Source organism: Neoasaia chiangmaiensis (assembly GCF_002005465.1).
Taxonomy (GTDB): domain Bacteria; phylum Pseudomonadota; class Alphaproteobacteria; order Acetobacterales; family Acetobacteraceae; genus Neoasaia; species Neoasaia chiangmaiensis.
Genome location: NZ_CP014691.1, coordinates 2326406 through 2377500 on the forward strand (window position 1 = coordinate 2326406; position 51095 = coordinate 2377500).

At 62.3% G+C, this 51095-nt stretch carries 44 protein-coding genes and 3 tRNA genes (2 of these 47 running past the window's edge); 18 read left to right on the forward strand and 29 right to left on the reverse strand.

Annotated features, from left to right (window positions below; translation table 11 throughout):
• The 6 genes from A0U93_RS11275 to sdhC all read right to left on the reverse strand — a co-directional run.
• On the reverse strand, positions 1-1243 hold the 5' portion of the coding sequence (locus A0U93_RS11275) for a class II fumarate hydratase (RefSeq protein WP_077807431.1). Its footprint begins 161 nt before the window's first position; only the first 1243 of its 1404 coding nucleotides appear in the window; it begins with the start codon at positions 1241-1243; the stop codon falls past the left edge of the window.
• 4 nt (positions 1244-1247) lie between these two features.
• On the reverse strand, positions 1248-2897 hold the full coding sequence (locus A0U93_RS11280) for an NAD-dependent malic enzyme (RefSeq protein ID WP_077807433.1): 1650 nt from the start codon (positions 2895-2897) through the stop codon (positions 1248-1250).
• A 67-nt stretch (positions 2898-2964) separates the two neighbouring features.
• Positions 2965-3744, reverse strand: coding sequence for a succinate dehydrogenase iron-sulfur subunit (locus A0U93_RS11285; protein WP_077807434.1), 780 nt, complete (start codon positions 3742-3744; stop codon positions 2965-2967).
• A gap of 12 nt (positions 3745-3756) precedes the next feature.
• Positions 3757-5559 (reverse strand): succinate dehydrogenase flavoprotein subunit, encoded by a 1803-nt coding sequence (gene sdhA, locus A0U93_RS11290; RefSeq protein ID WP_077807435.1) that lies wholly within the window; start codon positions 5557-5559, stop codon positions 3757-3759.
• A complete protein-coding gene (sdhD, locus tag A0U93_RS11295; protein WP_077807436.1) occupies positions 5556-5963 on the reverse strand; it encodes a succinate dehydrogenase, hydrophobic membrane anchor protein in 408 nt (135 codons plus the stop codon). Before sdhD ends, sdhA begins: the two co-directional genes overlap by 4 nt.
• The gene (gene sdhC, locus A0U93_RS11300; protein ID WP_245824844.1) at positions 5960-6421 is read right to left on the reverse strand and encodes a succinate dehydrogenase, cytochrome b556 subunit; all 462 of its coding nucleotides are present in this window, start codon (positions 6419-6421) and stop codon (positions 5960-5962) included. The genes sdhD and sdhC overlap by 4 nt, the downstream gene beginning before the upstream one ends.
• 219 nt (positions 6422-6640) lie before the next feature.
• On the opposite strand from sdhC, the gene A0U93_RS11305 reads away from it, so the two are divergent.
• Positions 6641-7711 carry a glycosyltransferase family 4 protein gene (locus A0U93_RS11305; protein WP_077808484.1) on the forward strand — a complete coding sequence of 357 codons (1071 nt, stop codon included), beginning with the start codon at positions 6641-6643 and terminating at the stop codon, positions 7709-7711.
• 12 nt (positions 7712-7723) lie between these two features.
• On the opposite strand, the gene A0U93_RS11310 is transcribed toward A0U93_RS11305, so the two are convergent.
• From A0U93_RS11310 to A0U93_RS11330, 5 genes are all read right to left on the reverse strand, one after another.
• Positions 7724-8593, reverse strand: a complete 870-nt coding sequence (locus A0U93_RS11310; protein ID WP_077807437.1) for a LysR family transcriptional regulator — start codon at positions 8591-8593, stop codon at positions 7724-7726.
• Between the two features lie 9 nt (positions 8594-8602).
• The gene (locus A0U93_RS11315) at positions 8603-9919 is read right to left on the reverse strand and encodes an FAD/NAD(P)-binding protein (RefSeq protein WP_245824846.1); all 1317 of its coding nucleotides are present in this window, start codon (positions 9917-9919) and stop codon (positions 8603-8605) included.
• A 136-nt stretch (positions 9920-10055) separates the two neighbouring features.
• Positions 10056-10598, reverse strand: coding sequence for a nicotinamide riboside transporter PnuC (gene pnuC / locus A0U93_RS11320; protein WP_077807439.1), 543 nt, complete (start codon positions 10596-10598; stop codon positions 10056-10058).
• Between the two features lie 18 nt (positions 10599-10616).
• Positions 10617-11765 carry a phosphotransferase enzyme family protein gene (locus A0U93_RS11325; RefSeq protein WP_077807440.1) on the reverse strand — a complete coding sequence of 383 codons (1149 nt, stop codon included), beginning with the start codon at positions 11763-11765 and terminating at the stop codon, positions 10617-10619.
• A gap of 1 nt (position 11766) precedes the next feature.
• The gene (locus tag A0U93_RS11330) at positions 11767-14115 is read right to left on the reverse strand and encodes a TonB-dependent receptor (RefSeq protein ID WP_077807441.1); all 2349 of its coding nucleotides are present in this window, start codon (positions 14113-14115) and stop codon (positions 11767-11769) included.
• 245 nt (positions 14116-14360) lie between these two features.
• On the opposite strand from A0U93_RS11330, the gene A0U93_RS16480 reads away from it, so the two are divergent.
• Positions 14361-14516 (forward strand): hypothetical protein, encoded by a 156-nt coding sequence (locus tag A0U93_RS16480; protein WP_169852751.1) that lies wholly within the window; start codon positions 14361-14363, stop codon positions 14514-14516.
• 221 nt (positions 14517-14737) lie between these two features.
• Here the strand turns inward: A0U93_RS16480 and A0U93_RS11335 are convergent, their stop codons facing one another.
• From A0U93_RS11335 to A0U93_RS11350, 4 genes are all read right to left on the reverse strand, one after another.
• On the reverse strand, positions 14738-17176 hold the full coding sequence (locus tag A0U93_RS11335; protein ID WP_264960603.1) for a TonB-dependent receptor plug domain-containing protein: 2439 nt from the start codon (positions 17174-17176) through the stop codon (positions 14738-14740).
• Between the two features lie 153 nt (positions 17177-17329).
• A complete protein-coding gene (locus A0U93_RS11340; RefSeq protein ID WP_245824848.1) occupies positions 17330-18133 on the reverse strand; it encodes an ABC transporter permease in 804 nt (267 codons plus the stop codon).
• Positions 18126-18950: an ABC transporter permease gene (locus tag A0U93_RS11345; protein WP_077807442.1), complete on the reverse strand. Its 825-nt coding sequence runs from the start codon at positions 18948-18950 to the stop codon at positions 18126-18128. Before A0U93_RS11345 ends, A0U93_RS11340 begins: the two co-directional genes overlap by 8 nt.
• Positions 18947-19918, reverse strand: a complete 972-nt coding sequence (locus tag A0U93_RS11350; RefSeq protein ID WP_147150815.1) for an ABC transporter ATP-binding protein — start codon at positions 19916-19918, stop codon at positions 18947-18949. Before A0U93_RS11350 ends, A0U93_RS11345 begins: the two co-directional genes overlap by 4 nt.
• Before the next feature lie 175 nt (positions 19919-20093).
• On the opposite strand from A0U93_RS11350, the gene A0U93_RS11355 reads away from it, so the two are divergent.
• Complete coding sequence (locus A0U93_RS11355; RefSeq protein ID WP_077807443.1) at positions 20094-20888, forward strand: alpha/beta fold hydrolase; 795 nt, start codon at positions 20094-20096, stop codon at positions 20886-20888.
• Positions 20889-20919: 31 nt separating this feature from the next.
• Here A0U93_RS11355 and A0U93_RS11360 read toward each other — a convergent pair.
• A tRNA-Thr gene (locus A0U93_RS11360) sits at positions 20920-20994 on the reverse strand.
• 91 nt (positions 20995-21085) lie between these two features.
• Between A0U93_RS11360 and A0U93_RS11365 the strand changes: the two genes are divergently transcribed.
• Genes A0U93_RS11365 through A0U93_RS11375 form a run of 3 tightly spaced genes read left to right on the forward strand, consistent with a single transcriptional unit; the run spans position 21086 to position 24869 of the window.
• Positions 21086-22558 carry a paraquat-inducible protein A gene (locus A0U93_RS11365; RefSeq protein WP_077807444.1) on the forward strand — a complete coding sequence of 491 codons (1473 nt, stop codon included), beginning with the start codon at positions 21086-21088 and terminating at the stop codon, positions 22556-22558.
• Positions 22555-24249 carry a PqiB family protein gene (locus A0U93_RS11370; RefSeq protein ID WP_077807445.1) on the forward strand — a complete coding sequence of 565 codons (1695 nt, stop codon included), beginning with the start codon at positions 22555-22557 and terminating at the stop codon, positions 24247-24249. The genes A0U93_RS11365 and A0U93_RS11370 overlap by 4 nt, the downstream gene beginning before the upstream one ends.
• Positions 24249-24869, forward strand: coding sequence for a PqiC family protein (locus tag A0U93_RS11375; protein ID WP_077807446.1), 621 nt, complete (start codon positions 24249-24251; stop codon positions 24867-24869). The genes A0U93_RS11370 and A0U93_RS11375 overlap by 1 nt, the downstream gene beginning before the upstream one ends.
• A gap of 91 nt (positions 24870-24960) precedes the next feature.
• Here A0U93_RS11375 and nusG read toward each other — a convergent pair whose 3' ends face one another.
• The 3 genes from nusG to A0U93_RS11390 all read right to left on the reverse strand — a co-directional run bounded on the left by nusG (position 24961) and on the right by A0U93_RS11390 (position 25951).
• A complete protein-coding gene (gene nusG / locus A0U93_RS11380; RefSeq protein WP_077807447.1) occupies positions 24961-25491 on the reverse strand; it encodes a transcription termination/antitermination protein NusG in 531 nt (176 codons plus the stop codon).
• Positions 25492-25498: 7 nt separating this feature from the next.
• Entirely contained in the window at positions 25499-25789 is a 291-nt protein-coding gene (gene secE, locus A0U93_RS11385) for a preprotein translocase subunit SecE (RefSeq protein WP_077807448.1), read from the reverse strand.
• Positions 25790-25874: 85 nt separating this feature from the next.
• Positions 25875-25951, reverse strand: a tRNA-Trp gene (locus A0U93_RS11390).
• Positions 25952-26166: 215 nt separating this feature from the next.
• On the opposite strand from A0U93_RS11390, the gene A0U93_RS11395 reads away from it, so the two are divergent.
• Positions 26167-26240 (forward strand) — tRNA-Gly (locus A0U93_RS11395).
• Between the two features lie 29 nt (positions 26241-26269).
• On the opposite strand, the gene A0U93_RS11400 is transcribed toward A0U93_RS11395, so the two are convergent.
• Positions 26270-26800 (reverse strand): cupin domain-containing protein, encoded by a 531-nt coding sequence (locus tag A0U93_RS11400; protein ID WP_077807449.1) that lies wholly within the window; start codon positions 26798-26800, stop codon positions 26270-26272.
• A 293-nt stretch (positions 26801-27093) separates the two neighbouring features.
• Between A0U93_RS11400 and atpH the strand changes: the two genes are divergently transcribed.
• Genes atpH through atpC form a run of 5 tightly spaced genes read left to right on the forward strand, consistent with a single transcriptional unit; the run spans position 27094 to position 32038 of the window.
• Complete coding sequence (gene atpH / locus A0U93_RS11405; protein WP_077808488.1) at positions 27094-27693, forward strand: ATP synthase F1 subunit delta; 600 nt, start codon at positions 27094-27096, stop codon at positions 27691-27693.
• Positions 27693-29228, forward strand: coding sequence for a F0F1 ATP synthase subunit alpha (atpA, locus tag A0U93_RS11410; protein ID WP_077807450.1), 1536 nt, complete (start codon positions 27693-27695; stop codon positions 29226-29228). Before atpH ends, atpA begins: the two co-directional genes overlap by 1 nt.
• A 9-nt stretch (positions 29229-29237) precedes the next feature.
• A complete protein-coding gene (locus tag A0U93_RS11415) occupies positions 29238-30113 on the forward strand; it encodes a F0F1 ATP synthase subunit gamma (protein WP_077807451.1) in 876 nt (291 codons plus the stop codon).
• A 25-nt stretch (positions 30114-30138) separates the two neighbouring features.
• A complete protein-coding gene (atpD, locus tag A0U93_RS11420; protein WP_077807452.1) occupies positions 30139-31614 on the forward strand; it encodes a F0F1 ATP synthase subunit beta in 1476 nt (491 codons plus the stop codon).
• A gap of 4 nt (positions 31615-31618) precedes the next feature.
• Complete coding sequence (atpC, locus tag A0U93_RS11425; RefSeq protein ID WP_077807453.1) at positions 31619-32038, forward strand: ATP synthase F1 subunit epsilon; 420 nt, start codon at positions 31619-31621, stop codon at positions 32036-32038.
• A gap of 116 nt (positions 32039-32154) precedes the next feature.
• Here atpC and grxB read toward each other — a convergent pair whose 3' ends face one another.
• From grxB to queF, 3 genes are read right to left on the reverse strand one after another with little or no spacing between them, the layout of a single operon-like run.
• The gene (gene grxB, locus A0U93_RS11430; protein ID WP_077807454.1) at positions 32155-32802 is read right to left on the reverse strand and encodes a glutaredoxin 2; all 648 of its coding nucleotides are present in this window, start codon (positions 32800-32802) and stop codon (positions 32155-32157) included.
• The gene (locus tag A0U93_RS11435) at positions 32792-33616 is read right to left on the reverse strand and encodes an aminoglycoside N(3)-acetyltransferase (protein ID WP_077807455.1); all 825 of its coding nucleotides are present in this window, start codon (positions 33614-33616) and stop codon (positions 32792-32794) included. Before A0U93_RS11435 ends, grxB begins: the two co-directional genes overlap by 11 nt.
• Positions 33613-34083: a preQ(1) synthase gene (gene queF / locus A0U93_RS11440; RefSeq protein WP_077807456.1), complete on the reverse strand. Its 471-nt coding sequence runs from the start codon at positions 34081-34083 to the stop codon at positions 33613-33615. Before queF ends, A0U93_RS11435 begins: the two co-directional genes overlap by 4 nt.
• Positions 34084-34112: 29 nt before the next feature.
• On the opposite strand from queF, the gene rnd reads away from it, so the two are divergent.
• Together rnd and A0U93_RS11450 are read left to right on the forward strand one after the other, a co-directional pair.
• Complete coding sequence (rnd, locus tag A0U93_RS11445; protein WP_077807457.1) at positions 34113-35300, forward strand: ribonuclease D; 1188 nt, start codon at positions 34113-34115, stop codon at positions 35298-35300.
• Positions 35301-35470: 170 nt separating this feature from the next.
• Complete coding sequence (locus A0U93_RS11450) at positions 35471-36184, forward strand: GcrA family cell cycle regulator (protein ID WP_077807458.1); 714 nt, start codon at positions 35471-35473, stop codon at positions 36182-36184.
• Positions 36185-36235: 51 nt separating this feature from the next.
• Here A0U93_RS11450 and A0U93_RS11455 read toward each other — a convergent pair whose 3' ends face one another.
• Positions 36236-36847 carry a gluconokinase gene (locus A0U93_RS11455; protein ID WP_147150813.1) on the reverse strand — a complete coding sequence of 204 codons (612 nt, stop codon included), beginning with the start codon at positions 36845-36847 and terminating at the stop codon, positions 36236-36238.
• A gap of 421 nt (positions 36848-37268) precedes the next feature.
• Here A0U93_RS11455 and A0U93_RS11460 point away from each other — a divergent pair, with 421 nt between their 5' ends.
• Positions 37269-37865, forward strand: a complete 597-nt coding sequence (locus A0U93_RS11460; RefSeq protein ID WP_245824850.1) for a hypothetical protein — start codon at positions 37269-37271, stop codon at positions 37863-37865.
• Positions 37847-38317: a hypothetical protein gene (locus A0U93_RS11465; RefSeq protein WP_077807459.1), complete on the forward strand. Its 471-nt coding sequence runs from the start codon at positions 37847-37849 to the stop codon at positions 38315-38317. Before A0U93_RS11460 ends, A0U93_RS11465 begins: the two co-directional genes overlap by 19 nt.
• 17 nt (positions 38318-38334) lie before the next feature.
• Here the strand turns inward: A0U93_RS11465 and treY are convergent, their stop codons facing one another.
• The 4 genes from treY to glgA form a co-directional block, all read right to left on the reverse strand.
• On the reverse strand, positions 38335-40983 hold the full coding sequence (treY, locus tag A0U93_RS11470) for a malto-oligosyltrehalose synthase (protein ID WP_077807460.1): 2649 nt from the start codon (positions 40981-40983) through the stop codon (positions 38335-38337).
• The gene (gene treZ, locus A0U93_RS11475; RefSeq protein WP_077807461.1) at positions 40980-42746 is read right to left on the reverse strand and encodes a malto-oligosyltrehalose trehalohydrolase; all 1767 of its coding nucleotides are present in this window, start codon (positions 42744-42746) and stop codon (positions 40980-40982) included. The genes treY and treZ overlap by 4 nt, the downstream gene beginning before the upstream one ends.
• Before the next feature lie 12 nt (positions 42747-42758).
• On the reverse strand, positions 42759-44999 hold the full coding sequence (glgB, locus tag A0U93_RS11480; protein ID WP_077807462.1) for a 1,4-alpha-glucan branching protein GlgB: 2241 nt from the start codon (positions 44997-44999) through the stop codon (positions 42759-42761).
• Between the two features lie 109 nt (positions 45000-45108).
• Entirely contained in the window at positions 45109-46755 is a 1647-nt protein-coding gene (gene glgA, locus A0U93_RS11485; RefSeq protein WP_077807463.1) for a glycogen synthase GlgA, read from the reverse strand.
• Positions 46756-46955: 200 nt separating this feature from the next.
• On the opposite strand from glgA, the gene glgX reads away from it, so the two are divergent.
• Together glgX and A0U93_RS11495 are read left to right on the forward strand one after the other, a co-directional pair.
• Positions 46956-49091, forward strand: coding sequence for a glycogen debranching protein GlgX (gene glgX / locus A0U93_RS11490; protein WP_077807464.1), 2136 nt, complete (start codon positions 46956-46958; stop codon positions 49089-49091).
• Positions 49091-49510 carry a DUF4186 domain-containing protein gene (locus A0U93_RS11495; RefSeq protein ID WP_077807465.1) on the forward strand — a complete coding sequence of 140 codons (420 nt, stop codon included), beginning with the start codon at positions 49091-49093 and terminating at the stop codon, positions 49508-49510. Before glgX ends, A0U93_RS11495 begins: the two co-directional genes overlap by 1 nt.
• On the opposite strand, the gene A0U93_RS11500 is transcribed toward A0U93_RS11495, so the two are convergent.
• Positions 49492-51095 carry the 3' portion of a glycoside hydrolase family 31 protein gene (locus tag A0U93_RS11500; RefSeq protein ID WP_169852752.1) on the reverse strand. Its footprint extends 859 nt past the window's final position, so 1604 of the gene's 2463 nt are visible here — the last part of the coding sequence; its start codon lies off the right edge, out of view; it ends in the stop codon at positions 49492-49494. The genes A0U93_RS11495 and A0U93_RS11500 overlap by 19 nt on opposite strands.

Below are 51095 nucleotides of genomic sequence, written 5' to 3' on the forward strand. Positions count from 1 at the left end.
TGGGCGCGAGGGCTGTCACCAGCATTACCGATTCCGCGACGTATCGCTCGATCCGCGCGCGATTGGGCGTGGTGCCTTCCAGCATGAAGGTGCGGAAGTTCTCGCAACCGTCATGCAGGAGCGTGATGCTTTGCATGATGTTGTGGATCATCAACGGTTTGTAGACATTCATGTCCAGCAGACCGCCCGCCCCGCCGAAGCCGACCGCCACGTCGTTGCTCATCACCTGCACGGCGAGCATGGCCATGGCTTCGGCCTGGGTCGGATTCACCTTGCCCGGCATGATGGAAGAGCCCGGCTCGTTCTCCGGCAGATGAAGCTCCGCGAAGCCCGCGCGCGGGCCGCAGGAGAGCAGGCGGATATCGTTGGCGATCTTGTAAAGCGCCCCGGCCGTCGTGCGCAGTACACCGGATAGATGCACCAGCGCATCATGTGCGCCCTGCAGCGCGAATTTGTTTTCTCCGCTGGTAAAGCCCAGGCCGGTCAGCCGTGCGATCTCACCGCATGCGCGCGCTGCGAAAGCGGCATCCGTGTTGATCCCGGTGCCCAGCGCCGTGCCGCCGAGTGCAAGCGGATAGAGCCCGTCGCGGGCCTGATGCAGGCGGGCGATGTTTTCCAGAAGCATGCCCGCATAACCGTGAAATTCCTGCCCGAGCGTGATCGGCACGGCATCCTGCATATGCGTGCGGCCGATCTTGACGATGTCCTTCCATTCTTCGGCCTTGTCGGCGAGTGCCTGGGCCAGACGCGTCAGCGCCGGCAGCAGGCGCCGCTCGACGCCCAGGGCGGCGGCGATGTGCATGGCCGTCGGAAACGCATCGTTGGAGGATTGCGACATGTTGACGTGATCGTTGGGATGCACCGGCTTCTTGCCGCCGAGTGGCTCTCCGGCGATCTGTGCCGCACGATTGGCGATCACCTCGTTGACATTCATGTTGAACTGCGTGCCGGAGCCGGTCATCCACACATGCAGCGGGAACATGTCGGCATGTTGCCCGTCCAGGATCTCGTCGCAGACCGCCAGGATCGCGGTGGCCTGCGTTTCGCCCAGCCGACCGCTGAGGCGGTTCGCCTCGGCGCTGGCGCGTTTGACGATGGTCATCGCCTCGACCATCTCGCGGGGCATCAGATCACGGCCGATGCTGAAATACCGAAGCGAGCGCTGCGTCTGCGCGCCCCAGAGTTTGTCGGCCGGAATCTGGATTTCACCCATTCCGTCGCTTTCGGTCCGCGTGTCGCTCATGATGTCAGCCCTTCCGGTAGGCGCGATATTCCGGTTTCCAGATGAAGCTTTCGATCTTTTCGCGCAAGTCGCCCTCTGCGGCATGAGGACAGACACCGTCCTTTCGTGCCTGGCTGGCGACGGCTTCCGCCACCGCGAATGCGACCCGGCGCATCTCCGTCACCGGTGGCAGGAGATTGCCGTCAGGATCGTCCTTCAGCGGCGAGATCGCGGCCAGACCGCGTGCTGCCGCCATGAACATGCCTTCTGTCGCGCGGGTGGCGCCGCTGGCCCGAATGCCGAGGCTCAGGCCGGGGAAGATATAGGCGTTGTTCGTCTGGTCGATCCGGTGGGTCTTGCCGTCGCGCTTCAGTGGCGGGAACGGGCTGCCCGTGCTGACCAGCGCGCGCCCGTCCGTCCATGTCATCAGGTCGGCGGGCGTTGCTTCGGAATGCGAGGTCGGATTGGAAAGCGGGAAGATGATCGGCCGTTCGCAATGTTGGGCCATGTCACGCACGATCGCTTCGCTGAACAGTCCCGCCACGCCCGAGACGCCGATCAGGATCGACGGCCGGACCCGCTTGACGACGGTTTCGAAGTCGGTCGCCGGGTCCTGCCAGTCGCTTCGGGCAAACAGTTTCTGACCGTCGTCCAGATCCGTGCGATTCGTCGTCAGCAACCCGTCCTTGTCGAGCATGTAGAAACGACCGCGCGCCTCTTCCTCGCTCGCGCCTTCGTCGCGCATGACGCGATACATGAGCCGCGCAACGCCGACGCCCGCCGATCCGCTGCCGAGCATGACGACGGTGTGGTCACGCAGGCGCCCCTTGCGCGCGTGATTGGCGGCCAGGATCGCGCCGGTGGTTACGGCGGCGGTTCCCTGGATGTCGTCGTTGAAGCAGCACAGGCGTTCCTGATAACGCTCAAGGATCGGCGCGGCATTCGGACCGGCGAAATCCTCCCAGTGCAGGATGATGTCGGGCCAGCGTTTCTGCACGGCGGAGACGAATTGTTCGATGAACGCGTCGTATTCCGCGCCGCGAACGCGTTCGTGTTTCCAGCCGATATATTCAGGGTTGGCGCGCAGTTCGGGATTGTTGGTGCCGGTATCGAGCATGATCGGCAACGTCTGCTCCGGCGCGATTCCCGCGGCGGCGGTATAGATCGACAGCTTGCCGATGGGAATGCCCATGCCGCCGGCGCCCTGATCGCCCAGCCCGAGAATACGCTCGCCATCCGTCACGACGATGACGCGCACGTCGTCCAGCGACGGATCGGCCAGAAGCTCCTCCATGCGGTCGCGTTCGGGATAGGTGAGGAACAGGCCGCGCGGCTTCTGCCAGATCTGCGAGAACTTCTGGCAGGCCTCGCCGACCGTCGGCGTATAGATCAGCGGCAGGCAGCGTTCGAGATCGCGTTCCAGAATGGCGTAGAACAGCGTCTCGTTGCTGTCCTGGATTTCGCGCAGGCGCACGTGGCGGGCGAGAGGCGTGGAGAGTGAGTCCAGGAACGACAGCGCGGCATCGATCTGCTCTTCCAGCGTTTCGACGTTGCGCGGCAGCAGACCGCGCAATCCGAAAGCATCGCGTTCCGCCTCGGAGAATGCCAGCCCCTTGTTTAGAAGGGGCTCACTCAGCAGGGCCTTGCCGCGCAGCAACACGTTGAGTTCGCTCATCGACGGGTCTCCTCGTTCGTTCAGGTTGCAGACCATACGTGCGATATATCAAACTGTTTCCGAGCGTTCACTCACGCTCGACTTGCATCTTCTTAATGTTGGCGATGGCCTTGGCGGGGTTGAGCCCTTTCGGGCAGGTCTGGGTGCAGTTCATGATGGTGCGGCAGGCGTAGAGTTTCATCGGGTCGTCCAGCGCGGCGAGACGTTCCGCCGTATGGTCGTCCCGGCTGTCCACGATCCAGCGATTGGCGGCCAGCAACGTAGCCGGGCCGAGATATTTGTCGCCGTTCCACCAGTAGGACGGGCAGGACGTGGTACAGCAGAAGCACAGGATGCACTCCCACATGCCATCCAGTTTTTCGCGTTCCTCGATGCTCTGGCGGCGTTCGGTATCCGGCGGTGGCGGTGTGTCGCTCTTCAGCCAGGGCTCGATCGCCTCGAGCTGCGCATAGGCACCGTTGAGGTTCGGCACCAGATCCTTGACCACCGGCATGTGCGGCAACGGATAGATCCGGATCGCGCCCTTGATGCTGTCGATCGGTTTCAGGCACGCCAGTGTGTTCTCGCCGTCGATGTTCATCGAGCACGAACCGCAGATGCCCTCGCGACAGGAGCGTCGGAACGTCAGGGTGGGGTCGACCTTGTCCTTGATGTAGAGCAGCGCGTCCAGAACCATCGGTCCGACGTCGTCCAGATCGAGCACATACGTGTCGATGCTTGGGTTCTCGTCGTCGTCCGGGGACCAGCGATAGACCCTGAAAGAGCGCGTGCGCGTTGCGCCATCCGGCGCGGGGAAGGTTTTTCCCGGCTGGACCGTGCTGTTTTTCGGCAGGCGGAGTTCGACCATGATGGCGGGCCCTCAGTAAACGCGTTTCTTGGGCGGAAAAACCTCGACCTCGTCGGTCAGCGTCCGAAGCCGGACGGGGCGATAAAGCAGCCGGACATTTCCGTCGCGATCGAGATACGACACGGTGTGTTTCATCCAGTGCTCGTCGTCGCGTTCGGGATAGTCGTCATGCGCATGGGCGCCGCGCGTTTCATGGCGTGCGAACGCGCTTTCGATGGTCGCCGTCGCATTGGCCAGAAGGTTCTCGTATTCCAGCGCTTCCATCAGGTCGCTGTTCCAGATGAGCGAGCGGTCGCGAAGTGCGATATCCTGGCTGTCCTGCCAGAGTTCGCGGATCTTGGCGCAGCCTTCCTCGAGCGACTTCGTGTTGCGGAACACCGCCGCGTGACTCTGCATGATGCGTTGCAGGCGCTCGCGCAACTGCGCCACGGTATATCGGCCATCGGCGTTCCGCAGGCGGTCGAAATCCGCCAGGATTTTTTCGCCGGCCTCTTTCGGCAGGGGCGGGACCGGTGCGTCCGGGTCGATGATTTCGGCGGCCCGCTTGCCGGCTGCGCGCCCGAAGACGATCAGGTCGAGCAGCGAGTTCGTGCCAAGGCGGTTGGCGCCATGCACGGACACACATGCGGCCTCGCCGACGGCCATCAATCCCGGCACGACGGCATCCGGATCATCGTCCGTCGGGCGCAGAACCTCCCCGTGCAGGTTCGTCGGCACGCCACCCATGTTATAATGCACGGTCGGCAACACCGGCGCGGGCTCCTTCGTGACGTCCACGCCGGCGAAGATGCGCGCCGTCTCCGAGATGCCGGGCAGACGCTGATGCAGCAGGTCGGCGCCCAGATGCTCCAGATGCAGCATGATGTGGTCCTTGTTCGGACCGCAGCCGCGCCCTTCGTTGATCTCGATGGTCATGGCGCGCGAGACGACATCGCGGGAGGCGAGGTCCTTGGCGGTCGGCGCGTAACGCTCCATGAAACGTTCGCCATCCGAATTCGTCAGATAACCGCCTTCGCCGCGGCATCCTTCGGTCAGCAGGCAGCCGGCGGGGAAAATGCCGGTGGGATGGAACTGCACGAATTCCATGTCCTGCGTCGGCACGCCGGCGCGCATGGCCAGACCGCCGCCATCGCCCGTGCAGGAATGGGCGGAGGTGCAGCTCTGGAAAGCGCGCCCGTATCCGCCGGTCGCGAGCACCACCATCTTCGCGTTGAAGCGGTGAATGGTGCCATCGTCCAGGCACCAGGCCATCACGCCGCGACAGCGACCGTCGTCGTCCATGATGAGGTCGAGGGCATAATACTCCACGAAGAACTCGACGCGATGCTTCAGGCATTGCTGATAGAGCGTGTGGAGGATGGCATGGCCCGTGCGGTCGGCGGCGGCGCAGGCCCGGGCGACCGGCGCCTTGCCGTATTCGCTCATATGACCGCCGAACGGGCGCTGGTAGATCTTGCCGTCCTCGGTGCGTGAGAACGGCACGCCGAAATGTTCGAGTTCCTTCACGGCACTTTCGGCTTCGCGGCACATGAACTCGATGGCGTCCTGATCGCCCAGCCAGTCCGACCCTTTGACGGTATCGTACATATGCCAGCGCCAGTTGTCTTCGGACATGTTGCCCAGTGCGGCGCCGATGCCACCCTGTGCCGCCACGGTGTGGCTGCGCGTCGGGAACACCTTGGTGACGCAGGCCGTGCGCAGGCCGCTCGCGCCCATGCCAAGCGTGGCGCGCAGGCCGGAGCCACCCGCGCCCACGACCACGACGTCGTAAGCATGATCGACGATGCGATATTGTTCCGAAACCGTTGCGTTCATCGTGTCGTATCCGGCGTGCGCGTCTGGAGGATTTTCATGATCGAGACGCCGCCATAGGCCGCGAGCATCAGGCAGCCGAAGCGGATCGCCAGCCGTAGCCAGACGCGCCGCCAGCCGCGGGCGTAATCGGTCGCGACGACTTCCAGCCCCAGTTGCATATGACGTGCCGTCAGGCCGATCAGCACGCCCAGCGGTGCGGCGTTGTGCAGCTTGCCCGCCCATTGCAGGATTTCGTCGCGGTCACGTCCCGCCAGCCGCAGAATTTGCGCGATGGCCCAGAGGGATAGCGGCCCGAGCAACAGTGCCGAGACGCGCTCCGCCGTCCAGTGTTCCGCACCTTCCGGCAGGCCGCCCGGCCCCCGGGCACGCGCCAGGGGCGTGCGCATGTCCGACCGTGCCTTCATGATGTCTGTCCCTTGCGATGGCGGCGCGCCAGGATGGCGAAACCGCCAAGCAGGCCCCCCGCCAGTGCCGATGTCGCGCCAAGGGCGCGGACGCCATCCGCATCGATCTCGCGTTTCCCGAACCGCGCGCCGCTATCCCAGATGAGATGGCGCACGCTGGCGACGAGATGATAGAGCGTGGCGACGCTCCAGCCTGCGAAAACCAGTTGTCCCAGTGGGTGCCCGGCCATCTTCTGCGCGCGGGCGAATGGTTTGGGGCCCTGCGCCAGCGCGCCGAGCCAGGCCACGGCCAGTCCGGTCCCGAGTGCCGAGAAAACGCCGGCCATACGGTTGGTGATCGACAGGACCATGGAAAGACGGAAACGATAGATGCCCAGATGTGGCGACATGGGACGACGGATGGATTGCCCCGCCGAATTGTCGCCCTGATAGAGCGCTTCGCGTCCATCGGAAGCCATGATCGTGTTCCTCGACTGCCGCCTGCCGGAAATACAGGCCTGTCATGCTGGAATAGACCCGTTTCCAAAGCGCGTCACGCGCACAGTCGTGTGAAAAAACAGGACTGTGCCGCTCTGTTTTCCAGCAAGCGCGGCACGGTTCCCGTCCCGGACTTCGTAGAGGATTTATCCCTTCTGGCATTTGCATTTCCGGCATGTTTTCACGACAAGCTGGAAACCATGCGCATCGGCTTCGTCATTCAACACATCAACGCCCTCGGCGGTACGGAACGCGCCGCTTGCGCCGTAATGAACGGCCTTGCGGACAGCGCGGATATCCATCTGTTCGAGGTTCATTCACGCGGACCAGCTGCCTTTGGTCTCGACCCCCGCATTCGCACCGTTTCACTGTTCGATCGTCATGTGTCGTTGCTGAATCAATGGCCCCGCCTGGTGCGGCGGTTGCGTGACGGGATCCTGCGCGAGCGTCTCGATGTGCTGGTCGTGGTGGAATCCACGCATGCGCTCTACGCGGTTCCGGCCGCGCGCCGGGCCGGATGCCGGTGCGTGGTCTGGGAGCATTTCAACTTCCGTGCCGATCTGGGGAAACGGAAGCGTGGCTGGGGTCGCTGGGTCGCAGCGCGCTGGGCGGATGACGTCGTCGTCCTGACCCACCGCGACATCGCGTTATGGGAAGAGGGTTGTCAGCCGCGCGCGCGCATGACCTGCATTCCCAATATGGCGCCGCCGATATCCGCCACGCCTTATCGTGTAGAGGGGCGGGAGGTGCTGGCTTTGGGGCGACTTTCGAAGCAGAAGGGCTTCGATCGATTGCTGGCCGCGTGGGCGCGTGTGGAGGCCGACCCGCGCGGCGCATCGTGGCATCTGCGGATCGTGGGTGACGGGCCGGATCGGGCGGCGCTTCAGGCGCAGGCGGCGTCCCTGCATCGCGCGACAGTCACGCCGGCGGAAAACAACGTCGCGGCGCGGCTGTCGACGGCGGGTCTGCTGTCGGCCTCGTCGCGTTTTGAGGGATTGCCGATGGTGCTGCTCGAGGCGGCGGCTTTTGGCGTTCCGGCGGTCGCGTTCGATTGCGAAACGGGTCCCGCCGAGATCGTCGATGACGGGCGATCCGGTCTTCTCGTGCCGGAAGGCGATGTCGCGGCGTTGGCGGATGCGCTGTTGGGCCTGATGGCGTCGGATGAGCGCCGCGTCGCCATGGCCGATGCGGCGAGACGACAGGCGGCAGGTTTCAGCCGCGAGTCGGTTCTGCCGAAATGGCGTTCGCTGCTGGGTATCGCTTCGGGCTGATCGGCGTGCCGATCACAGGATGGTCAGAAAAGCGGTCTCAACGGGGCTCAGTTCGCGTTCCGGATGACGGATGAGTTGAAACGGTCGCTCAGGCAACGGGAATGGCACATGATGCAGCAATCCGGCCTCCAGTCGTCCCGCCAGCACGGAGGCGGAAAGAACGGTGGCCGCATCGCCGGTTTCCACGGCGCTTGCCACGGCCTCGTTCGAGGGTAATTCCATGGCGATCGGCAGATTTGCGGCGTCGACGCCGATGGCGTGCAGGGCCTGGACGAATGCCGAGCGCGTGCCGGAACCCGTTTCGCGCAGGACCCATTCACTCGTGTCGAGTTCATGGGGTGCGGGCGTCCGATTGGCCCAGGGGTGACGCGGAGACACCGCCAGCAACAGTCTGTCTGCCGCCACGGTCTGGCAGGTCAGCGTCGGTTCGGTGCTTTCGCCTTCGATCAGGCCGAGTCCGACGATACCGTCGCGTATGGCCGCGCAGACCTCGGCGGTGTTTCGGGCGCTGATTGTCAGCGTGATGTCCGGATATTGCGCCCGGAAAAGGTTGAGTCGTTTGGGAAGCCAGTAGGCGGCGATCGTCTGGCTGGCATGCAGGTGCAGCGTGCCGGTGCGCAACATGGTGAAATCCAGAAGGCGATCCCGCGCGGCCTCCGCGCGCGCCAGAACGGCGGCGGCTTCCACGTGAAAGATCCGTCCCGCGCGGGTCAGTTCGATGGTTCGTCCGATACGGCTGAACAGCTTGATCCGGAGGTGACTTTCCAGTGTCGCCACGGCGTGGCTGACACTGGACGGCGTGAGGTTCAGGGCCTGGGCTGCATGCGTGATATGTTCGCGTTCGGCGACGGCGACGAAGATGCGCAGTTGTTCAAGCGTCATCCCCATAATCTAGGCGCGGGCGAGCCGGTCAGCCAGCGCCGCAGTCTGCGCGCGGATTTCCGGGATGGCGATGGACTCGAACAGCGTGCCGAGCCGCGCCGGTCCCACGGCAAACATTCCGTCGCACAGACGCCCCTCCGCATCGCAGGACAGCCCGTTGCCCAACGGACCGGGCGCGATCAGGTGGCAATCCATGAGGTCGCGGAATAGAGGCGACGCGACACGGCGATAATTCTGGTCCGGCCCGGTGCAGTTCACGACATGGTCGGCCAGCAGGGTCGTCTCCCGATCGCCCGCGCGATAGACGATGCACGCCTGTCCATCGTGAACGGCAATGCGATTCACATGACCGTTCACGATACGCAGCCTTCCGGCCGCGCGCATGGCGTCGATCTGATCGGCGACGGACGGGGCCATACGGTGGCGGAGGATGTCCCAGCGGCGTTGCAGATGGCGTCGGAAACGTTTTTGCTCGGTCGGCGGCAGTCTGAGCCATAGATCGTTGCTGGTGGCGCGAAGGCTGTCGATGGCCGGCAGGAGTGCGACGCCATGTTTCAACGTCTTTCGGAATGCGGCCAGATAGGCCCGCGCTGTCGGCAGTGCATCGGACCCGACCGCGGGGCGGTCGTGTTTGGGAAGCGGCGTGTCCGCATGCCGTGTGGGGAACCATCCCCGGCGGGAGAGGGCGGTCAGGGGGCCGCGATGACCGGCATCGCGCAGGCGCGTGATGACGTCCACCGTCGTCAGGCCTGTGCCGATCAGAACGATCGCGGCCTGAGGGTCGACAGTCTCGTAAAAGGCGTGGTCCCAGGCGTTGTGATGATAGATGCCGTCGCGTCCTGCGGCGGGATCGACCGCCGGGAGCGGGGGTGGATCGAAGTTGCCCGTTGCCAGAACGACCTGCCGCGCGCGCAGGGTGGCGCCGTCCGAAAGCGCGAGGCGGTAGTCACCATTATCGGCCCGACAGGAGAGAACCTCGGCATGATGGTGCAGGGGTGCGGCTTCGTTGTGGAGTGACGACAGGTAGCGCCCGAAGATCGCGCGTGGCGCGAAGTCATCGGGAGATGAATGCGGATCGATATTCCTGCGTAGCCAGTCGATGAAGTGGTCCGGCTCGCCATCGATCGCACTCATGCCGCTGCTACGGACATTGAGCAGATGGGACATGCAGGGCGTCGCGTAGGCCAGCCCCAGGGCAGGTTGGCGCGCGGCATCGATGACTGTCGCGCGAATGCCGTGCCGTCGGGCCAGATTCCATGCCAGCAGCGTGCCGCTGGCACCGCAGCCGATAATGGCGATGGGGACTTCGTGCACTGTATCCTGCAACAGCTTTCGCTCCTCTGCTGTTCATTATGACGATCGGCATAACGAACCTCGTTGCGTTCCTGCGCTCAGAATGACCGGGAACGACGCGTGGAACGAGCGAAATAATGCGAAGAAACCATTCGATTGAATCGAACGGTTATATGGTGCGTCGTCGCCAGGCGCGCCAACCGTCAGCGGCCAGCACGATGAAACCGGCATACAGCGCGGCGGTTGGATAAAGGGCGCGCGTCATGAACAGCCAGACGTATAGCGCATCGACGATGATCCAGAGCAGCCAGCAGGCGCGATAGCGTCGTGCCATCCAGAACTGGCCGACGATGCTGTAGGCGCTCAGGCCGGCATCGGTGAATGGCGCTGGATCATCTGTCCAATGCGCCAGCGCCAGTCCCCAGCACAAGGCACCGACGGCCCCTGCCAGGATGTCCCGGATGGCCGTCCGTCGTGGCGGTTCGATGGGGCGGATGTCAGGCAAGGCGTTCCAGTGTCGCCAGCCATAGATCAGAAAAGCGCAGAAAACCGCTTGCAGGAGCATATCGGCATAGAGCCGGGCGGTCATGAAGACCCAGCCGTACAGCAGGGATGCCAGCAACGAAACGGGCCAACAGACAAGCCAGCGCCGCGCCGTCAGCCAGACCCCGAGCGCGCTGAGGACGGCGGCGGCGATTTCAGGTGACGACACGACGACTGTTCCGCTGGCTCAGGGGGATGCGCATAAAGTGTCCAGCATGGCGCTTAATCGCCTCAGCAGCGTCTTTCCCTGCGCGCTGGCGAACCATTGTGCGTGCCCGAGCAGGTAAGTGTGGTATGCGACGTCGGCGGAAGCAGGATCGCCCAGTAATGCCGCGTAATACGCGACCTCCGTCAGCGCGAATTCGACATGGACGAGTGGCAGGAATGCCGTGACAAGCGCGCGCTCGGCGGGACGCAGCGGTGCGACACCGCCATATCCGCCAATCAGCGCTGTCAGATCGTCATAAGCGACGGGCGCGGCATGATCGGGATTGAGCCATGCGATCATGCTGCGTTCGATCGCAACGGCCAGGTCAAAGGCAGCGCAGGTGCGATCCGCCATGCCGAAGTCGAAAACCCCGCTCACCTGAGGATTGTCGCCGTCCCAGATGAGATTCGAGCCGTGCCAGTCGCCATGTCCCCAGAGTGGCACGATCTCGGTTAGCAAAGGGATCAGCCTTGCATGCAGGGGCACGATGTCGCGCGCGATATCCTCTTGCCATGGACGCTGCGCCAAGGCCGCCGTAAGGCCAGGTTGCCGCGGTATCCACATCGACAGGGCGGCGAGCAGATCGGGCTGCGTTATGGTGCGGCAACTGGAAATAAGCGGCCGGGCGGAACGACCGGGGCGGTCGAAACCGGTGCTGGCACGGTGCAGTCTGGCCAAAGCTGCGCCTGCCGCGTGCGCATCGGCCGTTGTGGAAAACGGGGACCAGGATTGAACGTCGCCATAGCGATCAAGGCCGGGCAGGGGCGTGAACGCCTCATAGGTCCAGTTGTTCTCGGCGATAACGCCCAGCCCGTTCGTGGTTTGCAGAGGCGTGGCGACAGGAAGACCGCCCTTGGCCAGATGGGCGGCGAAGCGATGTTCTTCGGCGAGGGCCGCTGCGTCGCGAAGTCGGTGGTCGTGACGTTTGAGCACGACCTGCCGCCCGCCGCGCAGGGCTAGCAGGCCGGTGGCGGAGAAGGGGCGGCGGCCGTGTTGCAGAATCGCGAGATCATACGTGTCCTCGTCGAAAGCACGCAGAATATGGCTGGCCTCTTCAATTGTTATGGGAGGCCAGTCGCGTCTGGCTTCCAGCCCCCTGACGCCGAACTGACCCAGCGAAGCCGACATCTCAGAACCCGCTGGATGCGGTGAAAAGGGCGGCGAAGCCCCCGCCGACGTAATAGCTGGGGGCGCTGCCCGAAATGGTCGTGCCGTACTGCCCGATCGTATCCTGTGCGTTCATGGTCGGCGTGGCCACGCCGGAGAGGTAGTGCTGGTTGGTGATGTTGATGAAGTTCATCCGCATCGTCGGCGCATGCAGATGGGCGACGTCCGTAAAACGATAGCCGAAACCCAGATCGCCGGTTGTGTGGTCGGCGACGCGTTCGTCGTTCATGAACGTTGCGAATTGATGGCCCGTATACTTGATGGTGGCCACGCCGAAGAAATGCCCATCGTCATAGCTCAGCCCGGCGGCGCCCTGAAGTGTGGGGCTGCGTACGGCGATCTTCCCCTTCGTCGGCAGCAGGTCGCCGTTCGCGGCGATGTCGTTGTCGATTGTCGCGTGCAGGTATTCGCCGGAGACATAAGGTGTGATGTGGTGCCAGGGCCGCGTGCCGATCTCCACATCCACGCCACGCGAGGTCTGGCCGCCGCCATTGATGGTGGACTGTACCAATGCGCCGTTCTGCGATACCAGCGTGGAAATCTGACGATTGGTGAAATTATAATTGAAGAGCGTCAGGCTGCCGATGATCCACCGTCCGGTGCGGCGATAGCCGATCTCCTCGCTGATGGAATATTCCGGTTTGGTATTGGTCGCTGCCGTGACCTCCGTTTCGCCCGAGGAGGGATCGTAGGTGTTGAAAAATGCCGTATCGTCCGGAGAGCGGAAATTCGTCGTCGCGTTGAAAAAAATCTGATTGGCGTCATCCAGACGCAGGCGCGCGCCCAGTCGTGGCAGTGGCTCGGCATAGTTGGCATTCGCGCGGTATTGCGGACCCGGCACGTTGTTTGTGCCGTTGCGTGTCAGCATCACCATCTTGAAGCCGGCATCCACGGACAATCTTTCGCGCCAGAAGGACATGTGGTCGCCCAGGAAGAGCGCATTGGTCTGCGAGACCGTATGGGCGCTACCCCCCAGGAGTTGCCTGCCATCCGAGAGCAGGATCGTCGCGCGGCGCTTTTCGCTCCAGATATCCGGCGCGTATCCGTTGTCCTGCACGGCTGTGAAAGGCTGCTGTTCGTTGTCGTCGGAATAATCGTACCAGTAGCCCAGGATGAAATCGTTCCACGCCAGCTTATAATGCAATGCGGTCGTGAAGCCGGAACGATAGCTGCGCTGGTTGTAGTTCGCCCGCACCACGGCCACGCCATCCTGAGCGCCCGGCAGGTTCAGATTGTCCGGAAGTGGCTGCGTGCCGTTATAGAGGCCGGTTTCGGACAGGGTCGAGCCGCCGGGAACGTTGCCGTAGGCGAACTGGCTATAGGGCGTAATGTCCCACGACAGGCGCTTCGTCAGATGCAGATGCACGGGGGCGCCGACATAGAGCGTGCGTTCCGGCGCGCGCCACAGGCGCCAGTAATCCGTTCCGCCCTGAGCGTCGTTCGGATTGTAGCGCCCCGCCAGTTCATTGGGACCGCCGAGTCCGTACTGCTTCCAGTCCGATTGCGTAACCTGCGGATAGTAGCTGGTGATGGTGCTGTTCCACGAGCCCAGAATACTGGCGCGGTTACCATCGTCCCAGGACTTGAGGAACTTGAAATCCACGTGCTGGCGTGTGTCCCGGCCCGGTCCGCGCCAGTTATCCGATGCGCCATGCGAATATGAGACGAACCCGCGTATGCCGGAACGGCCGATTTCGCCGGTTTCCAGTCGGATGAACTCACGATTGGTGTCGTAGGAGCCGTAAGAGACGCTGGCGTAGCCGCCGGGCTTGGTCGCGGGGTCGAGAAACGACAGGTTCATCAGGCCGCCGGCGGCATTGAGAACAGGGCTATCCAGATCCGCCGAGCCCTGGGCCAGCGCGATTTCCCGATAATTTTCGCTGTCTGCAAACTGGCTGGGATAGCCGCTGTAATAGGCGACATCGTTCAGCGGCATGCCTTCCAGTATGTAACCGATGGCATCGTTGTTCAGGCCGCGCACGGTAATGTTGGTGGCGGGCGAAAAGCCGAACGGGTCGGACGTCGCGACATTCGCGCCCGGCAACATGGCGGCGAGCTGGTAGGCGCTGGCGGTGGGGACCTGTTTATCGATGAAGTCCCGGTCTACCGTGCTGACGGATCGGACGCCCTGCTGGGGGTGGATCAGCCCACCGCCTGGCTGATTGCCGGGTGCCGTATCCGGCGTTCGCCTGACAGTGATGTGCTCGCTTTTGGGCGGGGTGGTGTCATCCCGCGCCCGTGCCATCGGCGATGCGAGGCAGGTCGTCCCCAGAAGGGCCGTGAGCAGGGCATGAACGTGACGGCGTATCATGATGCCTTCTTAAAGAAGGCGGGAGACAGGGGCGAGCGAATCTTCTTTGATCCGGAAGTAGAGCAGGAATACGATTCGACTGCTTTTTATGTCATTTTATGTCAAAAGAAACTTATAAGCGACTGAAACGTCATAATTTTCTCACGAAGAATGATACGCGACGCGAAAGTTCTTGGGCCATGGCCCAATTCGTGCCACGTTTGACAGGTCTCATTCCCGTGAGTCCATTGTCAGGAGAAGCCGCCATGAAACAGCTTAGCCAGTCTATACAGGACCGCGCGGACGCCCGTCATGTCGTGGCGAACGACGCGCCGGTAACCCATCATACATCTCAGTTCAGAGATGAGCCGTTCCGTGTGCAGGTCGAACTGCACGGACCGGAATGGCACGAACCTTTTTGAGCGTCATCTGATATTTCCGTGATAAGCCCGGCCCTGTGCCGGGCTTTTTTTATACGGTGCGAAAAACCTGGATTGGCAGGAAACCGAACGGTTGTGTTCGGGAATCAATTCCGGCTCGGACATGACGAGAAGGCGTGACGACACTGGTCATTTCTTCGAAGGTGGTTTTTTGCTTCCTCACCTCATGCGAAGTTGAGGTGAGGGATTTTCATGTTGTCGCGTCAGAAGCGCGCCGACACATCCAGGTAATAATACCCGCCGTTGATGCCCAGTTGCGATGCGCTGAAATAGTATTGCGGCGCGCCGAGGTAGCGGTTGTCGTAAGGCACGCGTGACGGATAGGCGGCGAAGATGTTGTTGCCGCCGATCGTGGCGCTCCAGTGCTTGTTGACGTTGTAGGTGACGGACGCGTTGGTGGTCCATTTCGGCTGGTTCTGGAATTGCAGGTAGTTCGTGGTCGAGAACGCGTTGGGTCCGTAATAATAGCTCAGGTTCGACGTTGCCTGGCCGTAGCGGATTTCATGCACCGCGACGGCCCAGCGGTTTTCAGGCGAATGCCACGTGCCACCGAAGATGATCTTGCTGCGCGGATATTCGGTCGTCAGGTAGGCGATCGACTGCACGTTCAGGAGCGACTGTCCGGTTGAGTCCGTGCCCTGATGGCGCAGGCGCGTGCGGTTGAGGTTGAGCGATACGTCCCAGTCCGCATGCCCGAACTGGCCGAAATCCGTAGGATAGGTGGCTGTCAGGTCGAGACCCTGCGTGCGTGTCGTCGCCACGTTGGCGAACCAGTGCGTGGAGAGCTGTCCCGGCGTCCATGTGGCGGCGCCGGCGGGCAGGGAGAAGCCGTCCGCGACCAGGGCCTGATAGGCTTGCGGATTGTAGACGTTGCCGCCGGGCAGAATGCGGTCGCGCAGGTCGATCTGATAGACATCCGCCGTGACGTGCAGCTTGCGGATCGGCTCCACGACGATGCCGCCCTCCGCGCTCGTGCTGTGCTCGGGCTTCAGGGGGGAGGCGCCATTGGCGAGCGCACCGGGTGAGTTGACGGCGATCAGGCCGCGCGCCGCCGTCGGCGAAATGGCGAGTGCCGAATAATGCTCCTGCGCCAGGGTCGGCGCATGGAAACCGTTGCTGAAGCCGCCGCGAATGGCGAAACGCGGGCCAAAATCGTAACGCGTCGAGACCTTGCCGGTCTGCGTGCTGCCGACATCCGTATAGTGTTCCGCACGCCCGGCGAGATCGACCTGCCAGTGCTTCGTCAGATGAGTGGCGATGTCGAGATAACCGGCAATCACGTCGCGGTTGAAGTTGCCCGCGTTGCCGGGGTTGGTGCCCGCCAGGGCGTCCGCGCCGCTGCCGTAGTAGCTGTCCGGCGAGCCGGTGCCGATCGAGTAGGCCTCGTAGCGGTAGGATGCGCCGCCTGCGACGTTGATGCCATACGGCCAGAAGGACGTATGGAAATTGCGGCTCAGATCCAGGCTGTTGGTCCATTGCGTGCTGCTGTAGCCCTGCGCCGCGAAGTTCGTCGGCGTGCGACCGGTGGCGGTATAGACCGAGGCATTGATGGAATTGACGGTATTGATGGCGTTGTAATCGCGCCCCCAGACGGAGGAGAGATCCCAGTGCCAGCCGGCCAGGGTGCCCTTGAACCCGGCCGTCAGTTCGTAATCGTTCTCGTTGATTGTCTCGAGCGGAGAATATCCCCATGGATAGATGGCCGCATAGCCGGGGTAATTCTTCAGCGACGAGGCGAGGCGGTAGTTCTGATAGGCCTCCGCATGGCGATGCGCGTAAGTTGCCGTGGCATAGGCCTGCACGTTGTCCGTGATGTCGTAGCCGAACTTGACGGCGACGGCTTCGCGCGTCTGTTCCGGCTGGCTGAGAACCTTGTTGTCATAGCCGCCGGTGCGGGGATCGGGGCCGGACCGCTCGGCGTGGTCCACATGCACGAAATCGCCGCCGATATGGAGGTAGCCGCGGCCACCGCCGAGACTGGTGCCGCCGTCCAGATACACGCCCTGCTGATAGCCGTCGCCCTGGCTGGTGATGCCGCTGTTGGAGCGCAGGTTGAGGCCGTGGGATTGCTTTTTCAGGATGATGTTGACCACGCCCGCCACGGCGTCGGAGCCGTACTGCGCCGCGGCGCCGTCGCGCAGCACTTCAATGTGGTCGATCATCGACATGGGTAGCATGTCGATATCGACGGCCGTGGCACCTTGCTGAGGGCCGGGATCGGCGTAGATGTTGCCGGTCGTATGACGCCGTTTGCCATCCACGAGAACCAGCGTTTCGTTCGGGTTCAGGCCGCGCAGGGCGATGGTGTCGGTCAGGGCGCCGGTGTCGTAGCCGGCGGCCTGAATGGTCAGCGACGGCAGCATGAGCGACAGCGCATCGCGCAATGTCGGCTGGCCGGTCGCCGTGATCTGCCGTGCGGAAACGACGTCGATCGGGGAAATGGAATCGCGCGCTTTCTTGCCCAGTTCGCGCGTGCCGGTCACGACGATGGCTTCGCCTGCGCCGGGGGCGGTCATGCCCGGCTGTTGGGGTGTGGTCGGCGGAATGCGCTTTGTGTGGCGGTGGCTGGTCTGGTCCGGCGCTGACGTCGTTTGTGCGACGGCGACGAAAGGAATGGCGCCGAGAAATGAGCCCGCCAGCAAGGCGGCAGCGCGTCGCGATCGCACAGTAATCACAGGTTAAATCCGTAGTTAGTGGAAATTTCCACCATCAACGGTAATTAAGCGGGAGCTGTCAACTAACCCGCTGAGGGCATAGGAAAATCGGCAATATACTGTGGCTAAATTACCAGACCGTTAGCTGCCGCTCGAGACATAGCCGCGGACGCCGCGTTGCCAGAACCAGCCCATGACGATCAGGAACATGAAGCCCATGCCGGGTGAGAATAGACCGAACCAGGACGGCAGGCCGAGAGGATCGGCATGTCCGACCATGAGAAGGGCGGGGTAATAACAGATGCCGGCGAGGGGCAGCACCCATGTCAGGAAGCGGCGCAGCCAGCGCGAGAACATCGGGAGTGGATATTGCCCGGCCTCGACCCCGCCGTAAGTCAGGACATTGACAACTTCGAGTCCTTCGACCGTCACGAAGCATAGGGCCGCCTGCCCGATCAGCACGCCGAGGAACATCGCAGCACCCCCCGCGATCGCCCAGGGCAGGAGCCATAGTGTCTGGATGCTGACATGCGGCGCCATCCAAAGGCCTGCGCCAAGGACGAAAGCGCCCTGCAGGAAACGCCCGATGGGTCGCAGGCGCAATTCATGGCCCAGCAGCAGGAGAAGCGTTGACCGGGGGCGCAGGAGCAACCGGTCGAAATTGCCTGTCTTGACGTATTCGCCGCCGAAGATTTCAAAGCCGCGCCCCAATGTTTCGGCAACGGCGAAAGCGACGTTCACCAGTCCGTACAGCAGGGCGACGGTGGCAAGATCCCAGCCCGCAATGCTGCCGAAGCGGCGGAACAGGCTCCATAAGCCGAAGAAGCTCAGGAGCGTGGTGACGAAATTGCCCGCTGCCTGCATGGCGAAGGTGCCCGGATAGCGCAGTTGCGCCTTGATCGACGCGGCGGCCATACGACGATAGAGCGTCAGGCCGTCAAGCACCCTGCACCTCCATCCGCTCGACGATCCGCGACAGCCAGCGGCGACCGAGAACGGTCAGTATCGCGAGCCAGCATAGTTGCAGGCCGAGGGCGGTACCGATGCCGCCGGGAATGGCGGCGCCGAGATAGATGCGGATGGGAATATCGGCGATGCCCGCGAAAGGCTGGACCAGCAGTGCGATGCTGGCCCAGCCGGGATAGAGCGGCAGCGGCAGCAACATTCCCGACAACAGGACCGACAGCGGCGTGGCGATGGCGTAACTGCCGAGGGGCGAAAGGGTGCGTGCCGTCAGCACGTTCCACCACATCATGATCGTGGCCGAGAGCAAGGCCCCGAGAGCGAAGGACAGCAGGGCAAAAAGTGCGGCAAGGGCCGAAGCCGGCGGTGCCAGGCTCCAGTCCTTCAGTCCGACAAGGGCTGCGAGCGGCCCGGCGACGCAGGCCAGCAGGATGGCGCGGGGCACGGCGTTGCCGAGCAGGCGGGCGAGGCTCGACGATAGCCACCAGTTCCACAGATCGACCGGTCGCAGCAGGTCATAGACGATTGCCCCGGTGCGTGCCGCCTCGCCGATCGCGGGCAGGCAGCCGAGCGGCAGCAGCGTGAACAGCGACTGCTGGATCCAGGTATAGGTCATGGCCTGCCGGAGGGTTAGTGGCGCCTGCACGTCCGGTGCATGATGATAGACGGCGGCATAGGCCATCAGTGTCACCGCGCCGAACCACATCTGCGCCACCAGTCCGGCCAGCACCGCGATGCGGTAGCGCAGCCCGATCTTCCATTGCAATGTGAAGGAGGTGAGGTAGGCCCGCGCCATCATGACGCGTGATCCGCATAGAAGCGGGTGATGATCTCCTCAATGGCCGGGCGACCGATGCGCAGGTCATCCAGGCCGGGCAGCGTGTTCAGATGCGCGACCAGCGCCGGGGCCGGAATGCGACGTGGGTCGAACGTGATGGTGACGCTGCGGGGCGATCGCTGGGTTTCCGTGGCGCCTTCCGGCAGGGTCAGGGGCGGCGGTGTCTCGGCGAAATCCGCTTCCAGAATCCGCTCGGATAAAGTCGTGGCGCGCAAGGCCTCGAAGGGACTGTCGGCCAGAATGCGGCCATGTCCGATGACGATGACGCGCTCCGCCAGAGCCTCGATGTCGTGCATGTCGTGCGTCGTCAGCAGGACGGTGGTGCCGCGTTCGTCGCGCAGGCTGCGCACGAAGGCGCGCACGGCCAGTTTGGATGGGGCGTCCAGGCCGATGGTTGGCTCGTCCAGGATCAGGACCTCCGGATCGTGCAGGAGGGCAGCCGCGATTTCCGCGCGCATGCGTTGGCCGAGCGAGAGTTGCCGCACCGACTGGTCCATGATGCCGCCGAGATCCAGCGCTTCGGCCAGTCGTGCCTTGTTGCGGGCGAAGCGTGCGGGTTCGACATTATAGATATCGCCCAGCAGCTTCAGCCCCTCGGCCACCGACAGATCCCACCAGAGCTGCGTGCGCTGGCCGAACACGACGCCGATGCGCGCGACATGCGCGATGCGGTCGCGCCACGGCACGAGATTCCCAACGCGCACCATGCCGGAGCTGGGGCGCAGGATACCGGACAGGATCTTGATGGCGGTCGATTTCCCCGCACCGTTCGGCCCGATGAAGCCGGCGATCTCACCTGCCGGGACGGAGAAGGAGATGCCGTCCAGTGCGGTGATTTCGCGGGTCTTGCCGCGCCAGCCGCCGCCTTCGCGGATGCGATATGTCTTGCGGAGATTTTCGACGTCGATGGCGGTGGGATGAGACGGCAAGGATTCTCTCGTTGTTCGGGCCGGCAGGAAACGATGGCACCGGAAAACTGAGCCAGTCTGCGTCGCACGATGCAAGGTAGCAATGTTGTGACTGGTGAGCGAGACGCTTTCGGTGATGTGCTGTCATGTGGAAGCCATGCCGCCGCATGGTTCGTTGAATGAATGACCGACGCGCATGCATCGCCGACATCTTCTCACCTCGCTTGCCGCAACGCCGCTGACGATGGGGGCGGGCGCCGTCGCGCAGCCGCGCCCCGGTGGCAAGGTCTATGTGCTCGTTCATGGCATGTATGGCGGCGGGTGGGTCTGGAATTTCGTGACGCCGAAGCTTCGTGCCCTCGGGCACCAGGTTTATACGCCGACCCTGACCGGTATCGGGGATCGCAGCCATCTCCTGTCGCGGGAAATCACGCTCGATACGCATATCGAGGATGTCTGCAATCTGCTCGAAACGGAGGAATTGCACGATATCGTGCTCGTCGCACATTCCTATGGCGGCATGGTGGGGACCGGTGTGGCGGACCGGCTGACCAGCCGGATCGACCGGTTGATCTATCTCGATGCGCTGATCCCCGAAAATGGCGAAAGCGCCTATGACATTCTGCCGGCCGGCATGGCCGATTTGCGTCGTCATGCCGTGCAGGTGGCAGGTGCGGGTATTGCGTTTCCAGTGCCGCAGGCTGCCGACGTGCCATTACCCCCCGGCCCTGCCAAGGACTGGCTGGTGCGCCATATGCGGCCACATCCTGCGGCCACGTATGAAACGCCGATCCGGCTGGGCCGACCGGCGGGTGCCGGACTGCCGACGGCCTATATCGCCTATCGGCACCCGGCCATCGCATCCATCGAGCCAAGCCGCCAGCGTGCGAAAGCCAAGCCGGGGTGGCAGCTGGCGGAGCGTCCGGTCCCGCATGATGTGGAAGCGACAGAGCCGGATGTCGTCGTGTCGCTGCTGACGACGTATGGCTGAGCCATTTTTCAATTATGGGGGAAAATCTGTGTGGTGCCGACACTCGGAATTGAACCGAGGACCTACTGATTACGAATCAGTTGCTCTACCCCTGAGCTATGTCGGCGTCCTTGGCGCGGTCCTATAGCGAAGGCTGAACGGGACTGCAACCGGGTTAAGGCTATCTCGAACGGATTTCGTTCGGTATGGTCTGAAATATGAGCGATCGCTTCCATACGCGGCTCTGGCGCAACGCCGTCATGATGTCCGCGCAGCGAAAGAACCCAACGCCTGCGTTGAAGGTGGTGGAAGGGCTGCGTGAATGTCCGTCCTGCGGGCTGTTCCAGTGCGTTTCCTATCTCAAGCCGGGACAGGTCGCCGCGTGCGGGCGTTGCAATGCGCAGCTGGCGCGTCGGCGACGGACGGCGCCGATCGCGGCGCCGGCAGCATTCTGCATTGCTTCGGCCGCGCTTTACCTGGCCCTGCTCATCAGCACCCTGATGACGCTCAATGTCAGTGGTCGCGAAAACACCGTCTCGCTGCTGACCGGGCCGATCGAACTGCTGCACGAAGGCTTCGGCGAGGTCGGCCTGCTGGTTGGGCTCGTGACGCTCATCATGCCTGGCATTGCGATCGCCCTGATGGGCGCGATCCTCGTGGGGGCGACGCGCGAGCATATGCCCGACTGGACCCCGCGTTTCATGCGCTGGTACGAGGCGTTGCGTGAATGGTCGATGATCGAGGTCTATATCCTGGGCGTCTTTGTCGCTTACAGCAAGCTGATCGATCTTGCCCTGGTTTCCCTCGAACCCGGCGTCTATCTCATCGCCGGGCTAATGTTCACCATGGCGGCCACCGATTCGACCCTCGACGAAGAGCAGATCTGGCAGAATCGCGATATCGAGGAGGAAATGCACGATGCGCGTGGCCGGCGCCTGTCCGTTGAACACGTCTATGTTCACAGCCATGGCATGCCGCCTGTCCAGCATCTCCTGTCGTGCCATGCCTGTCAGCTTGTCATGGATTTCGGGCACACACTACCGCGTGAGGATGTCGTGGGAGAGTGCCCGCGTTGCCAGCATACATTGCGGCGACGCAAGCCTTTCAGCCTTTCCAATACCGCCGCCTTGCTGATCGCTGCGATCATTTTCTATGTGCCGGCCAATCTCTTCCCGGTCATGACTTATTCCAAGGTGGGTCATGCGGATGCGAGCACGATCGTCAATGGTGCGATCGAACTCTGGCAGGCGGGACTCATACCGTTGTCGCTACTGGTGCTTTTCGCCAGCATCACGGTGCCGGTTCTGAAGATCGTCTCCCTGGCCACGATGGTGACCGTCACGCGATTTGGCTGGAAGCGCCATCTGCCGTTCCTGACGAAACTTTTCCGTGTCGTCGACATTATCGGCCGCTGGTCGATGATCGACGTTTTCATGATTTCCATTCTCGTGGCTGTCGTGCATTTCAACTTCCTCGCCAATGTTACGGCGAATTTCGGATGTGTATGTTTTGCGACGGTCGTGATTCTGACTATCTTCGCTGTGCATACTTTCGATCCCCGCGGCATGTGGGACGCAGCGGGATGCAACGGTCCGATCAAAGGGCCGATCGAGGACGCGGTTCGAACGGGCGACGAAAAAATCGCCGTTCATTCGCGTCCGGAGCAAAATATGGAGCCTGAGCGCGCGTGAGCGATCATAACGACAGTCCTACCCATCAGCCCGCGTCTCCACCAAAAGCTGCCCTACGCCGAACGCGATTTTCCATCATCTGGCTCATTCCGGTGCTGGCCATCGCCATTGCCGCATGGCTCGGGTGGCGCAGCTTCGCCAATCGGGGTCCGCTCATCACGGTAACGTTCGAGACGGCATCCGGGCTGACCGCCGGACAGACGCAGGTGAAGAACAAGGCGGTGACGCTGGGCACGGTGCAGGACATCACGCTATCGCCCGACATGCATCATGTGGTCGTGCATATTCAGATGAATGCCAGCGCCGAGAACATCCTGACCGACCATACCCGTTTCTGGGTCGTGCGGCCGCGAATCAACGGTGCGAGCATCACCGGGCTGGAGACGCTCCTTTCCGGCGCCTATATCGGAATCGATCCGGGACCGCCGGGTGGCGAATACAAGACCCAGTTCACCGGGCTTGAGGCTGCGCCGGGTATCCGTTCGGACCAGCCTGGCACGACGTTCATGCTGGTAACACCGACACTGGGTTCGATCGGGCAGGGTGCGCCGGTCTATTTCCGCGACGTGTCGGTGGGTGAGGTGCTGGGCTATACAATGCCGCCGGGCGGCGAAGGGCCGATCCTGGTTCAGGTTTTCGTCCGGGCGCCCTACGATCATTATCTTCGGACGGATTCACGCTTCTGGAATGTGTCCGGCGTTCAGGTCGGCTTCGGCGCCGGGGGTCTGAAAGTCCAGATGACCTCGCTTCAGGCCCTGTTCTCGGGCGGCGTTGCGTTTGGACTTCCGGCGCGACGGCAGGACGTGGAGCAGGCGCGCGCCCCGGCCAATTCTGTTTTCAAACTGTATGCCAGCCAGTCGGATGCCGATAACGCGCAATACAGCCAGCGCCTCAAGGTTGCGACCTATCTGGATACGTCGGTCAAGGGCCTTGCCGTCGGTGGGCAGGTCTCCGTGTTCGGTATTCAGGTCGGTAGTGTGACAGGCGTCAAACTGCTTCTTGATGACAAGCGCGCCTCCATGCGGGTGCGTGTCGATATGGAGATCGAGCCGGAACGTGTTCTCTCCGCAACGCAGACGCGTCGCACCCCGCGGGAGCAGGATGACCTGCTGGCGGCTCTGGTGGCCAAAGGCATGCGTGCCTCGGTGGAAAGCGCCAGTTTCCTGACCGGCGAATCGCTGATCGGCCTTGAATTCGTCAAGAACGCCAAGCCGGCGTCCGTGACCTACGAAGACGGCGTGGCCATCATTCCCAGCCAGCCCGGCGGGCTCGACGGTATCATGGCGTCGGCTGCGACGGTAATGGACAAGGTGGCGGCCATGCCGCTGACGCAGATCGGCGAGCACGTCAATGAACTGCTCGCCCATGCGGACAAGCGTATCGACAGTCCGGAGGTCACGCAGTCGCTACAGGCCCTGCGCGATTCGCTGCGTCATATCTCCGATCTCACGGCGCATGCGGACAAGGGGCTGCAACCGTTCCTGCAACGTCTGCCGGCGATGAGTGCTGCCCTGCAAGGAACGCTCGCGAATGCGCAGAAGGTCATGGCGTCCTACGGCGGCGATACGGACTTCCATCGCGACCTGCAAGGCATGGTCGTGCAGCTTGGTGAGGCCGCGCGGTCGATTCGCTTCCTGACCGACTACCTCAATCGCCATCCTTCCTCATTGATTACGGGACGTCACAACTGATGCCGATCCATTCTCGTCCGCGCGCGTCAGGGCGCGCATTGCTCGCATCGCTGGCGTTTCTGGGTCTTTCCGCCTGCGGCGGCGATCCCACGTTATATACGCTGGCCCCGACGCCAGGCGCCACGCTCGCCGGAGGGCCAGCTGTGGTGGAAGTGCGCACGCCTGTCGTTTCGACATGGCTGGATCGGGATGAAATCGTGCGCCAGGACAAGGATTACAAACTGGAGATCGCCAAGGGGGATGCCTGGAGCGAGCCGCTGGCCAGCATGATCGGCCATACCCTCTCCCGCGATCTGTCCCAGCGTCTTCCCGGGACAACGGTATTCGCACAGAACGATGCCGTCGCCACCACACCCGGAGCGTATGTCGAACTGACGATCACCGGTTTCAATGAAGACCAGAAGGGCAATGCGCAGGTGCAGGGCATGCTGTCGACGCATCTGTCGACGGCGGGCATCGGTCCGGTCATGACGACGCCGATACAACTGCAGGCGCATCTGGACACGCACGCGACCGGGCACCTTGTCGCCGCGCTGAGCACGATGCTCGGCACTGTCGCGGATCAGGCGGCGGATCGCCTGCGTGCGCTTCCCGTCCTCCCTGCGGCGGCGGCGCCGTAGGGAGCGTTGGCGCAATATCTGGGCAGATGAACTGAAAGGCCGCACTCCCTTCCGGGAGGCGGCCTTTCTTGTTGCTGACGGTAGCCTTGGCCTAGAGCTTTTCGACCTGATTGTAATCGAGATCGACCGGCGTGGAGCGACCGAAAATCGACACGCTGACCTTGAGGCGCGAACGCTCCTCGTCGACTTCCTCGATCGTCCCGTTGAAGGACGTGAACGGACCGTCCGCCACGCGAATCTGCTCGCCGATTTCGAAGGTCACGGCCGAACGTGGACGCTCCACGCCTTCCTGTGCCTGCTTCATGATCCGTTCGGCTTCCGCCTCGGAGATGGGCGAGGGACGGTTGCGGCTGCCGAGGAACCCCGTGACCTTGGGTGTATCCTTGACGAGATGCCAGGCATCGTCCGTCAGTTCCATCTTGACCAGGACGTAGCCTGGGAAAAACTTGCGCTCGGAATTGATCTTGCGGCCCCGGCGGACCTCCGTCACGTCTTCCGAAGGAACGAGAATCTGTTCGAAGTGATCCGAAAGCCCCTTCTGGGCTGCCTGCTCTTCGATATGGCTCGCGATCTTCTTCTCGAATCCGGAATAGACATGCACAACATACCAACGCTTTGCCATGTCCGATTTAGCCTCCAACGCCGAACAGTTCGCGAACGCCAAGGCCGATCACCTGGTCCACGACAAAAAAGAAAACGGAAGTCAGGGCAGCCATGGCCAGCACCGCACCTGTCGTGACCATCGTGTTGCGCCGTGTCGGCCACGTCACCTTGCGGGCTTCCGCGCGAACATCCTTGAGATAGCGCACAAGATTGAAGCGTCCTGCACCGGTCGTGGCCACGGGCGGCTTCGGCTGGGCAGGTCTGGTGCCTGTCGGTTTCTGCGACCCTGGCTTGGGAGTAGTGACTGACACCGTCATCCTCTAGTTGCTTCGAAAGCCGCACATGGCAAGGAGCTGCGCCCCGCTGCAAGAACCGGATGATTGATCCGGCAACTGGCACGCGTGGCAGGGGTGGAGGGTCTCGAACCCCCAACCTCCGGTTTTGGAGACCGGCGCTCTAGCCAATTGAGCTACACCCCTAATGTCGTCCGTGCCTCTGCCGGGAGAGATGACAGGCATCTTTCGCGGCGATCGGACGCCCGACCGTTGGCGGCGGTAATGGCGGTGTCCGGGGGGGAAAGTCAAGAGGCTAAGAAGGCCGATTGCCGAACGAAGTGAAAATTTGGCGTCGGAAGGCTTCTCACTCTTGCAAGCGGGCCATGTTCGGCGCTAGGTGGTCGCCATCGATACGGAGTGCGGGCGTAGCATAGTGGTAATGCAGTAGCCTTCCAAGCTTCTGAGGAGGGTTCGATTCCCTTCGCCCGCTCCATACCGGCATCTTTCAAGCGAAAATTTTCGTCACCGAGCCGGGCAGGCGGTATGCGAGGCATGCGCGTCGCGGAATTGCGTGATTAGCAGAACCACTGGCGCATCGCCCACATTGCCTGACAAATGGCCAGTGTGGCCGTTCCTGTCCGTCGCCGCATCCACATCCTCGCTGAGGAGGGCTTCGCCGGCGTTGAGTTCCACCTGGGTGCCGTCCATCGACTGCACGAACCAGGTGCCGGACAGCGGCACGATCCACTGTACCTGCGGATTCGCGCGCCAGCCACCTTTCCAGTGCGCGGGCTGTACGCTCGTTTCAACGGTGGCCTGCCCTTCATGGGCATGCTGTGTCCATTGCGGTTCGGCATGGGGCGCCAGTGTCTTCAGGCTGAAATCGGTCAGCTTGCATTTTGTAAGATGGGATATGCCCTGCTTGTCCGTCCAGTTGTCCCAGTAAGGCACGACGGGCGGCTCGAGGGCGCCTTCAGCATCAGAGGCCAGTGCTGTCGGGAAGATCATGCCGCAGAAAGCGAGCAGACAGCATGCTGCGGTACGATGGTGCATGGACGAAAGATCCCGATTTCGAAGATTTGACGGCAAAGAACGCCGCCTTCTGCCAGCAGGGCGGGTTGAGATGCAAATCTGTTGCGTCGTAACATCATCTGGAGCAATGCTCATTGCCGGCGCGGGGTCGGTTGCGTCCTCGCGCGGCAGCGTGCTAGACGCCCCGCGTGATAAGACGTGCAGAGCGTCGTCAAGAATACGAATCCGCCAGTTGTCGTGTGGCCGTCGTCTGAGAAGGCGGGTTGGCATATCGCGGCGACTGGCAGCGAGGAACTGGGGTGGGAACGCCGAACGTGACAGTTGTCGAATCAGGAGCCGAAACGGCTCGTTCGCCGCAAACGCAGGTCGATGCGGCGGACGGTCTTGCCGATCGCTACGCCAAGGCCCTGTTCGAATTCGCGGAAGAACGCTCGATCCTGCCCGATGTGCTGGCGCAGGTTCGGTCCCTGGTGAAGCTGATCGGCGAAAGTGCGTCGCTGCGTGACTTTCTGGCCAACCGCACGCTGGATGTAAGACAGACTGTCAAAGCCCTCGATGCCGTTCTGGCCGCGCAAGGATTTGGCGAGGCGGTCCGTCACTTCGGGGGCGTCGTGGCGCGCAACCGTCGCCTGCCGCATCTCGCCGGTATCCTGACCGCCGTCCTCGCCATCGATGCCCGGCGTCGGGGCGAGATGGTGGCGGAGGTGCGCAGCGCCCAGCCGCTCACACCCGCGCAACGCGCAGGCCTGCAGGCTCGTCTTGCCGAGGCCGGCTATGCGCGCGTTGCCATCGTCGAGCAGGTTGCACCCGAACTGATCGGCGGCCTCGTGGTGCGCATCGGTGCCAAACTATTCGATACTTCCATTCGCGGGCGTCTGGCCCGCATGCAAAACGTCATGAAGGGAGCCGCGTGATGGATATCCGTCCCGCCGAGATTTCGGACATCCTCAAGCAGCAGATCGCCTCCTTCGACGATGCGGCGCAGGTCTCGGAGACCGGCACGGTTCTGTCGATCGGCGACGGTATCGCGCGAGTCTATGGTCTGTCGAACGTCATGGCCGGTGAAATGGTCGAGTTCGAGGGAACCGGCGTTCGCGGCATGGCGCTGAACCTTGAGCAGGATAACGTCGGTGTCGTCATTTTCGGCGATGGCGACGACATTCGCGAGGGCGACACGGTCCTGCGCACCAAGGCGGTGGTTGAAGTGCCGGTCGGCAAGGGACTTCTCGGCCGCGTGGTCGACGGTCTCGGCAACCCGATCGACGGCAAGGGTCCCCTGACCGACGTGACGCTGAAGCGGGCCGAGGTCAAGGCGCCGGGCATCATGCCGCGCCAGTCCGTCAGCGAGCCGATGCAGACCGGCATCAAGGCCATCGATGCCCTGGTGCCGATCGGTCGTGGCCAGCGCGAACTGATCATCGGTGACCGCCAGACCGGCAAGACGGCCATCCTGATCGACACCATCGTCGGCCAGAAGCCGGTCAACGCGACCGGCGACGAGTCGAAGAAGCTGTACTGCATCTATGTTGCGGTCGGCCAGAAGCGCTCGACGGTTGCAAACCTTGTCCGTACGCTGACGGAGCAGGGCGCGATGGAATACTCCATCGTCGTCGCCGCGACGGCGTCCGACGCGGCGCCGATGCAGTATCTCGCACCCTATACCGGCTGCGCGATGGGTGAGTTCTTCCGCGACAACGGCATGCACGCGCTCGTCTGCTATGACGATCTCTCCAAGCAGGCTGTGGCCTATCGTCAGATGTCGCTGCTGCTGCGCCGTCCGCCCGCCCGCGAGGCATTCCCGGGTGACGTGTTCTATCTGCATTCCCGTCTGCTCGAGCGTGCGGCGAAGATGTCCGATGCGTTTGGCGGTGGTTCGCTGACGGCGCTGCCAGTGATCGAGACGCAGGCCGGCGACGTTGCTGCCTACATTCCGACCAACGTGATTTCGATCACCGATGGCCAGATCTTCCTTGAGACCGACCTGTTCTACAAGGGCATTCGCCCGGCCGTGAACGTTGGCGGCTCCGTGTCGCGCGTTGGCTCCGCCGCGCAGATCAAGGCGATGAAGCAGGTCGCGGGCAAGATCAAGCTGGACCTTGCGCAGTATCGTGAAATGGCGGCGTTCTCGCAGTTCGCGTCCGATCTCGATCCCGCGACGCGCAAGCAGCTCGATCGTGGCGCCCGACTGGTCGAGCTGTTGAAGCAGCCCGAGACCTCGCCGCTGCCGGTCGAGGAGCAGGTCGTGGTATTGTTCGCCGGCACACGCGGTTTCGTGGATGCCATCAAGGTCGATGACGTCGTGCGTTATGAGGCGGCCCTGCTCGCCGAGATGCGGAGTTCGGGCAAGGATATCCTCGACGCCATTCGCAATGACAAGCAGATCAAGCCGGAGACGGAGAGCAAGTTGAACGACCTGCTCGGCGCGTTCGGCAAGCGCTTTACGGCGTAAGGATAAGCGATGCCATCGCTGAAGGAACTGCGCGCCCGGATCACGGGCGTCAAATCGCAGCGCAAGATCACCAGCGCAATGAAAATGGTGGCGGCTTCCAAGCTGCGCCGTTTCCAGCAGCGCGCCGAGGCTTCCCGCCCCTATGCCGATGCCATGCGCCGCATGCTGTCCGAACTGGCGGCGGCGACGCGCGGCCAGGGAGAATTGCCGCCGCTTATGCAGGGCGGTCCGGGCAGGACGCACCTCGTGGTCATGCTCACGAGCGACCTTGGGCTTGCCGGTGGTTTCAACGCCAATCTGGCACGCTCGATGCGTGGTCTTGTCGAGCGTCTGGAAGGCGAGGGGGAAACCGTTCGCATTCTTCCGGTCGGGCGTAAGGGCGGCGACGCGATGACGCGTAATTTCCCCCAAGCCGTCATCGAGCGCCTGCCCGGTACGGCGGGGCGGGAAGTGCCTTTCGCGCGAGCGGCTGAACTGGGCGAGCGGATCGTGGACATGCTGACGAAGGGAGAGGTCGATCGGGTTACGGTCGTCTACAACCGCTTTGTCAACGCCATGACCCAGACGCCGACGGAACTGCCGCTGGTCCCGTTGCCCGTGCCCGAGAACGACAACAAGGACGAGAACGCCGCGCAGTACGAGTTCGAGCCGGACGAGGAAGAACTGCTGGCGCGCCTGTTGCCGCGCAATCTGCAGGTGCAGCTTTATGCGGCGCTGCTGGAAAGCGCAGCGGGCGAGCAGGGTGCCCGCATGACGGCCATGGATAATGCGACGCGCAACGCCGGCAAGGCGATCGACAGCCTCTCGCAGCGCTATAACCGCACGCGCCAAGCCAATATTACGACTGAACTGATCGAGATCATCTCCGGCGCCGAAGCCGTTTGAGACCGTGACCCAGGAGCCGAAACCGATGTCCGATACCCTATCGCCCGAAGTCCCGGCCGCCGCGTCGCCCAGCAGCAACGTCGTCGGTCGCGTCACCCAGATTCGTGGCCCCGTCGTCGACGTGCAGTTCGAGGGATCGCTGCCGCATATTCTCAACGCGTTGCACGTCCAGAACGGCGACCAGACGCTGGTTCTGGAAGTTGCACAGGAAATTGGCGAGCGCGAAGTGCGCTGCATCGCCATGGACAGCACGGACGGCCTGACGCGTGGCCAGCCAGTGCAGGACACTGGTGCGCAGATCACCGTGCCGGTCGGTCCGGCGACGCTGGGTCGCATCCTCAATGTCGTCGGCGAGCCGATCGACGAGCGGGGACCGGTCAATGCCGAGAAGCGTTATCCAATTCATCGCAAGGCACCGTCCTTCGAGGATCAGGCGGCTGCTTCCGAAATTCTGGTGACGGGCATCAAGGTTGTCGATCTGCTTTGCCCCTACCTCAAGGGCGGCAAGATCGGTCTGTTCGGTGGCGCCGGCGTCGGCAAGACCGTGATTATTCAGGAACTGATCAACAATATCGCCAAGGCGCATGGTGGCGTGTCCGTTTTCGCGGGCGTCGGCGAGCGTACGCGTGAGGGTAACGACCTGTATTTTGAAATGCAGGATGCGGGCGTCATCAAGCTTGGCGAGAATGGCTCGACCGAAGGCTCCAAGGTCGCCCTGGTCTATGGCCAGATGAACGAACCGCCGGGCGCGCGTGCGCGCATCGCGCTTTCGGGTCTTTCCCTGGCGGAATATTTCCGTGACGAGGAAGGGCAGGACGTTCTGTTTTTCGTCGATAACATCTTCCGCTTCACGCAGGCGGGTTCGGAAGTTTCGGCGCTTCTGGGTCGTATTCCTTCGGCCGTTGGCTACCAGCCGACGCTCTCCACTGAAATGGGCGCGCTCCAGGAGCGCATCACCTCGACCAAGAAGGGTTCGATCACTTCGGTCCAGGCCGTCTATGTCCCCGCCGACGATCTGACCGATCCGGCGCCGGCTGCGACCTTCGCGCATCTGGATGCCACGACCGTGCTGAACCGTTCGATTGCGGAGATGGGCATCTACCCGGCTGTGGACCCGCTGGACTCCACGTCGCGTTCGCTCGATCCGAAGATCGTCGGCGAAGAGCATTATGAGGTCGCGCGCGCCGTTCAGAAGACCCTCCAGACCTACAAGGGTTTGCAGGACATCATCGCGATCCTGGGCATGGACGAACTGTCCGAGGACGACAAGAAGACGGTGGCACGCGCACGCCGCATTCAGCGCTTCCTGTCCCAGCCGTTCCATGTGGCCGAGGTCTTCACGGGCGCGCCGGGCAAGCTGGTGTCGCTGGAAGACACGGTTCGCAGCTTCAAGGAAGTGATCGACGGCAAGCACGACGATCTGCCGGAAGGTGCGTTCTACATGGTCGGTCCGATCGAAGAAGCCGTTGCCAAGGCACAGAAGATGAAGGAGTCGGCGTAAGCCCATGCCGCTTCAGGTCGAAATCATCAGCCCGGAGAAGGTCCTCTTCCGCCGCGAGGTGGACATGGCCGTCATGCCGGGCTCGGAAGGCGATATCGCCGCGATGCCCGATCATGCGCCGCTGATGCTGGCGTTGCGTGGTGGCGTAGTGTCGATCTACGCGGGTGATCGCATAACCGATCAGTTCTTCGTTGGTGGTGGCTTCGCCGATATGACGGCGGATCGTTGCACGATCCTTGCTGACGAAGCATTGCCTGTTTCGGAAATCTCGGTCGATGATGCGCGCAGCCGTCTGGCTGAACTCGAGACATCGTTCGCGAATGTCACGGCTGAGGACGTGACATTGCAGGACACGATGTCCAGGCGGATTCAGTCTGTTCGTGCGGAGATCGAGGCGGCCGAGACCTCGCATCCGACGCACTGAGAACGGATACTGTTGACGAAGAAGGCGGCTTTGTGCCGCTTTTTTTGTGCCTAGACGTATCGTTGTCATGGTTCGTCATTGACGAAACGATATTCCAGCCTCTCCTGTCGATATATTCAGGCGCTCAGTGCATCCAGCAGGGGCACATCGGCACGGCGTGACAAGGCTTGCCGATAGGCTTCAACGACCGATGGATAGATGATGCCGTGAATGATGGACATACTGTGCAGATGCGCGAAAAGATGGATGTCATCGACCGACAGGACGCCGTTCACCGCGTCTGGTGAGCAGATGGCATGCGCCAGTTCCGTCAGCGCGTGGTTCAGGAATTCGATCTCTGCCTGACTGTTGGCGAGAATGTCGCCGAATGCGCCGCTGGACGCTTCCTTGTTGCGGATGAAATAGGCGCGCGCCGTCGTCGTCGCGAATTCGGGCAATGGAGCTGCCGCCGCGCGCGGCAGAAACAGCCGGTAAAGTGGCGCGCTCGTCTTCCTGATCCATTCGCCGATCGCGGGATTCGTCTTGCCCGTCAGAACCGACGTGCCGATGGCATCGATATGGGCCACGATGTCCATGCTTTCCGGTATGAAGCGGCCGTCTTCTTCCAGAATCGGCACCTGCTTGCGTCCGACCATGCGTACAGGCGTGGCTTCGTCATCGTTCAGCAGTACGATGCGCTCGACCGGAAGCGTCTTCAGGCCGAAGATTGCTTCCGCTTTGACGCAAAAGGGGCAGTGTTCGTAGATGTAGAGTTTACGCGGCATGATGGTCTTTCTCGGAACGCCAGTGGTCGGTCGCGATATCGATTGCCGAACACATGTCGAATAATCGGGTCGGGGCATCGCCGACCATAGCTTTCATCACCTTGCCGTTCTGCGTCAGCAACCGATCGATGGCAGGAAAGCGGTCGATATCGGTTTCCGGCAGGGAATAGAGCGACCATTTGCCGTCTCTGGTCGGCATGCCGTCCCAGTAGCGCGGAGCATCCGGACGGGCCCGTCGTTCCGCGAGGTGCAGGGCAGTGCAGGTCTCGAAGCCGACACCGATCATCAGGATGCGTGCCTGAAGACGATAGAGGGTCGCGAGGGGTGACGCATCGCCGAATGGATCGTCGAGCGGCTGTTCCCGCAGGATCGTTTCCGCCTGTGGCCCGATGGCGCAGAAGGAGCACGATGGATGGACGCTACGCCGGACCTGAGGCCAGGTGCGAAACCGCTCCGCGACGATGCCGACCCCGCGTGTAGGCGTTGTGACCGGATCGAACGGCGGCATGTTGGCACGGATGCTCTCCAGCCAGGAAGACGGTACGGGTGGCGAGGACCAATGCGCCGGATCGGTTATATGGCTCGACTGGGCGGGCATGACCAGTGTGCCCCCGGCAGGCAGGATCGTGTCGCATAAGGCGGCAAGCAGGGTTTCCGCCCCGCCGCATGTCCAGCCGATGCGGCTGAGCGCGACATGCATCAGCACGATGTCGTCAGGTCGCCCGAGACCCATATGTTGCAGATCGGCGCGAAGGGATGCGTAGGTTTTCGGTGCGGATGTGGCTGCGATCAGTGCGGCTTCGCGTGCGCTCATCCGCGGCCCCGATAGCCCGGCACGTCCTGCGTGGGAATCCAGACGCCATCCGGTGGGGCACCGGTCTGCCAGAAAACGTCGATCGGAATGCCGCCGCGCGGATACCAGTAGGCCCCGATCCGCAGCCATACCGGCGAGAGTTCCTCGACCAGGCGTGTTGCGATGCTGATGGAGCAGTCCTCATGGAATGCGCCGTGATTGCGGAAGCTGGTGAGGTAGAGCTTGAGGGATTTGCTCTCCACGATCCATTGGTCGGGAATATAGTCGATGACGATGTGCGCGAAATCCGGCTGGCCGGTGACCGGGCAGAGCGACGTGAATTCCGGTGCGGTGAAACGCACGACGTATTGCCGCCCCTGATGCGGGCTGGGGACGCGGTCGAGAGTTGCTTCCTCCGGGCTTTGTGGCTGCGCGGTGTGCTGTCCGAGCTGGCGGAGAGCGTCGAGATCGTTTTGGGCTGTGGTCATGTCCTGCCGCCTTGGTGTAGGAGGGGGGAATGCGTGACTCCGCCGCCGGCTTCCCGGCTCCCCGTATCGTGTCGTCAACTGCCGATTTGGCGCAATTATGCGATTTGCTCAAGCGCGAGCCGTTCGTCACGATTGATACCGAGTTCGTGCGCGAGAAGACATATTGGCCGGAATTGTGCCTCGTGCAACTGGGCGGGACGCGCGATGTCGCTGTGGTCGACACGCTGGCGCCGGGTATCGATCTGGCCCCGCTGGCGACGCTGCTGGATGATGCGGCGTGCATCAAGGTGTTTCACGCCGCGCGTCAGGATCTGGAGATTTTCCTTCACCTGTTCGATCGTCTGCCGCAATCGATCTTCGATACGCAGATTGCCGCCATGGTTGCCGGTTATGGTGATCAGATCGGCTATGATGCGCTGGTAAATGCGGTCACGGGTGGCACGATCGACAAGACGCATCGCTTCAGCGACTGGTCTGCGCGTCCGCTGTCGGCGGCGCAGATCGCGTATGCCGCAGCCGATGTCACGCATTTGCGGACCGTTTATGTGTCGCTCCGTGCGGAACTGGAAAAGCAGGACCGATTGCACTGGGCGGATGCCGAGCAGGCGATCCTGACCGATCCGACCACGTTCCGGCCTGATCCGCGCAGGATGTGGGAACGCCTGAAGGCGCGCACGAACAACCGCCGCATGCTGGCCGTATTGCGTGAAGTTGCCGCCTGGCGGGAAATGGAGGCGCAGCGGCTCGACCTTCCCCGCCAGCGCCTGGTCCGCGATGAGAGTCTGCTGGAAATCGCTGCCGTGCAGCCGGCGACGCCCGATGCCCTGGCGCGGGTGCGTGGCGTGACGCGCGGTTTCGCCGATGGCGCTTCCGGTGAAGGTCTGCTGGCGGCCGTCCGCGTGGCGTTGGCTTTGCCCGATGGCGAGTTGCCGCGGCCGCCGCGCAAGCCGGATGGGGCAAAGCCGTCTGCGGCGTTGGTGGCGATGTTGCGTGTTCTGCTCGCCGCGAAATGCGAACAGAACCGGGTCGCGCCCAAGCTGGTGGCAACGGGGGAGGATCTGGACAAGCTCGCGCTGGGCGAGACGGATCTCGACGTGCTGCAGGGCTGGCGCAAGGCGGTGTTCGGGGATGACGCGCTGGCGTTGTTGCGCGGTGAATTGTCGATGTCGGTGGCCGATCGTAACGTTCGGCTGGTGCGCGTTGAAAAGGACGTCTAGGCCGGGACTATTGCGACATTTCGTAGTTCTCCCCGATTTTCACAAACGATTCACACAATATCAACATGATTGCGCGCTGAATTTCCCACAGAAATCATTCAACTGTGCATTGAGGCGCTCTTCTATTCAGCATAAGTTGACGGGCAAGCGTCAGATAAGGGGTGCGGGTAATGGAATGGACTGACGAGGTAATCTCCCGTCTCCAGTCTCTATGGCAGCAAGGCCTTTCAACGGCGGAAATCGGCCGACAGCTGTCGATTACCAAGAACGCCGTGGTCGGCAAGGCGCATCGTCTGGGTCTGCCGCCGCGTCCCTCGCCGATCCGTAAACCCGGCAAGGGTGAAGCTGTCGCGTCCGAAGGTGAGGCCGCCCCTGCAAAGACTGCGGTGAAGGCAACGGCATCATCCGTGCCGCAAGCCGCGCCAGCCGAACGACAGGCGCCGGAGCCGGCCGCGCAGCCGGCTGCCGTGCAGGATAAGCCGGTGCAGCCAGTGAAAGAAGCCGTTGTGAAACCCGCTGCTGTCATGGACGACAAGTCCGACGCCGCCGATGTTGTGCCGTCGGCACCCAAGCCATCCGCGACGGTAAGGCAGCCTGCCGAGAGCAAACCGCGGACCGCAGCCGCCCAGAAGGGCGAGCCGCCGGAATCCAAGGCGGAGCAGGAAGCGCGGCTGATTGCGCAAAGCCTGCGTCCTGTCCTGCGATCGATCACCGGGGAATCGTCGTCCCGGCGGGGCCCGTCATGTTGCTGGCCGCTGGGCGATCCTGGAACGCCGGGCTTTCGTTTCTGCGGTGCGAAGCCCGTGCCCGGCAAGCCTTACTGCGCGGAGCATGCCGCTCTGGCTTATGTCAAACTGCGTGACCGCCGCGATAACGTCGCCTAATCAAGGCGCCGGACGCAGGGGGGGTGGTTTGCCGAAAGTGGCGGCCCTCCTCTATTGCGGCAGGGCGTTGATCTCCTTGACCACGGCTTTCGTCAGATCGGGGACGGACGCCATGACGTCGAGCTCCATCATGTTCTCGTGCTGGCCTGGTTCCTCAAGCGTATTGAACTGGCTGTCGAGCATCTTGGTCGGCATGAAATGCCCCTTGCGTTGGCTTAGGCGCGGAAAGATCTGTTCGCGCGTACCTTTCAGATAAATGAAGCAGACCTGCGTGGTGCCTGCGCAAAGAATTTCGCGATAACGTTCCTTCAGGGCCGAACAGGTGATGACGCCGCACTCGCCCTGCGCGATCCACTTCTGGGCGCGGGCCGCGATTTCCTGAAGCCACGGGAAGCGGTCCTCATCGGTCAGCGGAATGCCCGCGCTCATCTTGTCGATGTTGTTCTTCGGATGCAGTTCGTCGCCTTCAAGCCGGTTCCAGCCCAGCGCGGTGGCAAGTGCGTCCGCCAGTGTCGATTTGCCGCAGCCCGACACGCCCATGACAACCAGAACCAATGGACGCCTGCCCGCCAGCGTCCGGGTCGATGGCACCACGAGCGGTGTGACATGTGGGGCGGATGGCGTATCCGTATGGTGGGCGCGAGCGGAAGCGGAGAGTGACATGGAACAGGCTCCTGACATGGGATTGGCAGACGGTGCGAGAATGTCAGCCTGAAACCATGTCGCGAGCAAGGCGCGCGGCTTCACAAAAAGGAGCGCACATGATCTTGTGAAAGAATACGTTGGCCTTGTCATGCTGCCACAGAGTGTGTTTTCGGATTAAAGCGCGCATGGTCGGGCAGGATGAAAGATGACCGAAAACCGCCTAAAATCAGAGAAACAGGCCAATCGCCGGGTGACAAGCGGACAATATTGAGTTATGGGGCTGCCATTCCATTTGGATAGATGGCTTTCAATATTGGGTTGGCGTCCCCAGACATGGTGACGTCCGGCGGTTTTGTCATTCCGATGTGGCACATGTTGCCGGATGTCGGCGAACCGGGCCGACGCTTTCAATTTTAATATCGATTATGAGGTCACAGGAGTGAACGATAATCCCGACGCCGAAATGCGGCGCTCGACTTCGGAAGTATCCGATCAGGATTTAAGCGAGGACGCCCTGCGTCAGGCGCTGGCGCGGCTGGGTTCGACGCGCAAACGGGCGACGAATTCTCCGAATCCGCGCCCGACACTGGAAAATCGCCGCCGCCGTTTCGTGCAGGACGGGCAGGTTGTGGTCGAACACCATGCGTCGCGTCACACCGTGCGCGGCAATGGTCCGTCCACGGAGGACCAGGAAGAAATCGAACGTCTGAAAAATCTGGTCAAGCTGGAGCAGCGGCGGTGCGAGGACGGTCAGCGCCAGCTTCATGATGTCCAGGTTCAGTTGCGTTCGCTGGAAACGCGCGTCGCGCATGCCGATCTGCATGTCAAGGAATTGCAGGATTTCGTGCGGGATCGCGATGCGAAGATCGCGGTCCTGACGGCACAGATCGCCGCCCGCGCCAAGCCGGCCAACCAGGATGAAGAACCGGTGGAACGCCGTTCTCCGGGGCGTCCCCGAATCAGGCCCGCGCCGGTCGAGGTGGCGGCACGGGATGACGGTGAACCCGAACCCGTGAAATGGTGGATCAAGGCCTGAACGGCTTATCCGGCCTTCGCCTGTGGCGCATTGCCGCCATCGTGGCGGATGTTCTGGCGATCGTTTTGCTGCTGACACAGGGGCTGCTGCGCGGCCTGACCGAATTGCTGCGCGATGTGCTGGTGGCAATCGGTCTGCCGTTCGCCATTCTGTTCGGCATGGCTGGCTGGCGTGACCGGCTTCTTGCGATGACGCAGGTGGCTGGCGGCTTCGAGGCCTCGGGTGCTGCGCCGCTTTGGCTGGTCGGACCGATTCTTGGCGGTTGTGTTTCGCTTGTGGCGGCGGGGATCGCGCGGGGGGGTGCGCGGCGTGCGTGGTTCGGTTTGTCCGGCCTTCTGAATGTTGCTGTTGCGATCGGCGGCGGTTTTCCGCTGATGCTCATGATGGTGCCGGGCGTCATCGCCGCTATATTGGGTGTCGTGAAAGACAGCGTTCCTGACGGCGGGCGATAGCCGCCGCTGCCCACCATTCAGGCCGGAACCAGAATGTCGATCGGAATGCGATCCGCAAAATAGGTCAGGTCCTGCGAGAAAACGGCAAGCTGGTTATCGAGCAGGCTCCGCCATCTGCCGGGTATGGTGAGTCTGGTCAAACGCCAGTCGTGATGCTGGACGCGCAACGACGCATCCGGGTTGAGGACATGAGGGCGTCGTACTGCCAGCACGAGAACCGAGGTCTGTCCGAGATCGCGTCGGAAAGCGATCAGGTGATCCGCCAGCCCGCCGGTCGCGCTGACGGGTGTATAGCGTCCCTCCCGGAACAAGACGTCATGGTCGCGTCGATAATTCAGGACCTCGCGAATCAGACGCTGCTTCACGGCGCCACTACGCCATTCGGCGCATAATGCGGTGAAGTCCTTCGACGCGCCGAGAAGCGCCTGCCGGCGCGGGAAGTCGACGGGGCGCCGGTTGTCGGGATCGACAAGGCTTTCGTCCCATAGTTCCGCGCCCTGATAGAGGTCGGGAACGCCAGGGCTGGTCAGGCGCAGCAGGGTCTGGCTGAGACTGTTGAGTGTCGCGGCAGGCCCGATGCGTTCGACGAATGCCTCCAGTATCGGACGGAAATCGCCTTCCAGAAGCGATGTGACGAAAGACTGGCAGGCGGCTTCGTAAGGCTCGTTGGGCTGGCTCCAGCTGGTGTGTTGCGCGGCTTCGCGAAACGCTTTCTCAAAATAGGCCGACAGACGCTCGGGGAGTGTTTCCAGATCGGCCGGATCGTGCGGCCATGCGCCGATCAGCGTCTGGTAGATGAAAACCTCGTCGGCACGCGTGGGTGCCAGACCTTCGGCCACACGCTGACGGTAACCCGCATTATGCGCGAACCAATGTTCGGCCGTGGTCAGCCAGTCCGTTTCCGGCTCGCTGAGGACCATGAGACGTGCGCGGACATCCTCCCCGCGCTTGTGGTCATGTGTGGCGGTGCTCAGAAGCGACAGGGGATGCGTCTGGAGCCGGGCGATGTTTTTCTCATGGAAACGTTCCGTCGAGGCGGCGAAATATGCCGGATCCGTGCCGACGTCATTGCGTGAAAGAAGACGGTTATAGCGGTAGAACGCGGTGTCTTCGCCGGCTTTCGCCGTCAGGGGTGCCGTCAGATGTTCGAAACGCTCGATAACATCCCGCCAGGCTTCATCTTTTACATGCTGGTCACGCTCCGCATGCAGGAGTGACTGCAACCAGCCAAGCAGGTCGCGTCGATAGACCGGAAGGTGGCGGCGTGCATCGGCGATGGCGAATGAGAGCGCATTCTCGCTCGGCGTCAGATCGTTGGTTTCGGCCTTGTCGGCAAAATAGCTGCGATAAACCGGAAAAGCGAGGCAGATGGTTTCCAGCGCCTCGCTGATGGCATGAAGTGTGAAGTCTTTTCCCGGTACATGTCGGTCGGCGATGTTGAAGATGCGCGCGGCGAGTGTGTGGAAATCGCCGTAAAACGACGATTGCAGTTTTTCCAGCCGGGCGCGTCTCTGAACGGTGTCATAGGTTGACGGTCCGAACCGCTCCCAGAATGCCGTCAGGGGCAATTCGCCCGCCGGATCGTGCAGGACGAGGGCGGCCTGCTCCAGGAACTCGTATCCTGTCGTGCCGGTGACGGGCCAGCAATCCGGCAGCCTCTCGTTTTCCGCGAGGATTTTCTCGACGAATATGTAAGGGGCGGGCCGGCTGGAATCCGCCTGTTCCGCGTGCAGGGCCGTCAGGCGTTCGTGCAGGCGGCGGCAATATTCGGCGGGCCGGGCGAGACCGTCCACATGATCGGCGCGCACGCCGTCGATCAGGCCGTCGCGATATAGATCGAAGATCAGGGCATGGCTGGCCTCGAAGACCGTTTCGTCCTCCACCCGCAGGGCTGCAAGTGTGGTGACGTCGAAGAAGCGGCGCCAGTTGATCCGATCACCGGCAACGCGCCAGAACGCCAGACGATAGTGTTGCCGCTCCAGCAGGTCGGCGAGATGCCCGCGACCGATCGCTGTCCGGGGCGCGAAAACGGCGCCGACCCTGGCCAGGGCCGCCGCGCCCGCGCCGCTCTCCAGCCATTCGTGCAGGGCGTAGGGCGGCACGTCGATACCGGCCGTGTCAAAGATGCGGCGTGTGTCGTCAGGTGAGATCGGAAACCGATGCTCACCGTAATGCAGCATGAAGCCGCCGGAACGGGGCAGGTAATGCAGCGAGATGGCGCCGTCGTTCAGGACGTCGTCCAGCGGCGCGCCGAGGAACGGCAGCAGGATCTTGCCGTGGAGAGATGGATCGGTCGATTGCCAGTCGATGTCGAAAAAGCTGGCGTAGCGGCTTGCCGCGCCATGGGCGAGCACATCTTCCCACCACCGGTTATGCGGGCCGATGCCCATGTGGTTGGGGACAATATCAAGAATGAGCCCCATGTCGTGCTTGCGCAATGCGGCCACGAGATGCTCCAGCCCCGCCTCGCCACCGCGTTCGGGGTCGATGCGTTGGCAGTCGATCGTATCGTAGCCATGCAGGGAACCGGGATTGGAGGCCAGGAGGGGCGAGGCATAGACATGACTGATGCCGAGTGCCGCGAAATAGGGAATCAGGGGGACGGCATCGTCCAGCGTGAAGTCGCGATGGAATTGCAGGCGTACCGTAGCGCGGAGATCGGTCATGATGCGGGTTCCAGGCCGATGACGGCGCAGCGGGGAGGAATAATGCCTCTGGGCCGTGACGAGACGGTGGCATGCAGGAGTTCGGTCGGTTCTTCGATCGGGATATCCGCATCGCCCAGATTCAGGGCGATCGTCAGGTTGGTGCCATCTTTCAATGTCCATCGTGCCGCGACGGCCTTGTCGCCGATCGGTTCGGCGCCGTCGCTGTGCACGCGCGGGTCCAGGCGGGGTACGATATGCTGCTCCCGCAGGGACAGCAGTTCGCGGGTCAGCGCCAGCCAGGCCTTGCCTTGCGTCGTCTCGCGTTCGCGTCGATCGGGACGTGACATGTCGAAGGTCGAGCGCTGGTTGGGGTCAGGGATGCGCGCGCGCGCCGATGGCGTGTTGAAGGATGGAAATTTCGCGAATTCCTTGCGGCGCCCTTCGCGGACGGCGTCTGCCAGTTCATCATGAAAATCGGTGAAGAACAGAAACGGCGTGGTGCAGCCCCATTCCTCGCCCATGAAGAGCATGGGAATCTGGGGGGAGAGCAACAGCAGCGCATAGGTCGCGCGCAGGGCCTGTTCGTCGCATAGCGAAATCAGGCGCTCGCCGAATGCGCGATTGCCTGTCTGATCGTGATTCTGGAGGAAGAGAATGAATTTCTCCGGGGGAAGATCGCTGGAAGCCATGCCGCGTGGCTTGCCGCTATAGGGATTGGTCTGGCCCTGATATTCGAACCCTTCTTCCAGCACGCGGGCGAGATATTCCGTCGGACGATCGGCGAACATCTCGTAATAGCCGTCTTTTTCACCGGTCAGCAGGACGTGAAGGACGTTATGTCCGTCGTCGTTCCATTGTGCGGTGAAACCGTCGCGCAGGAGCCCGGCATCGTTGTTCTCGTTTTCGAGAATGAGATGAACGTGCTGCTCCGGCGGCATGGTTTGCCTGACCTGTGCGAGCAGTTTGCCGAACCAGGCATGATCGGTAATGGCGGATGCCGCATCGATCCGGACGCCGTCGAACCGGAATTCGGTCAGCCAGTACAGAACGTTTTCATAAAAAAAGCGGGCGACCTGTGGCCGGGCGAAAGCAATACCGGCACCCCAGATCGAGTTCTGGCTGTGGTCGAAAAAGTCTTCGGCATATTCGCCGATGTAATTCCCGTCCGCGCCGAAGTGGTTATAGACAACGTCGAGGATAACCATCAGCCCATGACCGTGCGCGGCATCGACGAGGGCCTTCAGGCGGTCGGGCGGCCCATAGGCGGCAGTGGGCGCATACGGCAGAACGCCGTCATAGCCCCAGTTTCGCGTGCCCCCGAAACTGTTGACGGGCATGATCTCGATCGCGGTCACGCCGATGGCGGCCAGTTCCGGCAGGATGTCCTGCACACCGTCGAAACCGCCGAGCAGTCCTGCATGCAGTTCATAGATGACCGTTTCATTCCAGGGGCGACCCTGCCAGTCCTCATGACGCCATGAATAGGCATCGGGATCGGTGACGGCACTGGCGTTATGCACGCCATCGGGCTGGAAGCGGCTTGCCGGGTCGGGAACCGCGAGATCGGGGCGGACGCGATAGGTATAGCGCGAACCCGGCGCGGCCCTGGCGCGGATCGTGAAGGTGCCGTCGTCCTCCCGTGCCATCGGCTGGGGGGCGAGGCTTTCGATTTCGAGCGAGACGGCGTGCGAGGATGGCGCCCAAAGCCGGAACGTGGTCGTGCCATCGGGATTGGGCGTGGCACCGTAATGAGGCCGAAACGAATTGGCGTGACGCGTCATGGCGCGAGGCTTTCAGGATGCGGCGACGGGAGAGAGATAGAGCACGGCCAGCGGTGGCAGTGTCAGGGCCACCGAGCACGGCATGCCATGTGTCGAGAAGCCTTCATCCGCCATCACGCCGCCGCCATTGCCGACATTCGAGCCACCATATTTCTCGCCATCCGTATTGATGATTTCGTGCCAGTATCCGCCATGCGGCACGCCGATGCGGTAATTCTCTCGCGGCAAAGGCGTGAAGTTGCAGATGATGAGAATCGGCGCGGCCTCATGGGCGTGGCGTAACCATGCGAAGACGCTGTTCTGCGTGTCGTCGGCGATCAGCCATTGGAAGCCGTGATGGCTGTGATCTTCGGCATATAATGCGGGGTAGGCGTGGTAGAGGCGGTTGAGATCGGCAACCGTATCATGCATCCCGTGACCCAGCGTGTCGCCCAGGCGATGCCATTCCAGTTCGCCCTCGTGGCGCCATTCGCCACGCTGGGCGAGTTCACCGCCCATGAACAGGAGTTTCTTGCCGGGGAATGCCCACATGAGGCCGAAATAGGCACGAAGATTGGCATGTTTGCGCCAGTCATCGCCCGGCATGCGGTCGAGAAGCGATCCCTTGCCGTGAACGACCTCGTCATGCGAAAGCGGCAGTATGAAACGTTCCGAATAGGCATAGATCATGCCGAAGGTGATGTCGTGCAGATGGTAGCCGCGCCAGAGCGGATCGGTCTGCATGAAGCGCAGCGTGTCATGCATCCATCCCATGTTCCACTTGAAGCGGAAACCGAGGCCACCGGTCTCGGCCGAGGCGGTGACGCCCGGCCAGGCGGTGGATTCTTCCGCGATCAGCATGGCATCGGGGTGCAGTTCGCGCATGACGGTCGAGAGTTCCCGCAGGAACGCCACGGCTTCGAGATTTTCGCGACCGCCGTAGATATTGGGCCGCCATTCCCCTTCCTTGCGGCTGTAGTCCCGGTAGAGCATGGAGGCGACGGCATCGACGCGCAGGCCGTCGATATGAAATTTGCGCAACCAGAACAGGGCGCTGGCGATCAGGAAACCGCGCACCTCGTTACGGCCGAAATTATAGATCAGCGTATGCCAGTCCTGATGATATCCCTCATGGGGATCGGCATGTTCATAGAGATGCGTGCCGTCGAACAGGGCGAGACCATGAATGTCCGCCGGGAAATGCGCCGGAACCCAGTCCATGATGACGCCAATGCCGCCCTGATGGCAGCGATCGACGAAGTGGGCGAAGTCGGCGGGCGAGCCGTGGCGGGAGGTCGGTGCGAACAGGCTCAACGGCTGGTAGCCCCATGAGCCCGAGAAAGGGTGTTCGGTGATCGGCAGCAGTTCGATATGGCTGAACCCCAGACCCTGAATATAGGGGATCAGATTGTCCGCCAGTTCGTTCCAGCTGGTATAGGCATGCCCATGGCCGGGCCGGCGCCAGGATGGGGCATGAATCTCATAGATCGACAGTGGCGATGAGAGGTTCTGTTTCTCCTGACGTTCGGCCATCCATGTGTCGTCGTCCCACGAGAATTCATGAGGGTCCGCGACCACGGATGCCGTCGCGGGTGGCTGCTCGGCGGTAAAGGCGAAGGGATCGGCCTTCCCGGGCAGCAGGCTGCCGTCCGCGGCCATGATCTCGTATTTGTAGCGCTCGCCGGCACCGATTTCCGGGACGAACAGTTCCCATACACCGCCATTGTGACGCAGGCGCATCGGGTGGCGACGACCGTCCCAGATGTTGAAATCACCGATGACGGAAACGCGTCGTGCATTGGGTGCCCAGACCGCGAAGCGTACGCCATGCACGCCGTCGATGGTCATTGCATGCGCACCCATCATCTGGTCGAGCGCGTGATGCCGTCCCTCTGCGAAAAGATGCAGGTCGAGATCGCCCAGAAGCGTGCCGAAACTGTAGGGATCGTACATGTCCTGCCAGCCATCCGCCCAAAGAATGCGAAGACGGTAGGTGGCGCGTAGCGGCAGTGCGGCGGCGTAGACGCCGCGGGTGTCGATCCGCTGCATCGGCTTTTCGATCGGCGCGGATTTCGGGCGGATCACGACAAGGCGCACTTCCTGTGCATCCGGGTAGAAGACGCGCACGACATCCTGTCGTCCGTCACGATGTCGGCCGAGAAGGGCAAAGGGATCGTGACAGCGACCGGCAACCAGATCCTCGATCGCCGCGCGCAGATGAGGGACGTCGGCTTTGCGGTTGGAGATTTCGACAGGCGGCGACGCATCATTCATTGCGGTTGTTTCCGTTAGGGGCGACGATCAGAAGGCCAGGCAGAAGTTGGACTGGGCATGGAATCTGCCGGTTTGCGTCCGGGACGTCGCCCGAACGCAAACCGGCAGGTTATGCGTGCGTGCCGGTTCGCGGCGGCGGCCCGATATGCATGCTGGCACGCGCGCGTGTCGTGCCTTGCGGCATCCGCGCCGCCGTCACGATCCGCATGCCGCGCTTGGGACGGAGCGACACGTCGCCGCGACGGGGTGCGATGTCATCATCCGCATCGGCGCTGCGCGGATCGCGCCCGGCCATCTCGAGGAACAGCCGAGCGTAATACGCGGCCTTGCCTTCCCAGGAAACGTCATGCAGCGCGCCATTGCGTTGCAGCCGGGCCCAGATCGCCTTCTGCCTGAACAGGCCTTGCGCACGCCGTATCGCGCCGAACAGCGTATCGGCATTGGTGGGCGAGAACAGGATGCCGTTGGCCACCCCTTCCGCGATGGCGGCGGAGTTGGCATCGACGATCGTGTCCGACAGGCCGCCGACCCGCGCGGCGATCGGAATGGAGCCGTAGCGGAGCGCGTGGAACTGCGTCAGACCGCAGGGCTCGAACCGTGACGGCACCAGCGATGCGTCCACGGCGGAGTGCAGCCGATGACCCAGCGTCTCGCTGTAGCGAAGATGGCAGACGAGATTGCGGGGATAACGGCTTTGCAGCGTCGCGAAGGCACGCATGATGGCGGCGTCGCCGACGCCGACGATGGCCATCTGAATGGGGTGTTCGAAAAGACGGGGTGCGATTTCGGCGAGCAGATCGGCACCCTTTTGCGTCGTCAGGCGGCTGACCATGCCGAGCAGCAGCGCATCGGGGTTCTGGGGCAGGCCGAACTCCGCCTGGAAAACGCGTTTGTTGGCCCGTCGCCCGACCACGTCGCCAACCGCATAGGGAAAGATGACCGAGGGATCGGCGGCCGGATTCCATTCCTTGAGGTCGATGCCGTTGAGGATGCCGCTCAGCACGTCGGAACGCGAGCGGAGCAGCCCGTCGAGGCCCATGCCCTCCGCGGGTGTCTGGATTTCCTCGGCATAGGTAGGCGAGACGGCGGTCAGACGCGCGGCCATCTGAAGGGCCGATTTCATGAACCCGATCTGGCCGTGATATTCGACGCCATCCATCTGCATCGCATGGTCCGGCAGGCCGAAGGCGTGCAGCAGGTCCCGCGGGAACAGCCCCTGAAAGGCAAGGTTGTGAATGACGTGTGCGACCGGTGGCGCGGCGATGCCGTCGTAGCGGAGATAGGCCGGTAGCAGGCCGGTCTGCCAGTCGTGCGTCTGCACGACGTCCGGTCGCCACTCTTCCCAGCACCCCTGCGCGAGCGAGGCACCGACCCGCGCCAGAACGGCATACCGGATGCCGTTATCAGGCCAGTCGCGTCCGTCGGGCGCGAGATAGGGGTTGCCGGGGCGGTCGTAGAGTTCCGGGACATCGATGGCGAGCAGGGTGTGCCCGCGTGCGTGTCCCTCCCATAGGTCGACCGCGCGACCGAGCACGTCGGGCATGTGCAGGACGAGGCGTCTGTTTTCGAGCGCCGCCATGACGCTTCTGTAACCTGGGAGTAATGTTCTGGTCTGTATGCCATAGCCGCGCAACGCCGTGGGAAGCGATCCGACGACGTCGCCCAGCCCACCGGTCTTGACGAACGGATACATCTCCGATGCGACCGAAAGGAGTTGCAGTTCCGGGGGGGCGGCAATGGGCATTACATCGGTCATGAGACTTCGCCTCGCGCGTTTCTCTATTGCCGCGCTGGGCAACAGGGCTCGTTTGCGAATATGAACGCGTCTCGGGACTGTATGGATGATTCTCACTGTTATTTTATAATTTGTCGGTAACAGGAACGGGGATCGATACGTTGTTGACATGGAAGCGCCATGATCGGCGCGGAAGATTCCAGTCTGATAGGCCCAGCGACATGAGCATACCGTTGAAGAAACGTCTCAAAGAAGGAACGGCGCATGAGAGGGGTGCCGTCTGGGACGGGATCGGCGTCAACTTCGCCATATTCTCAGCCAACGCGACGGCTGTTGAGGTCTGCCTCTTCGACAAGGACGGCAAGACGGAAATCGAACGGATCAAGCTTCCGGAATATACCGATCAGGTCTTTCACGGATGGATTCCGGACATCTATCCCGGGCAACTCTACGGCTATCGCGTGCATGGCCCTTATGAACCGGATGCGGGACACCGGTTCAATCCGAACAAGTTGCTGCTCGATCCGTATGCGCGCGCCCATCAGGGAGAACTGGTCTGGGACCCGGCATTGTTCGGCTACCAGCTTGGACACAAGGACCTCGACCTCAGCTTCGATGAGCAGGACAGCGCGCCGTTCGTGCCGAAATCGGTCATCACACGTCCGGTCCAGGATCCGGTGCACCGCCCCCGCACGCGCTGGTCGGACAGCATCATCTATGAGACGCATGTCAAAGGCTATACGCAACTGCATCCGGATGTGCCGGAAACCTTGCGTGGCACCTATGCCGGACTGGCAACGAAACCGATCATCGACCGCATGAAGTCTCTCGGGATCACGGCTGTCGAACTTCTGCCGACCCAGAGTTTCGTCAATGACCACTACCTGCAGGAAAAAGGCCTGACGAACTATTGGGGTTATAACACGATCGGTTTCTTCGCCCCCGAATCACGATACGCTTCGGACCCCGAAGATCCGGCGGCAGAGTATCGGCGCATGGTGGCGGCTTTTCATAACGCCGGCCTCGAAGTGATTATGGACGTTGTTTATAATCACACGGCGGAAGGCAATGAACTGGGGCCGACCCTGTCGTTCAAGGGGATCGACAACCTGTCATACTATCGGCTGATCCCCGACAACATGCGTTATTACATCAACGATACCGGGACGGGGAACACTTTCAACCTGTCGAACCTCCGGGTAATCCAGTTCGTGGCCGACAGTCTGCGTTACTGGGCGAACGACATTGGCGTCGATGGTTTCCGGTTCGATCTGGGAACCATTCTGGCGCGGGAGCGGCAGGGCGGTTTCGATACGGAATCCGGCTTCCTGCGTGTCTGCCGGCAGGACCCGACGCTTTCCACCGTCAAGCTGATCGCCGAGCCCTGGGATATCGGGCCGGGTGGTTATCAGGTCGGCAATTTCCCACCGAGCTGGGCGGAATGGAACGACAAGTTCCGCGACACGGTGCGTGATTTCTGGCGTGGCGAGGCGCGGGCCGGGGAACTGGCGCCACGTCTGCTGGGCAGTCCGGACCTGTTCAATCATAGCGGGCGGCAGACCTGGGCCAGCGTCAACTTCGTGACTGCCCATGACGGCTTCACGCTGGCGGACTGCACGCGATATAATGAGAAGCACAATGAGGCGAACGGCGAGGGTGGAAAGGACGGTTCGTCCGACAACCGCTCCTGCAACTACGGTACTGAAGGGTTGACCGACAACCCGGAGATCAACGAGACGCGGGAGCGGCAGCTTCGCAATATGCTGGCGACGCTTCTGCTGTCGCAGGGTACGCCGATGATCCTGGCCGGTGATGAGTTTGCACGGACGCAAGACGGCAATAACAATGCCTATTGTCAGGACAGTGCGATTTCCTGGATAAACTGGGATATCAGGGAATCCGGCGAAAGTCTGACTCGCTTCACGACACGCCTTACGACGCTACGCCGCCGCTTTCCCATCCTTCATCGTCATCGCTTCCTGACGGAAGCCTATAACGAGGAGCTCGACATCAAGGAGCTGACATGGGTCAGCGCCGGCGGTGGCGAAATTGCGGAAGACGAATGGGATACGGCCCAGTGCTTCGGCCTGATGCTGGACGGTCGGGCGCAGCCGAGCGGCATCATACGGCGCGGCGCGGATGCGACACTGCTCATCGTCTTCAACAGCTGGCACGATATCGTCGAATTCACCCTGCCGGAGGCGGAAGGCGAAGGCTGGAAACTTCTGATCGACACGAACCAGCCTGAAGCGGGAGATGCCATTGAGGAGAACGTCTTCCCGGCAAAGCATGTTTATGCCGTGACCGGTCGCTCCCTGCTCTTGTTTGCACTGGATGGCAGCGCAACATCTTCCTGATGGATGATGAAGAAAAGCCAGCCATACAGGATTTGCTGGCCCGGCTCCAGAAATCGCGCTTTCGGGCGCGGTTTCATCTGAACCACGCGGCACAGGGTTATCTGGCGCAGCGCGGTATGGACACGATCATGGATCATGCCGCAGCGTTCATCCGCACGCGGCTCGCCCCCATGCATCCCCTCAATGACGGCAAGCAGACGCCGATGCGTGGCCACCCTGTGTTCATTGCGCAGCACGCCACGGCCTCCTGTTGCCGATCATGCCTCAGGAAGTGGCATGGTCTTCCCAAGGACGTCCTGCTGGATGCCGCCCAGCAACGGGCGATACTGGATGTGATCCGTGCGTGGCTGATGCGGGAGATCGACCAGCCCGCATCTTGCGTTAGGCAGGGTTCGCCGCCTCAGGGCGAACTTTTCTGACGCAGGCCATACCCGATGATAGTCGTCTCCTCGATGTCGGCTGCGACATTGAAGGTGAGTGTGCGGCGATGCGGATCAAACTGGCAGGGCCGATCTTCCGCAAGGCGTTCGAACGATCCCAGGCCATGGATGGTGATCTCGATTGACGTCCACCAAGGACGGCGATTCCCCGCCCGTTGTCCCAGCGTGACGATGAAACGGCCGTTCGCCTCGAAGCGCGCCGTGAAATGTTGGCGCAGGAAATCGCCATTACGATAACCGAAACTCTCGCCATCATCGTCGTAAACGTCGCCATCGCATTGATCGGCTGCGTAGATGGCCAGGCGCAGAGGGCCTGATGGTGTTTCGGACGTGAAGGAGATCGTGTCGTGATGCGGAATGATAGCACCGGCGCGGGCATAGACCGGGATACGATCCGCGACAGGTGTGATCGTCACCAGATGGCTTTGGTGAGCAGGACTATTGGCCAGTTCGGTCACGGTGCCGCTGTTGCCCGTTATCTTGGCGCGGCGGTCCGTCTCCACGCGGTAGCCTGTGCGGAAATCGTACCAACCGCCTGGCGGTAGCGTCACCTCGTATTCGCCGGGAATTTCGCCATAGGGTGGCGGCGCAATCAGCAGGGCGGCGCCAAGCATGAATTGCGACGGCGTCTGTCGGTCCAGTACCTCGCCGCCCGAAGCTGATGGAAATTCGAGAAACATGGGGCGCATCATCGGCATGCCGGTGCGGCTCGTTTCCTCGGCCAATGTGTAGAGATACGGCAGCAGCCTGTAGCGTTCCGCAATGGCTTCACGGCGAATGCGCAGATGATCCGGCCCATCCACCCATGGTTCCTGCGGGCGTGTGCCGAGATCCGCATGATTGTCGGCAATGGGATTGAACATGCCGACCTGTAGCCAGCGTGTCAGCAGGTCGGGGTTGGATGAGCCGACGAAACCGCCGAGATTGGCACCGGCAAAGGAGAAGCCGCTTAAGCCGAGACTGAGAAGCATCGGTGTGCTGAGGCGCAGATGCTGCCATGTCGCCACGTTGTCGCCTGTCCATGTCACGCCGTAGCGATGGCCTCCGGCATAGCTGGCTCTCATCATGACAAAAGGTCGCCTGTCCGGTGCGATATTCAGCAATCCTTCGCGCGTCGCGCGGGCGTTGAGCATGCCATAGACGTTGTGGATTTCCGCGTGGCTGGCGTTGCGTGGGGTGAAGCCGGGGGCATCGATCCGGTGCCGGACTTCGGGAATGAATGTGCCCAGATCGTTGAAGATCGCGGGCTCGTTCATGTCGTTCCAGATACCGTCCACCCCAAGCGTGCCGTAGGGCTCCTGAAAAAGATGGGCCCAGTAGGCGCGGGCCCGGGCGTCGGCGAAATCCGGAAAGACGGAGGGTCCGCCCCAGGCTTCATCGACATAGAGCGTGCCGTCGGCGGTGTGAACGAAGGCGTTCTGCTCCAGCCCGAGGCGGTATGGCGCATAAGGTTCGTCCGTAACGCGCGCGATGTGGAGATCCGCGATGAGCACGACCTTGAAGGCCATGACGTGCAGGTCGTCGATCATTTTCCTGAACGTTGGAAAGGCGTTGTCGTCGATCG

Coding starts and splice junctions, on each gene's coding strand:
- rnd (WP_077807457.1), top strand. CDS start 34,113: ATGCGTGACTCCGCCGCCGGCTTCCCGGCTCCCCGTATCGTGTCGTCA.
- A0U93_RS16480 (WP_169852751.1), top strand. CDS start 14,361: ATGAAACAGCTTAGCCAGTCTATACAGGACCGCGCGGACGCCCGTCAT.
- A0U93_RS11310 (WP_077807437.1), bottom strand. CDS start 8,593: ATGACGCTTGAACAACTGCGCATCTTCGTCGCCGTCGCCGAACGCGAA.
- treZ (WP_077807461.1), bottom strand. CDS start 42,746: ATGACGCGTCACGCCAATTCGTTTCGGCCTCATTACGGTGCCACGCCC.
- sdhC (WP_245824844.1), bottom strand. CDS start 6,421: ATGGCTTCCGATGGACGCGAAGCGCTCTATCAGGGCGACAATTCGGCG.
- A0U93_RS11285 (WP_077807434.1), bottom strand. CDS start 3,744: ATGGTCGAACTCCGCCTGCCGAAAAACAGCACGGTCCAGCCGGGAAAA.
- A0U93_RS11345 (WP_077807442.1), bottom strand. CDS start 18,950: ATGATGGCGCGGGCCTACCTCACCTCCTTCACATTGCAATGGAAGATC.
- A0U93_RS11305 (WP_077808484.1), top strand. CDS start 6,641: ATGCGCATCGGCTTCGTCATTCAACACATCAACGCCCTCGGCGGTACG.
- A0U93_RS11365 (WP_077807444.1), top strand. CDS start 21,086: ATGAGCGATCGCTTCCATACGCGGCTCTGGCGCAACGCCGTCATGATG.
- glgX (WP_077807464.1), top strand. CDS start 46,956: ATGAGCATACCGTTGAAGAAACGTCTCAAAGAAGGAACGGCGCATGAG.
- glgB (WP_077807462.1), bottom strand. CDS start 44,999: ATGAATGATGCGTCGCCGCCTGTCGAAATCTCCAACCGCAAAGCCGAC.
- atpD (WP_077807452.1), top strand. CDS start 30,139: ATGTCCGATACCCTATCGCCCGAAGTCCCGGCCGCCGCGTCGCCCAGC.
- atpC (WP_077807453.1), top strand. CDS start 31,619: ATGCCGCTTCAGGTCGAAATCATCAGCCCGGAGAAGGTCCTCTTCCGC.
- A0U93_RS11400 (WP_077807449.1), bottom strand. CDS start 26,800: ATGCACCATCGTACCGCAGCATGCTGTCTGCTCGCTTTCTGCGGCATG.
- A0U93_RS11455 (WP_147150813.1), bottom strand. CDS start 36,847: ATGTCACTCTCCGCTTCCGCTCGCGCCCACCATACGGATACGCCATCC.
- A0U93_RS11435 (WP_077807455.1), bottom strand. CDS start 33,616: ATGAGCGCACGCGAAGCCGCACTGATCGCAGCCACATCCGCACCGAAA.
- sdhD (WP_077807436.1), bottom strand. CDS start 5,963: ATGAAGGCACGGTCGGACATGCGCACGCCCCTGGCGCGTGCCCGGGGG.
- A0U93_RS11450 (WP_077807458.1), top strand. CDS start 35,471: ATGGAATGGACTGACGAGGTAATCTCCCGTCTCCAGTCTCTATGGCAG.
- grxB (WP_077807454.1), bottom strand. CDS start 32,802: ATGCCGCGTAAACTCTACATCTACGAACACTGCCCCTTTTGCGTCAAA.
- A0U93_RS11375 (WP_077807446.1), top strand. CDS start 24,249: ATGCCGATCCATTCTCGTCCGCGCGCGTCAGGGCGCGCATTGCTCGCA.
- A0U93_RS11280 (WP_077807433.1), bottom strand. CDS start 2,897: ATGAGCGAACTCAACGTGTTGCTGCGCGGCAAGGCCCTGCTGAGTGAG.
- queF (WP_077807456.1), bottom strand. CDS start 34,083: ATGACCACAGCCCAAAACGATCTCGACGCTCTCCGCCAGCTCGGACAG.
- atpA (WP_077807450.1), top strand. CDS start 27,693: ATGGATATCCGTCCCGCCGAGATTTCGGACATCCTCAAGCAGCAGATC.
- A0U93_RS11415 (WP_077807451.1), top strand. CDS start 29,238: ATGCCATCGCTGAAGGAACTGCGCGCCCGGATCACGGGCGTCAAATCG.
- sdhA (WP_077807435.1), bottom strand. CDS start 5,559: ATGAACGCAACGGTTTCGGAACAATATCGCATCGTCGATCATGCTTAC.
- A0U93_RS11330 (WP_077807441.1), bottom strand. CDS start 14,115: ATGATACGCCGTCACGTTCATGCCCTGCTCACGGCCCTTCTGGGGACG.
- A0U93_RS11465 (WP_077807459.1), top strand. CDS start 37,847: ATGGTGGATCAAGGCCTGAACGGCTTATCCGGCCTTCGCCTGTGGCGC.
- A0U93_RS11355 (WP_077807443.1), top strand. CDS start 20,094: ATGCATCGCCGACATCTTCTCACCTCGCTTGCCGCAACGCCGCTGACG.
- glgA (WP_077807463.1), bottom strand. CDS start 46,755: ATGACCGATGTAATGCCCATTGCCGCCCCCCCGGAACTGCAACTCCTT.
- treY (WP_077807460.1), bottom strand. CDS start 40,983: ATGACCGATCTCCGCGCTACGGTACGCCTGCAATTCCATCGCGACTTC.
- nusG (WP_077807447.1), bottom strand. CDS start 25,491: ATGGCAAAGCGTTGGTATGTTGTGCATGTCTATTCCGGATTCGAGAAG.
- A0U93_RS11325 (WP_077807440.1), bottom strand. CDS start 11,765: ATGTCGGCTTCGCTGGGTCAGTTCGGCGTCAGGGGGCTGGAAGCCAGA.
- A0U93_RS11495 (WP_077807465.1), top strand. CDS start 49,091: ATGGATGATGAAGAAAAGCCAGCCATACAGGATTTGCTGGCCCGGCTC.
- secE (WP_077807448.1), bottom strand. CDS start 25,789: ATGACGGTGTCAGTCACTACTCCCAAGCCAGGGTCGCAGAAACCGACA.